A 57,671-nucleotide genomic window follows, 5' to 3' on the forward strand; every position below is an offset into this window, starting at 1 on the left:
CCACACGCTGATGTCGCGCTGTTGCGAGCCGACGTGGAACGAGATGCCGTAAGGCACCAGGCCCAGGTCGCGGGCGAGGATCAGCAGGTCCATGGCCATGTCGGTCTGGCAGCCGAATTTACGCGACAACGGCCAGTCAGCAGTGGTCGAGCCTTCGGTGAGGATACGCACATACACTTTCGAACCCGGCGCGGCCTTGGCGATGTTGCGAAGGTCGGCTTCGGAGTCGGTGGAGAACAGACGCACGCCCTTCTCATAGAAGTAGCGGATGTCCTTGGATTTCTTGATGGTGTTGCCGTAGCTGATACGGTCGGCGCTGACGCCGCGGTCCATGACCTTGTCCAGCTCATAGATCGAGGCGATGTCGAAGCTCGAACCCTTGTCTTTCAACAGGTCGATGATCTCAACGGCCGGGTTGGCCTTGACGGCGTAATACACCTTGGCGAATTCGAAACCGGCGCGCAGGTCGTCGTAGGCCTGGCTGATCATCGCGGTGTCGATCACCACGAACGGGGTTTCTTGCTTGTCGGCGAACGCCTTCATTTTGTCAAAAGTGGCGCGCGCGAAATAATCTTCGACGTTGATCGACATGCTGGGAACTCCTAAGGGCAAACTAATTTGATCAATGGGTGCAAATGAACGTCCTCCGTATCCCCACTTTGGTTCGCCTACTTCCCAAGGCATGTCGCCGAAAGCAAAAAGGCCATGGGGTAAGCTGCCCTTGGCCTTGCTGTCTCGTCGTCAGTACTTGAGCCGGATGGATCGTTTCCAGCATGGACGTTCGGCGCGAACTTTAGGGCTTGGCGGGCGTGGGATCAACTAAAAATGTCGCGTTTTTGCACGCGTTCGTCGCGCGGCCGCGTGCAGCTACTTATGTAACCGACCGGTGTGACGGATTGATGTTCCCCGGATGGGGCCAATCAGATGGATTTGCGGTGTATTCATCGCAGGCAAGCCAGCTCCCACATTTGAACTGCATTCTTATGCTGGAATGCATTCCCCTGTGGGAGCTGGCTTGCCTGCGATAGCGATCTATCAAGCCAAAGCAGTTTCGGCAGGCGAGACAATGCTGGTCTTGCCGCCACGGGATTTACCGGAACTCAGGTACTCGGCAATCGACTCCTGGGTCACCTCACCCAGGAACACGCGCTCGGCATCCATCACCGGCAACCACGAGCGGTTGAACTCGTACATGCGCGACAGCAGGATGCGCAAATGCTCGTCGTACGCCGCCGTGGCATTGAACTCGCGCAGGTACTGGCCGCAGGTGCCGGCCTGGCGGTGCAGGTCGCGGCGGCGTACGTAGCCCAGCGCCTTGTTCTCCGAACAGGTGACCACCACATAGCGGCGGTCGTGCTCGTCCATCAATTCCAGCGCATCGGCCACCGGTGTTTCCGGGCTTACCGACGGCGCGTTGTCCGCCGCGTCTTCGGCTTTTACCAGCAGCAGGCGCTTGAGGGTGCTGTCCTGGCCCACGAAATTGCTGACAAACTCGTCGGCCGGGTGCGCCAGCAGCGTGTCCGGGTGGTCGATCTGCAGCAGTTTGCCGGCGCGGAAGATGGCGATCTTGTCACCCAGCTTGATGGCTTCGTCGATGTCGTGGCTGACCATGATCACGGTTTTGTTCAGCGCGCGCTGCATCTCGAAGAACTCGTTCTGGATCATCTCGCGGTTGATCGGGTCGACCGCGCCGAACGGCTCGTCCATCAGTAGCAGCGGCGCATCCGCCGCCAGGGCGCGGATCACTCCGATGCGCTGTTGCTGCCCACCCGACAATTCACGCGGGTAGCGATGCAGGTACTGCTTGGGCTCCAGCTTGATCATGCTCATCAATTCGCGGGCGCGGTCGTGGCATTTTTGCTTGTCCCAGCCGAGCAGCTTGGGCACCACCACGATGTTCTCTTCGATGGTCATGTTGGGGAACAGGCCGATCTGCTGGATCACGTAGCCGATGTTACGGCGCAGGGTTACTTCATCGAGGTCGGTGGTGTCTTCGCCGTTGATCAGGATCTTGCCCGAGGAGGGCTTGATCAGGCGGTTGATCATCTTCAGCGTGGTGCTCTTGCCGCAGCCCGAGGGCCCCAGGAATACGCAAATTTCGCCTTCGTTGACGGTCAGGCTTACATCGTTGACGGCGGTGACGGTCTTGCCGTTGCTTTGAAAAGTCTTGGACAGGTTTTGAAGTTCGATCATTTGAGCAATCCTTTTGGAGTCAGCGAGCGTTGCAGCCATTGCAGAAGCAGGTCGGCGAAGATGGCCAGGAGACTGACCAGCACGGCGCCGACGATCAGCATCGACATATCGCTGCGGCTGATGGAAGCCAGAATAAGTACACCCAGGCCACCGGCACCGATGGTGGCGGCGATGGTCATCACACCGATATTCATCACCACGGCGGTACGCACGCCAGCGAGAATCACTGGCACCGCAATCGGCAGTTCGACCATGCGCAGGCGCTGGCCGAAGGTCATGCCAATGCCGCGTGCGGCTTCGCGAATGCCTGGCTCTACGCCGGTGAGGGCCAGGTAGGTGTTACGCATGATCGGCAGCAGGGAGTACAGGAACACGGCGGTGATCGCCGGCATTGGCCCCAGGCCCTGGCCGAACTTGGAGTAGAACGGCAGCAGCAGGCCGAACAGCGCGATGGATGGCACGGTCAGCAACACTGTGGCGCTGGCTTGCAACGGGCCGGCCAGGGTCGGGAAGCGCGTCATCAGAATGCCCAGGGGCACGCCGATGAAGATCGCGAGGATCACTGCGATGCCGACCAGGGTGATGTGCTGCCAGGTCAGGTGCAGGACCTGGGCCCAATCAAGATGGGAAAAGGCGTTCAAAAATTCCATGTCTTCTCCTTTTTAGTTGATTGGATGTTGGCGCAGGAAATCGGCGGCAACGGCGGACGGGCTTTCATGGTCGACGTCGACCCGTGCATTGAGCTGGCGCATGGTTTCGTCGTCGAACAGGTGGGCCAAAGGCTTGAGTTCGGCGGCCAGTTGCGGGTGTTTGTCGAGGTATTCCTGGCGGATCACCGGGGCTGCGGTGTAATCCGGGAAGTAGTGCTTGTCGTCTTCGAGCAGCTTCAACTTAAAGGCGTTGAGGCGCCCGTCGGTGGTGTAGACCAGTCCGGCAAACACCTGGCCATTACGCAGGGCGGTGTAGACCAGGCCCGCGTCCATCTGCCGGGTGTTTTTGCGCGTCAGGTTCATGTCGTACAGCTTGACCATGCCCGCCAGGCCGTCGGAGCGGTTGGCGAACTCGGTGTCCAGGGCGACCAGACGGTGCTCTTTGGTGTTCTCGGCCATGGCGTTGGTGAGGTCGCTGATGCTGTTGATCTCGGGATGTTCCTGGGCGACCTTCTCCGGCAGCGCCAGCGCATAGGTGTTGCTAAAGCGCGACGGCGATAGCCAGACCAGGCCTTTTTTCCCATCGAGTTCTTTGACCCGAGCGTAGGACTGTTCGCTGTCGAGTTTCTCGTCGATATGGTTGTAGGCCACCAGCGACACGCCGGTGTATTCCCATATCAGGTCCAGTTGCCCGCTTTCCTGGGCACTGCGCGCCAGGTTGCTGCCCAGGCCGCCGGTCACGCGGGCGTCGTAGCCCTTGGTGCGCAGGTATTGGGAAGTGATTTCGGCGAGCAGGGTCTGCTCGGTGAACACCCGGGCGCCGATGCGGATCACGGGTTTTTCGGCGGCTTGCGCAATACCTGCAAGCAGCAGGACGCAGCCTAATATCAAGCTCAGTTTTTTCATGTGAATTCCTTTACCGGGCTTAAGACGGGCGTAACCCGCGTTCCAGCCAGAGGCGGCTAGCCATGGTCGCCAGGCCATCAAGCAGCAATGCCAGCAGCGCGGTACACGCGGCGCCGAGCAACAGTTGCGGCTGATTGTTCAGGGCGATGCCGGGGAAGATCAGGCTGCCCAGGCTGTTGGCGCCAATCAGGAACGCCAGCGGTGCGGTACCGACGTTGATCGCCAGGGCCACGCGCACACCGCCGATGATGATCGGCACGGCGTTGGGCAGCTCCACGCGAAACAGCACCTGGCGCGGCGTCATGCCGATGCCGGTGGCGGCTTCCTTGAGGGAGCTCTGAACGTTTTTCAGGCCTTCGTAGGTGTTACGCACGATGGGCAGGAGCGAGGCGAGGAACAGCGCGAAGATGGCCGGGCCGCTGCCGATGCCGAGGACGCCGAGGGCGATGGCCAGTACGGCCAGGGGAGGGACGGTGTTGCCGATGTTGAAGATCTGCATGAAACGTTCTGCGCGTCCGACCATGTTGGGTCGGCTGAGCAGGATACCGGCGGGGATGCCCACAATCAGGGCTGCCAGCATGGAGACTAGGACGAGAATCAGGTGAGCTTGCAGGTAAAACAACAAATCGTCGCGGTACAGTTCGATCGTGTTGATGCCGATCCAGTGGACCAGCAGGGCCAGGAGCGCGACGACAACCGCGCCTCCTATCAGCCCTTTGCCATAGCGAATAGCCACAGGCGGACTCCTTTTTTTCTTTTGTCGGCGAACACATTTTCCGGCGGCACTGCCATTCCTGGCTGCCTCTGAATGAGTTCGCGAAAAGCAACTCGCCGATACTGGCAATGCAGTATGCGATCGAGCCATGAGCGCAGCCTCGTCAGGCTAACTTGCTGATATTTCAGCCCCTGTTCCGAGTGCGATAGCAGGGGAGTGGACGTCTCGACCTTTTAAAAGGTTCCACACTTGGGCGCATTTAGCCACCCCCAATGGGCTCAACGGTGGTCCGTACCCTCGCGTTTGCGCTATACTCGCCGCCCTTTTTTGACTCACCTGCCAGGCGATTTCCCATGACCCACCAGGCCGCCGAAGTCGCGAAACGCCGCACTTTCGCCATTATTTCCCACCCCGATGCCGGTAAGACCACCATCACCGAAAAGCTGTTGCTGATGGGCAAGGCGATCGCGGTGGCCGGCACGGTGAAATCGCGCAAATCCGACCGCCATGCCACCTCCGACTGGATGGAAATGGAAAAACAACGGGGTATTTCCATTACCACGTCGGTCATGCAGTTCCCGTATCGCGAGCACATGATCAACCTGCTCGACACCCCGGGGCACGAAGACTTCTCCGAAGATACCTACCGCACCCTCACCGCGGTGGACTCGGCGCTGATGGTCCTCGACGGCGGTAAAGGCGTCGAGCCACGTACCATCGCGCTGATGGACGTGTGCCGTCTGCGTGATACGCCGATTGTCAGTTTCATCAACAAACTCGACCGCGATATCCGCGACCCCATCGAGCTGCTGGATGAAATCGAAGCCGTCCTGAAGATCAAGGCCGCGCCCATCACCTGGCCGATTGGTTGCTACCGCGACTTCAAGGGCGTGTACCACCTGGCCGACGACTACATCATTGTCTACACCGCCGGCCACGGCCATGAACGCACCGAAACCAAGATCATCGAGAAGCTCGACTCCGACGAAGCCCGTGCCCACCTGGGCGACGAGTACGATCGTTTCGTCGACCAGCTGGAACTGGTGCAGGGCGCCTGCCATGAGTTCAACCAGCAGGAATTCCTCGACGGCCAACTGACGCCGGTGTTCTTCGGTACCGCGCTGGGCAACTTCGGTGTCGACCACGTGCTCGACGCCGTCGTGGACTGGGCGCCAAAGCCCCTGGCCCGCGTTGCCAACGAGCGCACCGTGGAACCGGTGGAAGAGAAATTCACCGGCTTCGTGTTCAAGATCCAGGCGAACATGGACCCCAAACACCGCGACCGTATCGCCTTTATGCGCATCTGCTCCGGCAAGTACGAAAAAGGCATGAAGATGCGCCACGTGCGCACCGGCAAGGACGTACGCATCGGCGACGCCCTGACGTTCTTCTCCTCCGAGCGTGAACAGCTGGAAGAGGCGTTTGCCGGCGACATCATCGGCCTGCACAACCACGGCACCATCCAGATCGGCGACACCTTTACCGAAGGCGAAGCCCTGGGCTTCACCGGCATTCCGCATTTCGCCCCGGAACTGTTCCGCCGCGTGCGCCTGCGTGACCCGCTCAAGTCCAAGCAACTGCGCCAAGGCTTGCAGCAATTGGCCGAAGAGGGCGCCACCCAGGTGTTCTTCCCCGAGCGCAGCAACGACATCATCCTCGGCGCCGTGGGTGTGCTGCAGTTCGATGTGGTCGCCAGCCGCTTGAAAGAGGAATACAAGGTTGAGTGTTCGTATGAGCCGATCACCGTGTATTCGGCGCGCTGGATTGATTGCAGCGATAAGAAGAAGTTGGAAGAGTTCTCCAACAAGGCCGTGGAAAACCTGGCAATCGACGGCGGTGGTCACCTGACCTACCTGGCGCCGACGCGGGTGAACCTGGCGTTGATGGAAGAGCGCTGGCCGGATGTGAAGTTCCGCGCGACCCGCGAACACCACTAAGGTTTGAGCGGTTCAGAGAATGTGGGAGGGGGCTTGCCCCCGATAGCGGTGTGTCAGCCAGTGTATTGGGCTCTGACACTCCGTAATCGGGGGCAAGCCCCCTCCCACATTTTGACCTCCTAAAGGCTGGGGATTGGCGGTAATCCGGCATCGCGACTAGCGTAAACGCTGGTGGCAGTTAATGACTGCCGTGCGGGGCCCATTTACTGACTGGACGGAATCGATCATGAGTATTTTTCAACGAATAGTGCTGTTGATGAAAGTGCTGGTGCTGTTGTCGTTGGGGATGTCGACGGCCTGGGCGCATAACCCGGTACCGAGCGCAGCGGTGGTGACCAGTGGTCAGGCATCGCACTTGCAGTTGGCCAAGTCCGAAGCCGAACCAGGCGATCAGGGCCAGGGCGGCAGCGAGGGTGATGATGACTCTACTACCGACGAGCCCGACAGCGACGACGCAGACGCAGACGAAGGCGATAGCCAAACGTAGGCTCGCTAGAAAGAAAGCGCCTCCCGCCAGCCTATAGCTGGTGGGAGGCGCTTTTCAGGCCTCAAACAATGCCTTAGAACGATGTAGTCACCGACGCGAAGTAAGCGCGGCCCGGTTCATTGTAGGTCTGGGCACCGGCGTCGTCGGCGTTACCTTTGCGAGACAGGCGCTTGTCCAGGAGGTTGTTGATGCCCACGCGTACGCTCAGGTTTTTGCTGAATTCGTAGCCGCTGCTCAGGCCCATCAACCCGTACGGGTCGACGTCCTGCTGGGCGCTGCGCTCGTAACTGCTGGCGCTGCGTGAGTTGAGCGTCGGTGCTTCTTGTTTGCCGTAATAGGTGCCGCTGACCTGGAATGACAGCTTGTCAGTGGCTTGCCAATCCAGCGTGGTGTTGACGGTGTACTTGGGGATGATGCTCAAGGGCTCGCCGGTGTCCTTGTCCTTGGAGTCGATCATGTAGGTCAGGTTGGTGTTCAAGTCCAGATCATCGCGCAGGCTGATGAACAGGTTGCCTTCAACGCCCTGCACCAAGGCGGGCCCGCTGTTTTCCCACTCCAGCACGCGGCGACCGTTGCCCAGGCGGAAGGTCGCCTCGTTACTGGCGTTGATCTTGTTCTTGTAGTCATTGCGAAAGTACGTCGCGCTGGTACGCCAGGTGCCCTTGTCGAAGGCCAGGCCGATTTCCTTGTTGACGCTGATTTCCGGCTTCAGGTCGCGGTTGCCCACCAGGTAGCAGCCGCCCATGTTGGCTTCGCTGGCGTTGCAGCCATTGCCCCGGCTATACAGCAAGTAGTTCGGGTTGGACTGGTACAGGTTGGGGGTCTTGTAGGCGCGGGCAATGCCGCCCTTGATGCTCAGTTCGTCGGTCAACTGGTGCGAGGCGTTGAAGCTGGGGCTCCAGTTGCCGCCGTATTCCTCATGATCGTCGAAGCGCAAGCCAGGGGTGATGACGGTTTTGCTGCCCAACTCAATGTTGTCCTCGGCAAACAAGGCGTAGCTCGAGGCGGTGGTTTTGGTGCTGTTGCGGCTTACGCCCGGGATGGCGGGGACGCCGCCGGTGCCCGGGTCATAGCTTTGCGGGCGCAACGAGCCTGGGTCGTTCATCGACTCGTAGAGGTACTCGCTGCCCAGGGTCAGCACCTGTTCGGCACCGACGCTCAGGGGCAGGTTGACCTCGGCGGTGGCCCGAGTGTTGCGCAAGCGCGACTCGAAACGGCCTGCGCTGGCAGACGGCGCACCCTCGCCAGAACCGGCCAGGCCTTCATTGAGGCGTTCGTTGCGGGTCAGGTCGTGGGTTAGCGAAGCCAGGGTCGAGCCCCAGTCGAACTCGCCGCGGTGCGTGGCCGAGAAGCTGCTGCGTTGAATCACACTGGTTTCCTTGCCCACCAGGCTTTCCACGAATGCGCCACCGCCGTTGAGCATGGTATCACCGGCGAAAATATTGCCCTGGCGGCTGTAGCTGGCTTCCAGGTCGAGGGTTTGCTCGGGGGTGAACTGCCAGCTCAGCAAGCCGTTCACGTCTTTATTGCGCACGCCTTCGCGGCCGGCCACCAGCGAGTCTGGGGTCGCCTGTGCTGCGCGGTTGATGTCGGCGTCATCGGCGTCGGTCTTGTTCAGGCCGCCATAGACGCGGAACGCCAGTGTGTCGGTCAACGGGCCGCTGAGGTTGAAGTTGGTGCGTTTGCTCGCGCCTTCGGCATCGTTTTCGGGGAAGGCGGTGTAGGCGGTCAGCGAGCCGTGCAGTTGGTCGGTGGGGCGTTTGGTGATGATGTTGATGACACCGCCCATGGCACCGGAGCCATAACGGGCGGCGGCCGGGCCGCGCAGGATTTCAATGCGTTCGACTTCTTCGGCCGGCACCCAATTGGTTTCGCCACGGGTATCGCGGTCGCCGCTCCAGCCATAACGCACGGCGTTGCGGGAGGTGGACGGCTTGCCATCGATCAGGATCAGGGTGTTTTCCGGGCCCATGCCGCGCAGGTCGATTTGGCGGTTGTTGCCACGGCTGCCGCTGGAACTGTTGCCGGTCAGGTTCACGCCCGGCTCGCGGCGGATGATCTCCGACAGGTCGTTGGTGGGCGGGCGTTTCTTGATGTCTTCGGCGGTGATGATCGACACACCGGGCGCCTGCTTGAGTTCTTCGGCAGCGGTGCCCAATACACGCGTTTCGCCCAGCACCAGGGCTTGGGGCGTGCCATCCACCGGCAGGTCTGTCGCTTGGATCGGCACTTTATCGCGCTCTTTTTCCACACTCTGCGCCAGCAGCGCGGGTGACGAAAGGGTAGCGATAAACGCCAGCGAGAGATGGCTGAGCCTGAATTGAGACGACATGTCCACAAAGTCCTTTAGGAGGGGCGATTGAACGAGAGGCGTCTGAATTTTTGTCGTGCATCCAGCGCTCTCCGTGCGTCGTAATGGTATTGATTCTCAAACAGAAGTAAATTGCATTTACAATCTATACACTTTTCGAAACGCTCTGGCTCAATGTTTTCAGGGCTTTTGGCATGGGTTCAAACGGTATGTTTTTTGTTACAACCGCGCAAAAAAAAGCCCCTCCAGCCAGACTGATGCGCAATCTGGCGGGAAGGGCGATGGAACTCGATATTACGCATTACCCCTGTGGGGCGGGCTTGCTCGCGAAGACGGTGTGTCAGCAACCCATCTGTAGCTGAACCCACGCATTCGCGAGCAAGCCCGCTCCCACAGAGGGAAACAATGTTGCTTCAGGCCACGAATTGCTCCGCGTAGTGACAAGCCACCTGCCGGTTATCCAACGGCCGCAACAGCGGCTCCTCACTGCTGCAGCGCTCGGTCGCATACGGGCAGCGCTTGTGGAACGCGCAACCCGGCGGCGGGTTCAGTGGGTTGGGCAGTTCGCCGACGATCTTGATCTTTGGCTTGCTCGGGTCCGGGTGAATGGTCGGCGTGGCCGACAGCAGCGCCTGGGTGTAAGGGTGCAGCGGGCGTGCGTAGATGTCTTCCTTGGGGCCCACCTCAACCGGGCGGCCGAGGTACATCACCATCACATCGTCAGCTACGTGCTGTACCACCGCCAGGTTGTGGGAAATGAACACGTAGGCGGTGTTGAATTCCTGCTGCAAATCCATGAACAGGTTAAGCACCTGTGCCTGGATCGACACGTCCAGCGCCGAGGTCGGTTCGTCCGCCACCAGCACCTTGGGTTGCAGCATCATTGCCCGAGCCAGGGCGATACGCTGGCGCTGACCACCGGAGAACATGTGCGGGTAGCGCTGATAATGCTCAGGGCGCAGGCCCACTTGCTTCATCATCGCCTGCACTTTTTCGCGGCGCTCGGCAGCGGACAGGTGGGTGTTGATCAGCAGCGGTTCGGCCAGTTGATCACCGACTTTCTGGCGTGGGTTCAACGAGGCATAGGGGCTCTGGAACACCATCTGCACGTCTTTGCGCAATTGCTTGCGCTGAGCCTTGTTGGCGCCGGCCACTTCTTGCCCGGCGATTTTCAACGAGCCCGACGAGGGCTCTTCAATCAGCGTCAGGGCGCGGGCCAGGGTGGATTTGCCACAGCCCGACTCGCCTACCACGGCGAGGGTCTTGCCGGCTTCCAGCTCAAAAGACACACCATTAAGAGCACGCACGATGGCATGGCCCTTGAACAGGCCACGGGACACTTCGTAGTGGCGGGTGAGGTCGCGGGCGGTAAGTACGACGGCCATTACGCCACCTCCTGGTTCAACGGGTAGAAGCAGCGGGCAAGGCTGTTGCTTTTCGGATCGAGGCCCGGCCGCTGGGCGCGGCAGGAGTCCTGCACATACGGGCAGCGCGGCGACAGCAGGCAACCCTGCGGACGGTCATAGCGGCCCGGCACGATGCCCGGCAGCGTGGCCAGGCGCGTGGCACCCAGGCTGTGCTCGGGAATCGCCTTGAGCAACGCTTCGCTGTACGGGTGTGCCGGAATGTCGAACAGCTGCGGCACCTGGCCGACTTCCACTGCCTGACCTGCGTACATTACGCAAACGCGCTGGGCGGTTTCAGCCACTACCGCGAGGTCGTGAGTGATCAGCACCAGGCCCATGTTCTGCTCTTTTTGCAGGGCCAACAGCAGCTCCATGATCTGCGCCTGGATGGTCACGTCCAACGCAGTGGTCGGTTCATCGGCGATCAGCAGTTTCGGTTCGCCGGCAATCGCCATGGCGATTGCCACGCGTTGGCTCATACCACCGGACAATTGGTGCGGGTAGGCATCCATACGGCTGGCAGCGCCTGGGATCTCGACCTTTTCCAGCAGCTCGATGGCGCGTTTGCGTGCTTGTTTGCCGGACATTTTCAAATGCAGGCGCAGCACTTCTTCGATCTGGAAACCCACGGTGTAGCTGGGGTTCAGCGCGGTCATCGGATCCTGGAACACCATCGCCAGGTCTTTGCCGACGATCTGGCGGCGCTGGCGGTTGCTCAACTTGAGCATGTCCTTGCCGTCGAAGTTCAGCGCATCGGCGGTGACGATGCCGGGGTGCTCGATCAGGCCCATCAGCGCCATCATGGTCACGGATTTACCCGAGCCCGACTCGCCAACGATTGCCAGGACTTCGCCCTTGTCGACGGAAATGTCGAGGCCATCGACCACCGGCACGGCGGTCTTGTCGCCGAAGCGCACGTTGAGATTCTTGATTTCTAACAGTGACATGGGAATCTCCTCAGGCGGCGTTCTTGAGTTTCGGGTCCAGCGCATCGCGCAGGCCGTCACCCATCAAGTTGATTGCCAGCACGCTGAGCAAAATGGTCAAGCCAGGCAGGCTCACCACCCACCAGGCGCGTTCGATGTAGTCGCGGGCCGAAGCCAGCATGGTGCCCCACTCAGGGGTTGGCGGTTGTACGCCAAGGCCGAGGAAGCCCAGGGCCGCGGCATCGAGAATCGCCGAGGAAAAGCTCAAGGTCGCTTGTACGATCAGCGGCGCCATGCAGTTAGGCAGCACGGTGATGAACATCAGGCGTGGCAGGCCGGCGCCGGCGAGGCGGGCGGCAGTCACGTAGTCGCGGTTCAGTTCGCCCATCACGGCGGCGCGGGTCAGGCGCACATAGGATGGCAACGACACGATGGCGATGGCGATCACGGTGTTGATCAGGCCAGGGCCGAGGATGGCCACAATCGCCACGGCCAGCAGCAGCGATGGCAGGGCCAGCATGATGTCCATCAAGCGCATGATGGTCGGGCCGAGCAAGCGCGGGAAGAACCCAGCGAACAGGCCTAGCAGGATGCCCGGGATCAGCGACATCACCACCGACGATAAACCGATCAGCAACGACAGGCGCGAGCCCTGGATCAGGCGCGAGAGCAAGTCACGGCCCAGTTCGTCGGTGCCCAGCAGGAACTGCATCTGCCCGCCTTCCAGCCAGGCCGGTGGCGTGAGCAGGAAGTCTCGGTATTGCTCGCTGGGGTTATGCGGCGCAACCCACGGGGCGAAGATCGCGCAGAACACGATCAGCAACATGAACAGCAGGCCGGCAACCGCGCCTTTGTTCTTGGAGAAGGCTTGCCAGAATTCTTTGTACGGGGACGGGTACAGCAGGCTCTGATCGACTGCTGACACTTGAGTAGGTGTGGTCATGGTCATGATCTCAGCGCTGGTGACGGATGCGTGGGTTGGCGAAGCCGTAGAGGATATCCACCACGAAGTTCACCAGGATCACCAGGCAGGCGATCAGCAGAATGCCGTTTTGCACCACCGGGTAGTCCCGCGCGCCAATGGCTTCGATCAGCCATTTGCCGATGCCGGGCCACGAGAAGATGGTTTCGGTCAGTACCGCACCGGCCAGCAGCGTGCCGACTTGCAGGCCGACCACAGTGAGCACCGGGATCAGCGCGTTACGCAGGCCGTGCACGAACACCACGCGCGCCGGCGATAGGCCCTTGGCCTTGGCGGTACGGATGTAGTCCTCACGCAGCACTTCGAGCATCGACGAACGGGTCATGCGCGCGATCACCGCCAGCGGGATGGTGCCGAGCACGATGGCTGGCAGGATCAGGTGGTGCAACGCATCCCAGAACGCGTCCGGCTCGTCGGCCAGCAGGGTGTCGATCAGCATGAAGCCGGTGCGTGGCTCGATGTCGTAGAGCAGGTCGATACGCCCGGACACCGGGGTCCAGCCCAGGCTCACCGAGAAGAACATGATCAGGATCAGGCCCCACCAGAAGATCGGCATCGAATATCCCGCCAGGGAGATGCCCATCACCCCGTGGTCGAACAGGGATCCTCGTTTGAGTGCCGCGATCACCCCGGCCAACAGACCCAGAATACCGGCGAACAACAGCGCGGCCATGGACAGTTCCAGGGTCGCGGGGAAGAGGGCGGTGAACTCGGTCCACACGCTGGTGCGAGTGCGCAACGATTCGCCAAGGTCGCCCTGGGCGAGCTTGCCGACGTAATCCAGGTATTGCGCATACAGCGGCTTGTTAAGGCCAAGGCGCTCCATTGCCTGGGCGTGCATTTCGGGGTCAACCCGTCGCTCGCCCATCATGACTTCTACGGGGTCGCCTGGAATCATGCGAATCAACGCAAAGGTCAGCAACGTGATGCCGAAGAACGTGGGGATCAATAACCCCAGTCGGCGGGCAATAAAACTAAACATCTTGGTGTGTACCTCAATCAGCCGGTTAGGCAGGTCCGGCACCGTCAGTGTCGACGGTGCCGAGCGTTTTTCTTATTTACTTCACCTGGGTGGTGGCGAAGTTATTGGTAGTCAGAGGGCTTTGGGTATAACCCTCGACGTTCTTGCGCATGGCGGTAAACATTTTCGGGTAGGCCATGGGGATCCACGGTTGGTCCTTCTCGAAAACGGCCAAAGCTTGTTCATAGAGTGCGGCGCGTTCGGCGGGTTCAGCGTCGGCGCGGGCCTTGTCGATCAAGTCTTGAAACTCTTTGTTACACCAGCGGGCGTAGTTTTCGCCGTTTTTCGCTGCGTCGCAACTCAGGTTAGGGGTGAGGAAGTTATCCGGGTCGCCGTTATCCCCGGCCCAGCCTGCAGAAACCATGTCGTGTTCGCCGGCTTTAGCGCGCTTGAGCATTTCGCCCCACTCCATGACCTTGATATTGACCTTCAGGCCAATCTGGGCCAGATCCGCCTGCATGCGCTGGGCGCCGAGCATCGGGTTGGGGTTGGTCGGGCCGCCGCCGTTACGGGTAAACAGGGTGAACTCGGTGCCTTCCGGTACGCCGGCTTCCTTGAGCAGGGCGCGCGCCTTGTCCAAGTCGCGAACTGGGTTTTTCAGCTTGTCACTGAAGCCCAGCAGGGTCGGCGGGTACGGCCCGGTGGCATCGACGGCGTTGCCTTTGCCGTACAGCGATTCGTTGTAGCCCTTTTTATCGAAGGCAATATTGATCGCGTGACGTACCCGCGCATCGCTCATGTACTTGTGGGTGGTATTCATGGCGGTGTAGCTGGTGGTCATCGCCGCTAGTTCCGCCACTTTCAGGTTGGGATCAGCCTTGGCGCTGGGTACATCATCGGGCTTGGGATACAGCGCGATCTGGCATTCGTTGGCCTTGAGCTTTTGCAGGCGCACATTGCTATCGGTGGTGATTGCCAGAATAAGCGGGTCGGCCGGCGGCTTGCCACGGAAGTACTCCGGGTTGGCCTTGAAACGCACCTGGGCATCTTTTGCGTAGCGGTTGAAGATGAACGGCCCGGTGCCGATGGGCTTGGCGTTCAGGTCATCGGTCTTGCCGGACTTGAGCAACTGGTCGGCATATTCGGCGGAGTGAATCGAGGAAAACGCCATGGCCAGGTCGGCCAGGAACGGGGCTTCAGGACGGGTCAGGGTAAAGACGACGGTGTGATCGTCGGTTTTCTCTACGCTCTTGAGCAGTTCTTTAAAGCCCATGCTTTCGAAGTACGGATAGCCCACGTTGGACTTTTTATGCCAAGGGTGATTCGGGTCCAGCTGGCGCTGGAAGCTCCAAAGCACATCATCGGCATTCAGGTTGCGCGTGGGTTTGAAATAGTCGGTGGTGTGGAACTTGATGTCGTCACGCAGGTGGAAGGTGTAGGTCAGGCCATCGGCGCTGATTTCCGGCAGGTCTTTGGCCAGGGCAGGCACCACTTCTGTGGTGCCGGGCTTGAAGTCCACCAGGCGGTTGAACATGGTTTCAGCGGCGGCGTCAGCGGTCACGGCAGTGGTGTACAGGACCGGGTCGAAACCTTCCGGGCTGGCTTCGGTGCAGACCACCAGCGGTTTGGCCGAAACGCCGATCGCCACGCTCAACAGCGCAGCGGCCATGGCGGCTTGTAGTGGGAGCATTTTCATTCAGAGCCCTCTGCAATCGATGGAACCAGAAAAGCGTAGGCGGCAAGCTCGTCCTGAGCTCGCCGCCTGCCTGGCATTAATTAAAGGATGTTGAACGGGATGGTGGTAACCAGACGGAACTCTTTGATGCTGCCGTCGGACTGGAACTCGCTGCCACGGTGCTCAACATAGGTTGCGCGCACGGTGGTGGCTTTGAGCGGGCCGCTCTGCAGCGCGTAAGAGGCGCCTACACCGTATTCCTGGTGCTTCTCGCCGTCCTGGGACTGGATGCCGTCATAGGCAAACTTGGCCCGGCCATTGTTGCCGGTGTAGTGGGTACCATCGATGCCCCAGCCGCGTGCCGAGTAGGCGTTGAACTTAAGGCCAGGTACGCCGTATTCAGCCATGTTGATGGCATAGGCGATCTGGAAGGATTTCTCGTTCGGGCCGTTGAAGTCAGACGTCAGGGAGTTGGCCAGGTAGATACCGTTGGTTTCGTGCAGGTAGTCGAAGTACTCGTTACCGTTCACTTGCTGGTAGCCAAAGGTCAGGCTGTGTGCCTGGTGAGTCAGGCCCAGGGAGAGGGAGAAGGTATCGTTGTCGATTTCCCCCATCTCTTTTTTGCCTTCATCGACAGTCTTGTAGTAGTTGAAGCCGGTGGTCAGGCCCAACTGCTGCGCGTCGCCCAGCTCGTGGGTGGCGCCGAAGTAGTACTGGTTCCAGAAGTCCTTCACGTTAGCGGCGAAGAAGCTGGTCTTCAGGCTTTTCAGCGGCTGGTAGTTCACACCCAGGGTCGACACTTTGTCGGTTTCTGCGCCATTGCCGTATTCGGTACGGAATTTCGACAGGCTCTGCTCGCTACGTGGGGAAACGCGGTCGAACACGCCGCCCTGGAACGACAGGTTGCTGAACTCTTCGCTGTTGAAGCTCACGCCCTGGAAGCTCGAAGGCAGAGCACGGTTGCCGATGGTGTCGACGATGCCGCTGCTGAAGTTCTGGCGACCGGCGGTCAGTGTGGTGTTGGACACACGGAATTGCACGTTGGCCAGGCCCAGTTTGCTCCACTGGTCTACGGCATCACCGTTGGAGTCGGCCAGGGTACGGTTGGAGCCGCCTTTGATATCACGCTTGCTGCGGTCCAGTACCAGGGCGTTGTACACCGCCACTTCAGTCTTGACCCCAACGGTGCCCTGGGTGAAACCCGAGCTGGCGTTGAGGATGGTGCCTTGGACCCAGTTGGTACGGTTGCGATCGGTCAGGGTCTGGCCGTGTTTCTGGTACGAGAAGGTGCCCCCGCGGTATTTGCTTTCATGGGAGTACCAGTTACGCGTGGTGCCGCCCAGGCTGAAATCTTCGATAAAGCCTTTGGCCTCGCTTTGGGCGCTGGTGCCGGCCAGGGTGGTAGGAACGAAGTCCTGGCTTTGCGTTTCAGCGTAGGCGGTGGCCGTGATGCTGCTGATGGCCAAGGCCAGAAGCGCTTTGCTGCTCAGTTTCATGGGTGAAGCTCCTTTGGTTCTCTTTTTTAATGCCGGTCTTTTTGGGTGATCCGGCTATTGGGTGTGGAACTTGTTCAAGCTATTGCAAACGTTTGGCGTAGGAAAATTCCCAACAAAAGCCTGCACGTTTGCCGGGGAGCTGATTTCGCTCCCCGCCATCCGGTTATTTTCTTATGGGTTGATGCTGACGCCCGAGAACACGTTGCGGCCGAAGGGGCTTACCTTGAAGCCTTCGACTTTGGCGCTTAACGGCTGGTTGACCGTCGAGTGGGCGATGGGCGTGATCGGCACCTGCTGCTTGAGCAGTTGCTGCGCCTGTTTGTACAGAACAGTCCTTTGTTCACGGTCGGTCACGACCTTGGCTTGCTTGATCAGCTTGTCGTACGCCGGGTCGCACCACATGGAGTAGTTGTTCCCGCCGATGGCGTCGCAGCTGTAGAGGGTGCCGAGCCAGTTGTCCGGGTCACCGTTGTCGCCGGTCCAGCCGATCAGGCTGACATCGTGCTCACCGTTCTTGGTGCGTTTGATGTACTCGCCCCATTCATAGCTGACGATCTTGACCTTGAGACCGATCTTGGCCCAGTCGTTCTGCAGCATTTCCGCCATCAGCTTGGCGTTGGGGTTGTACGGGCGTTGCACCGGCATGGCCCACAGGGTGATCTCGGTGCCTTCCTTGACGCCAGCGGCCTTGAGCAACTGCTTGGCTTTTTCCGGGTCGTAGGCGGCGTCCTTGATGCTGTCGTCGTAGGACCACTGCGTGGGTGGCATGGCGTTGACCGCCAGTTGCCCTGCGCCCTGGTACACAGCATTGAGGATGCTCTGCTTGTTCACCGCCATGTCCAGCGCCTGGCGTACTTCCAACTGATCGAACGGCTTGTGGCGTACGTTGTAGGAGATATAGCCCAGGTTGAAGCCCGGTTTGGTCAGCAGTTGCAGGTTCGGGTCGGTCTTGAGGGCTTCGACGTCGGCGGGGCGTGGATGCAGGGTCACCTGGCATTCGCCGGCCTTGAGCTTCTGCACGCGCACCGAGGCGTCGGTGTTGATGGCGAAGATCAGTTGGTCCAGCTTGACGCGGCTCGGGTCCCAGTACTGTTTGTTGCCCACGTAGCGGATCTGCGAGTCTTTCTGGTAACGCTGGAACACGAAGGGGCCAGTGCCGATCGGCTTCTGGTTGATGTCGCTGGGCCGGCCTTGCGTGAGCAACTGCTCGGCGTATTCCGCCGAAAGGATCGCGGCAAAGCTCATGGCGATGTTCTGCACGAACGCGGCGTCGACCGTGTTCAGGGTCATCACCACGGTGTACGGGTCGGTTTTCTCGACCTTGGCGATGTTCTTGTTCAGGCTCATCCCGTTGAAGTACGGAAACTCGGTGGGGTAGGCCTTACGGAACGGGTGTTCGGGGTCAAGCATGCGGTTGAAGGTGAACAGCACGTCGTCGGCGTTGAAGTCTCGCGTCGGCTTGAATTCCTTGTTGCTGTGGAACTTCACCCCTTCACGCAGGTGGAAGGTGTAGGTCAGGCCATCAGGGGAAATATCCCACTTGGTTGCCAGCCCAGGGACGACGTCGGTCGCGCCTTTTTCGAACTCCACCAAACGGTTATACAAAGGCTCCGCCGCATCGTTGTCGGTAGCGGTGGTGTATTGCGCAGTGTCAAACCCTGCCGGGCTGCCTTCGGAGCAGAACACCAGGCTCTTTTTCTCGGCGGCTTGGCCCATGGTGGCCATGGCCAGCAGGCTGGTAGCAAACAGAGCGGATACAACGGTGGTATGGCGCATGACGATCCCGGTCCTTGTTTGTAGTTATCAACAGCGAGCCTACCTGCTGGCGTGCAGCCAGGCAGACCTCACTGATCCCACACACAGCAAGTGCCCTTCCCAGAGTGATGCCTCTGCTGTCCTACGACCTTATGGGGCGTTGACCTTGCAGTAAATGCGTCAATTCTGACTGACCTTGTAGGCAACGGAGGCACGGGTCGCAGTTCATTGCTGTAAGACGGCAACGCTTGCAAACGTAGTCTGTTTCCTAAGGTCCAGGCGGATGGAATAACGGCGACGTTATGAAACGTCGCCGTTATTGGTCCTTACTTGCCGCTGACGCTAACGCCGTAGAAGGAATTCAAGCCAAACGGGCTGATCTTGAAGTCCTGCACGGTATTACGCATGGGTTGATACACCGTCGAGTGCGCGATAGGTGTGTAAGGCAATTCGCGTTTAAGCAGCTGTTGCGCCTGTTTGTACAGTTCGGTGCGCTTGGCGACATCCGTGGTCGATTTGGCCTGGCTGATCAGGTCGTCATACTGTTTATTAACGAACTTGGAGAAGTTGTTACCGTTCAACGCCGGGGACGAAAACAGGGTGCCCAGCCAGTTGTCAGGGTCACCATTGTCACCGCTCCAGCCGATGATCATCGCCTGGTTCTCGCCACCTTTGGAACGCTTGATGTACTCGCCCCACTCGTAGCTGACGATGTTGACCTTCAGGCCGATCTGTTTCCAGTCGCTCTGCAGCATCTCGGCCATCAGCTTGGCGTTCGGGTTGTACGGACGCTGAACCGGCATGGCCCAAAGAGTGATCTCGGTGCCTTCCTTTATGCCAGCCTCCTTGAGCAGTTCCTTGGCTTTGGCAGGGTCGTACTTGGCGTCCTTGATCGTAGTGTCGTACGACCATTGGGTGGGTGGCATGGCATTGACGGCCAATTGCCCAGCGCCCTGGTACACGGAGTCGATGATCTGCTGCTTGTTCACCGACATGTCCAAAGCCTGGCGAACCCGCAGGTCAGCCAGCGGGTTTGGCGTCGTCTGGCCCTTGAGCACAGGCATCACGTTGTAGGCGATGTAGCCCAGGTTGAAGCCGGCCTGGTGCGGCATCTTCATGTCCTTGTCCGCTTCCAGCGGCTTGATATCGGCCGGGCGAGGATAGGCTGTGATCTGGCACTCGTTCTTTTTCAGTTTCTGGATGCGTACTGAAGGGTCCGTGGAGATTGCGAAGATCAGGTTATCGATCTTGACGTCTTCAGGCTTCCAGTATTCCTTGTTGCCGGTGAAGCGAATATTGGAGTCTTTCTGGTAGCTCTTGAACACGAACGGGCCAGTGCCGATCGGCTTCTGGTTGATGTCGGCGGCCTTGCCTTCCTTCAACAGTTGGGCGGCATATTCGGCCGACTGGATCGATGCAAAGCTCATCGCGAGGTTCTGGATAAACGCCGCGTCCACGGTGCCAAGGGTGAACTTGACGGTGTGGTCATCGACTTTCTCGATGTTCTTGATGTTCTTGTCCATCTCCATGTCCGAGAAGTACGGGAACTCGGTAGGGTAGGCCTTACGGAACGGATCGTCTTTATTGATCATTCGGTTGAAGGTGAACAGTACGTCGTCAGCCGAAAATTCACGAGTAGGCTTGAAGTACGGGGTGGTATGGAACTTGACGCCTTCGCGAAGGTGGAAGGTGTACGTCAGGCCATCCGGGGAAACGTCCCAGCTGGTGGCCAGGCCAGGAACGACGGCGGTGCCGCCACGTTCGAACTGGCTCAGGCGGTTGAACATGGTTTCGGCCGAGGCATCGAAGTCTGTTCCGGTGGTGTACTGGCCTGGGTCGAAACCGGCCGGGCTCCCTTCGGAGCAGAACACCAGGTTAGTTGCCGCAAGGGCTACGGGGGCTGCGGCCATAAGGCCAGCGCTCACTAATAACGGAAGGACTGCGTGTTTAAGCATGTTGGCCTCATGATTTGTTGTCATTTTTGGTGGTGAGGGCGACCTCGTGAGTCGGCCTGCGGATACTTATGCAGGCGCCATACCCAATGCAAGATGCAGAGCGGTTGCAAAGGGAAAACTGTGGTACGAACGTACAGGAATGTCGCAATTATGAAAGTTTCGACACAAAAGTGCTTATTTGGAGGGTTTTTTCGGTGCAAATGGCGCACCAAAAATGCCCATCCGAGGCGTCTAGCGCACTCGGTTGGGGCATTGATGTTACTTATCTAGACCCACGCCGTAGAAGGGCGTCAGTCCAAACGGACTGATCTTGAAATCCTGCACTTGCTTGCGCATAGGCTGGAAAACCGTCGAGTTTGCAATGGGCGTTATAGGTACTTGTTCCTTAAGGATTTTCTGGGCCTGTTGATACCACTTGATGCGCTGCTCGCGGTCGCTGCTGACCTTGGCTTGTTGCACCAACTTGTCGTAGGCCGGGTTACACCATTTGGCATAGTTGCTGCCCTTGACCGCGGCACAACTGTAGAGCACGCCTAGCCAGTTATCGGGGTCGCCGTTGTCGCCGGTCCAGCCATAAATCATTGCATCGTGCTCGCCGTTTTTGGCGCGCTTGATGTACTCGCCCCACTCATAGCTGACGATGTTGGCCTTGATACCGACCTTGGCCCAATCCTGTTGAATCATCTGCGCGGACATCCGTGCATTAGGATTCGAGGCGCGTTGTACGGTCATCGCCCACAGGTTAATGGTGGTACCTGGTGCAACCCCTGCTTCTTTTAGTAGCAACCGGGCCTTGGTCGGGTCGTAGGGCGCATCGTGTATCGTGGGGTCATAAGACCACTGCGCTGGAGGCAGTGCGTTCTGCGCCAATTGTCCGGCGCCCTGGTAAACGGCCTTGATGATGGCGGGCTTGTCGATGGCCATGTCCAGGGCCTGACGAACCTTGAGTTGATCCAGCGGCGGGTGAGTCACGTTATAGGCCAGGAAGCCCAGGTTGAAGCCTGCTTGTTGCAATACGCGCAGGTTGGGGTCTTGCTTCATCATTTCGATATCGGCAGGGCGCGGGTAACCGCTGACCTGGCATTCGCCTGCCTTGAGTTTCTGCAGGCGCGCGGCGGCGTCCGGGGTGATGGCGAATATCAGGTTGTCGAGCTTCACATCCTCGGGTTTCCAATACTGTTTATTGGCCACATAACGGATCTGCGAGTCCTTCTGATAACGCTTGAACACAAACGGCCCGGTACCGACCGGTTGCTGGTTGATCTGCTCGGCCTTGCCTTGTTTCAACAACTGGGCGGCGTATTCGGCCGATTGAACAGAGGCAAAGCTCATGGCCAGGTTTTGCACGAACGAAGCATCGACAGTGTTCAAGTTGAACCGCACAGTGTGCTCGTCGAGTTTTTCGACGCTTTTGATCGTGGTGTTCAAACCCATGTCGGTGAAGTAGGGCGATTCGGACGGGTAGGCCTTGCGAAACGGGCTGTCGGCATCGAGCAAGCGATTGAAGGTGAACAGCACGTCATCGGCGTTGAAATTGCGGGTCGGGATGAAGTAGTCGGTGGTGTGGAACTTGACCCCGTCACGCAGGTGGAAGGTGTACGTCAGGCCGTCCTTCGATACATCCCAGCTTGTCGCCAGACCAGGTTCTACCTCGGTGCCGCCACGCTTGAACTGGGTCAGGCGGTTGAACACGGTTTCGGCGGAGGCATCAAAATCGGTGCCGCTGGTGTATTGGCTGGGGTCGAAGCCGGCGGGACTGGCTTCGGAGCAATAGACCAGGGTGGTGGCGGCCTGGGCCATGGGCATACAGGCCAGCAGGCTTGCGGCGATCAATAGTGGTTTGAAGGCGATTCTTTCCATGGAGACCCCTGAAATGGCAAGCATATTAGGCTGCCCAAACAAAAACGGCGGTTACCGAGGTTACCGCCGTTCAGGTGTTTCAGGTAAGGGGCCATTAGCCGGTTTATGCATTTACTATGTAGGTGACCTCGACCTTGGTAGGAGCATCTTTATCGATCGCATAGGCACCGTCCAACTCGTTACTCTCCCGTATCGTGAAGGTCCTGTTGATTGTTAACTTTACACCCGGAGCATTTTGGATATTTTTATCGGCGTTAGAGAAGTGTCCTTCAGAAGTCATATGGACCTTGGCCAGGTTGTTCGAGGGATCGTATTCAATCTGAAACTGGGTATTGTCAGCCTTAAAAAAATAGCCCTTCTGCAGAGTCACCTCTTCTTTGTTCAGGTCAAGTTCGTGTAGGTCAACGATAGCGGGCCCGGCAGAGCCTTGATGAGCCACTTCGGAGATGCGAGCCCGCAGATCGGCATTGGGAATTGCCGCTTCGAACTGCGCAATCCTTGCTTGCTTGGCACCCGCCGTCGTGTCTGCTGTTGCGTTCAGCTCAGTAGTCACTGACAAGGCGTTTTCGGTAGTGGTGACAGTGTAAGGATTACGATCGATATCCTTGACGAAGGCGGGCGAATACTCGCTGGCACCGTATTCCGTGGTGTGTGCTATCTCTTCCGGCAACAAGGTAAAATTCGGTTCTTCAAGGGTCCACGAGGTGATGAGCTTTTTTTTAATTATTCCTTCTTCCTCGATGTGACTGAAAGAGAACTCGTAGTTGGTTCCCGCTTTGTTCTTCAAGATTTCATCGAACTGTTCGGCACCGGCTATTTTTTTTCCATCGATATCGACAAATTCATCGGCAAAAGTGGGTGGGGACTTCAGGTCATCACTCGGCGTTGGCGAAACTGGACGACGTAGCCATGCAAACAACCCAGCACCGTCGCCGGGCGCGCGAGCCCATTCGCCATCGCGCCCGGGTGTTATTACCGTCAGCCCTGCGCGAGTATCCGGGTCAATAATTTTGGCAAATGAGTCGCCGGTCCTGTAGCGCCCGGATATTTCAAAGACCTTGCTCGTCCCTGTTTCATCAGTAAGGCGTACGAATTGGCGGAACGCCCCGGTGTCGTCAGTCATTCGATAAACCCCCAGTGCATCTCGGGTGGCATTTTTTATCAATGCCTCACCCTCAGGGACCGCATATTTGGCCAGCGGGATGAGTGACCGGGAGTCAGGCAGGGGCTGTGGAGCAGGTTTGCCAGCGCGCGTACCCCCGGACGGTCCCGGTTGTGGTTCCGCGACTTCATTGGCGGGGGTTGGGGTAATCGGTTCACCCAGTGGTAATTCTTTTTCGGGAGGCAATGCAAAAGGGTCTTCGGGGACTGAGCTGGCTCCGACCGAGAAGAGTGTGTTCAGTAAGCCATCGAACGCCTTGGAGGCACCCTCGTCACGCTCTTGCACTGTGTCGCCAGACGAGGTTTTTTCTGCGCCCAGCGCCAATTCGGTCAATCCTGTCACGACGGCTACCGCGGCCACGGGTGCGGCAATCGGCGCAAGTTTGGCCAATAAGCCAGCCGCCACGGTAATGTCGTTGAGCCAGGTGTCTCGAGTCTCTTCGCTGTTTGACTTGATGACCACGTCAGCATCGCTTTTCATGCGCTCCTGGGTGGTGGTCGCCAGGGTAGTAAATAAGTCGCCGGTAATTTTCGAGTGGCTTGCATCGATTGCCGGTCCCTTCAGTTCGCCGCTGGCCATTTTCTTCAGGTGTGTATCCAAGCCATCTTTCGTTTCGCCTACGTGGGTGAACCACAGGAGGGGCATAAGTACTTTCGCCGCTCTGGCGGCAAAACCGGCGGTTTGGTCCTGGCGATAAATCATCGGGAAGTGACTCGCCAAGGCCTCACTTTTTTTCGGATCTTTTGCCTGATCAATCAGCCATTGTTCCAGCTTTTGCGCAGAGTCGAACCTGAGAAACGCCGGCTCGGCGCCTGGGATGTAAAGCACTTGCCGGCCACCGTCGCCCGCGCTGAATCGCACAATGTCGCTGGAGGTAAAACCGTGGATGCTCAAGGCATTCGCCTGTACAGGGGCTTTTATCGGTGTTTTGGCTTTGAGTTGGTCGACGCTGATCGGTGCATTTTCATCCAGGGGCAGGTCGGGTACTGCTGCCATCACCATCTTGTAGTCGTCACGAGTGAATTGGTGTTCGGGTGCTTGCAGCGCACGTTCAACTGCAGGCCATGCTTGAGCTGTCTTGAATTGTTTGCGGGCCTGGAAGGTGAACTCGCCTTTGATCGCCGTCTGGTAGCTATCGGAATGAGAGTTCCAGAAGTTGTCGATCTTCTGGGTCATTTGGCTCTGGAAGTCAGTCTTCCAGCTTTCATGCATCACTTGCGACGGTTTGAGGTCGATCTGGTTGTGCTTGCCGTAGCCGCCTTTTTCGCTTTGCCCAGCAGGTTGGGTATACAGCCCCGCTTCCAGGTCCAGGTTGCCGGGCACCCAATCGTGCTCGGAGAAGTTTTTCAGCAGGGCGTCGGGCAGGCGCAGCGAAGACCAGGGCTCTTGGAATGTGTGTTCCCAGCCGGTCGCCGTGTCTGCACTTTCGCCACCTTTGAAACGGTTCAGGTACACGGTGTCGGAGTCGATAGGTTTGCCCGTGAGTTTGAGCAGCAGGTCATCCGCCCACTTTTTGGCCTCTGCCCGCGTATTGGGCAGGTTGTTGGCGACGTCAACCGCCAAACGCTTGTAAGCCAACGCCTGTGGTGCGGTGCTGTAGTAATTGGCGGCATTGTGTTTTTGCACTTGCAGCGCTTGTGAAGAGCGGCTGCTGGCAGGGCGCAGGCGGTCATTGGCGGGGATAGGGTCGAAGCTGTCTTTATGTTCCAGATACCTTATTTGTGTTCGAGCCTGGGACAGCGTTTGGGGAAGGGACACGCCTTCAAAGTTGGCCACCACTTTTGCACTGACCTGTATGGAGTCCTTACCCAGCCTCACACGCAAATCACCGTTATTGCCAGGGGCGATAACTTTTGCGGTCTCCAGCAAGGGGCCTGAAATTTGTCCCCAGCCTGATGTATCCGAGAGATGGAAGGTTTTCGTTTTGCCCTCGATCTCGGCGGACAAGGTACCTGTAGACGGGTTGATTGAAAGCAAGGTGTCCGGGGCGAAGTGTTGTTCGCGCAGCCAGCCCTGTACCACGGCGTTTTCCACATGCATGCGATACAGCCCGAGCCATTGGCCCAGAGTGCTTTGGGGCGGCACGGTTATCAGCCCGGCATTGCCGTGCAACACCTTGCGTTGTACGGCCTCGAGGTAGGCCTTGAGCAGTGCTGTTTCATCGGGTTGGACAGCCTTTGGCGTGGGCGGTGACGATGCCGGTGTCGCCTGAGCTTGAGTGTTGGATGTCGCAGTAGCGACGACGGGTGGCAGCGATAACGAGGGGGTTGGATCGAGTGATAGGGACATGAATTCGGCTCTCATTGTATGAATAAATGCCAGCACAGCCCTCCCTGGTAGCTATGGCAGTAATGAGTCGTGAAAACCGGACACTTGATTCCTACGAGATGTGCTGCCGTATATGACGGCGCGCGTGCGCGCAAAAAAAGCGCAATCCCGTGGGGCTGCGCCTTTGTTCTGTCTAAAAAGTTACTGTAAAACTTCGATCACACCATCGGCACTCATGCTGACCTGGCTGGTACCTGCTTCCACTTCCGGCGTCGGTGCTGAATCGGCCATCGCGGCTTTCATCATCATGCCGCCATTGCGGGCGTAGGGCATCGGGTAGCCATTGGTGTTGAAGTTCAGGTTGACGATCTTGTAGCCCTTGCCACCGAGTGCATCGGTCGCCAATTGTGCGCGCGCCTTGAATGCAGCCACGGCGTCTTTGAGCAGCGCATCTTCGCTGGCCTTGCGCGTGGCATCGGCGATGGCGAAGTCCATGCTGTCCATTTTCAACGTGTTCAACAGCTCGCCGGTGAGCTTGGACAGCGCCGGGAAGTCCGCGCTTTCCAGGCGCAGCTCGGCGCGTTCACGCCAGCCGGTGATCTTCTGGTTCTTGCTGTCGTAGATCGGGTAGCTGTTGCGGCTGCCCTGGCGCAAGGTCACGCCTTTGACTTCGCGGGCCTGGCCCAGGGCCTGGTTCAGGGTGGTGGTGATTTCGGCCGCGAGCTTGGCCGGGTCGGCGTTTTGCGATTCGGTGTAAAGGGTGACGATCATCTTGTCGCGGGCCACTTCCTGGCTGGCTTCGGCGCGCAGGGAGATCTGGTTGTAATGCAATGCATCGGCGGCCATGGCCGGCAGGCTGGCCAGGGCGCTGGCGCTGAGGGTAATGATGGCTGCACTGCGAATGAAACGAGACATGGAAGCTCCTTGAGATAGTCGTGCTCGGTATGACTGTAGACGTTGGCACTGGGTTCTTCGGGTTTACACATTACCTACAAGTTATGCCGGCGCCGACGAACGGTCATTTACCCGGCCTGCGTCAAAGAGCCACACACGCCGTGCCAGCAGGTCTGCTTCGTTTATACTCGTGCCGATCCGCCTGCAGCGCTCAACGGGAGAGCTCATGCTCGCCGCCGTAAAACTGACTTCCGCCACTCGCCAGAACCTTTGGCGCCTGACGTTCATTCGCACCCTGGTATTGGCCGCACAGGCTGGTTCCGTCGGGCTTGCCTATTGGTTCGACCTGCTGCCGCTGCCCTGGCTGCAACTGGCCGTGACCCTGGGTTTTTCCACCGTATTGTGTGTGTTCACCGCCATTCGATTGCGTACCACTTGGCCGGTGACCGAGTTGGAATATGCTCTGCAACTGGCCTGTGACCTGTTTATCCACAGCGTGTTGCTGTACTTCTCCGGTGGGTCCACCAACCCCTTCGTCTCCTACTACCTGGTGCCTTTGACCATCGCTGCCGTCACCCTGCCGTGGCGCTATTCGGTGGTGCTGTCGGGGATTGCGCTGACGCTGTACACCCTGCTGTTGGCGCAGTTCTACCCTTTGCAGACGTTCCCCATCGCCCGGGAAAACCTGCAGATCTACGGAATGTGGTTGAGCTTCGCCCTGTCTGCGGCAGTCATCACCTTCTTTGCCGCGCGCATGGCCGAAGAACTGCGCCGCCAGGAAGAACTGCGCGCCATTCGCCGTGAAGAAGGCCTGCGTGACCAGCAGTTGCTGGCTGTCGCCACCCAGGCCGCAGGCGCTGCCCATGAGTTGGGCACGCCGCTGGCGACCATGAGCGTGCTGCTCAAGGAAATGACCCAGGACCATCACGACCCGGCCCTGCAGGACGATTTGAGCGTGCTGCAGGAACAGGTCAAGCAGTGCAAGCTGACGTTGCAGCAACTGGTGCGCGCCGCTGAAGCCAATCGCCGTCTGGCGGTCGAAATGCAGGACGTCACCCAGTGGCTCGATGAGGCGCTCAACCGCTGGCACCTGATGCGTCCCGAAGCCAGTTACCGTTTCAACCTGCTGGGCCAAGGCAGCGTGCCGCGCATGGCGCCACCGCCGGACCTGACCCAGGCGCTGCTCAACTTGCTGAACAATGCAGCCGACGCTTGCCCTGAAGGCCTCGGCGTGCAGTTGGACTGGGACGCGGAAAACGTCACCATCAGCATTCGTGACCACGGCGCGGGCGTGCCGTTGGCCATTGCCGAGCAGATCGGCAAACCCTTCTTTACCACCAAGGGCAAAGGCTTCGGCCTGGGCCTGTTTTTGAGCAAGGCCAGCGTGACCCGCGCGGGCGGCTCAGTGAAGCTCTATAGTCATGAGGAAGGTGGCACGCTCACCGAGCTGCGCCTGCCCCGTGTCGCACGAGGAGATATCGATGAGTGACGAGATCCAAGTCGAAGGCGAAGAACTGCCGCACCTGTTGCTGGTAGATGACGACGCGACCTTTACCCGCGTGATGGCGCGCGCCATGAGCCGGCGCGGTTTTCGCGTCAGCACTGCAGGCTCTGCCGAAGAGGGCCTGACCATCGCCCAGGCCGACCTGCCGGACTACGCCGCCCTCGACCTGAAAATGGACGGCGACTCGGGCCTGGTACTGCTGCCCAAGCTGCTGGAACTCGACCCGGAAATGCGCGTGGTGATCCTCACCGGTTACTCCAGCATTGCCACCGCCGTCGAGGCGATCAAGCGCGGCGCTTGCAATTACCTGTGCAAACCCGCGGATGCCGACGACGTGCTGGCCGCCTTGCTGTCCGAGCATGCCGACCTCGACACCCTGGTGCCGGAAAATCCGATGTCGGTGGACCGCCTGCAGTGGGAACACATCCAGCGCGTGCTGACCGAGCACGAAGGCAATATCTCCGCCACCGCCCGCGCTTTGGGCATGCATCGGCGTACCTTGCAGCGCAAGTTGCAGAAGCGCCCGGTACGACGCTGAACGGCGACTGAACAACTCGCTTCAGGCTGCACGGACGCACGAACCGATCCCCTATGATCGGTTCAAACGCCTGTGACTTTTTCCTACCGAGCCTGAACGATGAATCAGAATGCTGAATATCGCGCGGTCAACGACGCGGTGCGTGGGCAATTCTTCCGCCGAACCTGGGCGATGATCACACCCTATTGGCGCAGTGAAGAGAAGGGCAGGGCCTGGCTGCTGCTGGCCGCAGTGATTGGCCTGTCGCTGTTCAGCGTGGCGATCTCCGTGTGGATCAACCACTGGTACAAAGACTTCTACAACGCCCTGGAGAAGAAGGACACCGCGGCCTTCTGGCAGTTGATCGGCTATTTCGGCGGGATCGCGGCGGTGGCGATACTCGGCGCGGTGTACCGCCTTTACCTGACCCAGATGCTGACTATCCGCTGGCGCGCCTGGCTCACCGAAAAACACTTCAGCCGTTGGCTGGCCCACAAGAATTACTACCAGCTGGAGCAGGGCGGCTACACCGATAACCCGGACCAGCGGATTTCCGAAGACCTCAACAACTTTACGTCCGGCACCTTGAGCCTGGGCCTTGGGTTGCTGCGTAACGTGGTCAGCCTGGTGTCATTCTCGATCATCCTGTGGGGTGTCTCGGGCAGCATCGAAGTGTTCGGCATCACCATTCCCGGCTACATGTTCTGGTGTGCGTTGCTGTACGCCGCCGTGGGCAGTTGGCTGACGCACCTGATCGGCCGGCGCTTGATTGGCCTGAGCAACCAGCAACAACGCTTTGAAGCGGACCTGCGTTTTTCAATGGTGCGGGTGCGTGAGAATGCCGAAAGTATCGCCCTGTACAACGGCGAGCCGAATGAAAGGCAGCGCCTGAGCACCCGCTTCGGCAAAGTCTGGCAGAACTTCTGGGACATCATGAAAGTGTCCAAGCGCCTGACCTTTTTCACCGCCGGCTACAGCCAGATCGCAATCATCTTCCCCTTTATCGTCGCCGCGCCGCGCTATTTCACCGGCAAGATCGAGCTGGGCGAGCTGATGCAAATCAACTCGGCGTTCGGCAACGTGCAAGAGAACTTCAGCTGGTTTATCAACGCCTATTCGGAGCTGGCGACATGGCGCGCCACCAGCGACCGTCTGCTGAGTTTCCAGCAGGCCATGAGCGACAACGAGCAACGCACGCCGGCGATCGACGTGCGCCCTGAAGGCGAGCGCCTGGTGATCAAGGACCTGGGCATGGACCTGGCCGACGGCCGTCACCTGCTCACTGATGCCGACATGACCGTGGAGCCTGGCGAGCGCGTCATGCTCAGCGGGCGTTCCGGCAGCGGCAAGAGCACTTTGCTGCGGGCGATGGGGCATCTGTGGCCCGCCGGTCATGGCAGCATTCGCTTACCGGCGACGCGCTATCTGTTCCTGCCACAGAAGCCTTACTTGCCGATTGGTACGCTCAAGGCCGTGTTGAGTTATCCACAGGACGACAGCGTCTATCCGGCAGAACGTTATGCCCAGGTCCTGGAGACTTGCCGCCTGCCGCACATGGTCAATCGCCTGGATGAAGCCAACCACTGGCAACGCATGCTCTCGCCGGGTGAGCAACAGCGCCTGGCCTTTGCCCGTGCGCTGTTGTTTGCACCGCGATGGCTGTACATGGATGAGGCAACCTCGGCCATGGATGAAGAAGACGAAGCAACCTTGTACCAGGCGTTGATCGATGAGTTGCCGGGGTTGAGCATCGTCAGCGTCGGCCACCGCAGCAGCCTCAAGCGTTTCCATGGGCGGCATGTGCGCATCGACGGTGGGCGGTTGCAGGAACAACAACCGACCTGAACGCGTGCGCGCTCGATGTGGGAGCCGGGCTTGCCCGCGATGGCGGAGTGTCTGAGGCAGGTGTGTCAACGGGCACGCCGCTATCGCAGGCAATCCAGCTCCCACAGGAGGCGGTGTTGTCTGATGATTCAGGCACCTAATAAAAAGCCCGGCTGATCATCGATCAGCCGGGCTTTTTTATTGCCCGAAGATGACTTACTTCTTCAAGCCGTAATGCTCATCCAACATGCCTGGAGCGTTCGGCGTCTTTGGCGCGTAGTCCCGTGGTGGCTCCTGGTTTTCCCGAGGCGGGGTCAGGCGTTCCCGTGGGGTTTGCGGTGCATCGGAATGCAGCGCGGCCAGCAGGCGCTGGCGGGTGATGTCGTCGAGGGCCAGGCGGTTAGCGCCATCGGCGAGGTGATCCTGTACTTCCTGGTAGCTCTGGGTGAGCTTCTTGACCAGGGTCGCGGTGCTGTTGAAGTGGGTAACAACCTCGTTCTGATAACTGTCAAAACGTTCCTGAATGTCATCCAGCTGACGCTGCGTGCGGTTAGGCGCGGCATTCGGCAGCAGGCGGGCAACCAGGAAACCAATGGCGACACCGGCAACCAGGGCAAGAGTCGGCAACAACCAAACTAAGAGCGAGTGTTCCACGAGTCCTTCCTCTATAAACGGCTTTGCTTTACGTTAACGGCTCAAACCTGCGCTGTATACCGCGATTAAGCTCGCAATGATGCCATGCACAGACTTTTAGCTAGACGAGTCGACCCCTTGAGAGGTCACGGAGTTCATCCTTGCTCATGCGTGAAACCCCCGTTTTGATCGATGGCCCGGTGGGCCAATTGGAAGCCCTGTACCTGGATCACCCCGAACCACGTGGCCTGGCGCTGGTTTGCCACCCTAACCCGGTGCAGGGTGGCACCATGCTCAATAAAGTCGTCTCGACCCTGCAACGCACTGCCCGCGATGCGGGTTTGATTACTTTGCGTTTCAATTACCGGGGCGTGGGTGCCAGTGCCGGTACTCACGATATGGCCACCGGTGAGGTCGACGATGCTGAAGCGGCCGCCACCTGGCTGCGTGAAAAGCACCCGGACCTGCCGATCACCTTGCTCGGTTTTTCCTTCGGCGGTTACGTGGCTGCCAGTCTCGGCGGGCGTTTGGAGGCCAAGGGCGAAAAGCTCGCGCACCTGTTCATGGTGGCTGCGGCGGTGATGCGCCTGGGCGAGTCGGACGTGCTGCCCCAAGGCTGCCCATTGACCCTGATCCAGCCGGAAAGCGACGAAGTGGTCGACCCGCAAGTGGTCTACGCCTGGTCCGCCGCCCTGAAACGCCCCCATGAGCTGCTGAAAGTGGCAGAATGCGGACACTTTTTTCATGGCAAGCTGACCGATCTCAAGGATCTGGTGCTGCCACGCCTTTCGAATTGATGACAAGCGATCACCCATGACGACCCGTACCCGTATCCTCACCGGCATCACCACCACCGGCACGCCGCACCTGGGCAACTACGCCGGTGCGATTCGCCCGGCGATCCTCGCCAGCGAAGACGCGAATGCCGATTCCTTCTACTTCCTGGCCGACTACCACGCCCTGATCAAATGCGATGACCCGCAGCGCATCCAGCGCTCGCGTATGGAAATCGCCGCGACCTGGCTGGCCGGTGGCCTGGATGTGAACCGGGTGACCTTCTACCGCCAGTCGGACATCCCGGAAATTCCCGAGCTGACCTGGCTGCTGACCTGCGTTGCCGCCAAGGGCCTGCTCAACCGCGCCCATGCCTACAAGGCCTCGGTGGACAAGAACGTGGAGAACGGCGAAGACCCGGATGCGGGCATCAGCATGGGCCTGTACAGCTACCCGGTGCTGATGGCCGCGGACATCCTGATGTTCAACGCGCACAAGGTGCCGGTGGGCCGCGATCAGATCCAGCACGTGGAAATGGCCCGCGACATCGGCCAGCGTTTCAACCACCTGTTCGGCAACGGTAAAGAATTCTTCACCATGCCCGAGGCGCTGATCGAAGAAAGCGTGGCCACCTTGCCGGGCCTGGATGGCCGCAAGATGTCCAAGAGCTACGACAACACCATCCCGTTGTTCACCAGCGCCAAGGACATGAAGGACGCGATCTCGCGGATCGTCACCGACTCCCGCGCGCCAGGCGAACCCAAGGATCCGGACAATTCGCACCTGTTCACCCTTTACCAGGCGTTCGCGACCAAGGCCCAGGAAGCCGAATTCCGTGGTCAGTTGCTAGAAGGCCTGGGCTGGGGCGAGGCAAAGAACCGTCTGTTCCAACTGCTCGACGGCCAGCTCGGCGAAGCGCGCGAGCGTTACCACCAACTGATGGCGCGCCCATCGGACATGGAAGACCTGCTGCAGGTCGGCGCGAAAAAAGCCCGTGCCGTGGCGGCACCGTTCCTGGCCGAGCTGCGTGAAGCGGTGGGCCTGCGTTCGTTCGTCAACCAGGCGGCGGCGCCGGTCGCCACCAAGAAAAAAGCAGCGAAGGCTGCGCGGTTTGTGAGCTTCCGTGAAACTGACGGCAGCTTCCGCTTCCGCCTGCTGGCCGCTGATGGCGAGCAGCTTCTGCTGTCGCGCAACTTTGCCGATGGCAAAGCAGCCGGCGCGGTGACCAAGCAACTGCAAAGTGGTGATGCGCTGGACGTACGCGCCGAGGCCCTGGGCTTCAGCGTATGGCTGGACGGCGCCGCAGTCGCTGACAGTGCCGAGTATGCCGATCAAGCATCGCGTGACGCGGCCATCGAAGCCTTGCGCGTTGCGTTGACCCCAATCGAGGATTAACCCGACCAAGGGTTGATTGCCATTATCCAGGGCCGTCGTTACAGTGTCGGCCCGTTTTTGTTGCCTTGCTAACGAAATTATGACGCCCCTAGAACGATATCAAGCTGATCTGAAACGCCCCGAGTTCTTCCACGACGCGGCCCAGGAAAATGCCGTGCGTCATTTGCAGCGCCTGTACGAGGACCTCGTGGCCGCGTCGCAAAGCAAGCCAGGGATGTTCAGCAAGCTGTTTGGCAAGAAAGACCACACGCCGGTCAAGGGCCTGTATTTCTGGGGCGGCGTGGGCCGGGGCAAGACTTACCTGGTAGACACCTTCTTTGAAGCACTGCCGTTCAAGGAAAAGGTGCGTACGCACTTCCACCGCTTCATGAAGCGCGTGCACGAAGAGATGAAGACCCTGCCGGGCGAGAAAAACCCGCTGACCATCATCGCCAAGCGTTTCGCCCAAGAGGCCCGGGTGATCTGCTTCGATGAATTCTTCGTCTCCGACATCACCGACGCCATGATCCTTGGCACCCTGATGGAAGAACTGTTCAAGAACGGTGTGACCCTGGTGGCCACGTCGAACATCGTGCCCGATGGCCTGTACAAGGACGGCCTGCAACGTGCACGCTTCCTGCCGGCCATTGCGCTGATCAAGCAGAACACCGATATCGTCAACGTCGACAGCGGCGTCGACTACCGCTTGCGTCATCTGGAGCAAGCCGAGCTGTTCCACTTCCCGCTCAACGAAGCAGCACACGAAAGCCTGAAGAAAAGCTTCCGTGCGTTGACGCCGGAGTGCACCCAGGCGGTGGAAAACGACAAGCTGATGATCGAGAACCGCGAAATCATCGCGTTGCGCACCTGCGATGACGTGGCCTGGTTCGAGTTCCGCCAACTGTGCGACGGGCCACGCAGCCAGAACGATTACATCGAGCTGGGCAAGATCTTTCACGCCGTGATCTTGAGTGGTGTGGAACAGATGGGCGTGACTACCGACGATATCGCCCGACGGTTCATCAACATGGTCGATGAGTTCTACGACCGTAACGTCAAGCTGATCATCTCGGCGGAAGTCGAACTCAAGGACCTCTATACCGGCGGCCGCTTGAACTTCGAATTCCAGCGCACCTTGAGTCGCCTGCTGGAAATGCAGTCCCACGAGTTCCTGTCGCGCGGCCACAAGCCTTAAGCAATCTCCAGCTCAATGGAGAGCTAATGTGGGAGCCGGGCTTGCCCGCGATGGGGGTGTATCAGCCAACTATAGGCTGGCTGATACACCGTCATCGCAGGCAAGCCAGCTCCCACAATGGTTTGTGTTGGTCTGAGCTCAGGCGGCTTGCTGGAATTGCTGCCTGTACTGGTTCGGCGACAACTCCGTGTGCTGCCTGAACAACCGCGCAAAGAAACTCGCATCGTCGTAACCCACCTCGTAGCTGATGGTCTTGATGCTCTTGCGGCTGCCCGAGAGCAAGCCCTTGGCCGTTTCGATGCGTAGGCGCTGCAGGTAGTGCAGCGGCTTGTCACCGGTGGCGGTCTGGAAGCGGCGCATGAAGTTGCGGATGCTCATGCCGTGTTCCCGGGCGACGTCTTCAAAGCGGAATTTGTCGGCAAAGTGCTCTTCAAGCCAATGCTGGATCTGCAGGATGATCACGTCCTGATGCAGCTTCTGCCCGCCAAACCCGATCCGCCCCGGTGAATAGTTGCGCTGCACTTCATAGAGAATGTCGCGGGCCACCGCCTGGGCGATGTTGGCGCCGCAGAAGCGTTCGATCAGGTAGATATAAAGGTCGCAGGCCGACGTGGTGCCGCCGGCGCAGTACAGGTTATCGGCATCCGTGAGGTGCTTGTCCTGGTTGAGTTGCACCTTGGGGAAGCGCTCGCTGAAGGCATTGAAGAAGCGCCAGTAGGTGGTCGCCTCCTTGCCATCGAGCAGCCCGGCTTCGGCCAGCCAGAACACCCCGGTGGCCTCGCCGCAGAGTACGGCGCCGCGGGCGTGCTGTTCGCGCAGCCACGGCAGCACCTGCGGGTAGCGGGAGCACAGGGCATCGAAGTCGTCCCAGAAGGCCGGCAGCACAATGATGTCGGCGTCTTCGAGGCCGCCGTCCACTGGCATGATCACATCGCTGAAGCTGCGCACGGACTGGCCGTCGGGGCTGACCAGGCGCGTTTCGAACCCTGGGGTCAGGCCCAGCCCTTGCTGTTTGCCATGGCGCAGGCTGGCGAGATGGAAGAAATCCTTGGCTTGCATGAGGGTTGAAGCGAATACCCGATCAATGGCCAAAATGCTGACGCGCCGCAACGGCGTGGAGATTTGGTTAGACATAATTTCATTTATTCTTATAGGGGAAAGTGGTCACCAGACGGCTGGATCGTCTTATTTTTTGTCGCATGTGTCCAGTGTCCCGTGACGCCTTCGGGGCATAGGCTCTGTGGGCTCGTCCTTGTCCGACAATCCACGCAGGTGACCCATGATCCCCAGAACCTTGTTCAGCTCGGAGCACGAACTCTTCCGTGAGAGCGTACGCACTTTCCTCGAAAAGCATGCCGTGCCCTTCCATGGGCAATGGGAAAAGCAGGGCTATATCGACCGTAACTTGTGGAACCAGGCGGGGGAGGCGGGCATGTTGTGTTCCCACCTGCCAGAGGAGTATGGCGGGCTGGGCGCGGACTTTCTCTATAGCGCGGTGGTGATCGAAGAAGTCAGCCGCCTGGGTTTGACCGGCATCGGTTTTTCCCTGCATTCGGATATCGTCGCGCCCTACATCCTGCATTACGGCAGTGAAGCGCTGAAGCACAAGTACCTGCCCCAGTTGATCTCCGGAGAGAGGGTCACAGCCATTGCCATGACCGAGCCGGGCGCCGGTTCCGACCTGCAAGGGGTCAAGACCAGCGCAGTGCTGGACGGTGACGAGTATGTGATCAACGGTTCCAAGACCTTTATCACCAACGGTTACCTGGCCGATCTGGTGATTGTCGTCGCCAAGACCGACCCCAAGGCTGGCGCCAAGGGTACCAGTCTGTTCCTGGTGGAAGCCGACACGCCGGGCTTCGACAAAGGTAAGCGCCTGGAGAAAGTTGGCATGAAGGCCCAGGACACCTCGGAGCTGTTCTTCCAGGATGTGCGCGTGCCCAAGGAAAATCTGCTGGGCCAGGCGGGCATGGGCTTTGCCTACCTGATGCAAGAGTTGCCGCAAGAACGCCTGACCGTGGCGATTGGCGCGCTGTCCTCAGCCGAAGCGGCGTTGCAGTGGACCCTGGACTACACCCGTGAGCGCAAGGCGTTCGGCAAGGCGATCGCCGACTTCCAGAACACCCGGTTCAAGCTGGCGGAGATGGCCACCGAGATTCAGATTGGCCGCGTGTTTGTCGATCAGTGCATGGCCTTGCATCTGGAAGGCAAGCTGGACGTGCCCACGGCGGCGATGGCCAAGTACTGGGCCACCGACCTGCAATGCAAGGTGCTCGATGAGTGCGTGCAATTGCATGGCGGCTACGGCTTCATGTGGGAATACCCGATTGCCCGGGCCTGGGCGGATGCGCGGGTGCAGCGCATTTATGCGGGGACCAATGAGATCATGAAAGAGATCATTGCGCGGGCGCTTTGATTGTTAGGTGCTCTTGATTGATCGTTCCCACGCTCCGCGTGGGAACGCCTCATGTGACGCTCCGCGTCACGACTCTGAAAGCGGACGCAGAGCGTCCAAGGCGGCATTCCCACGCAGAGCGTGGGAACGATCAGTGCGGATCAATCAAGGTGCTGGATTCGGATGATCCTTCTGAATCGCCTCAATCCCTTCCAGCACCTCTTTCGACAATTTCAGTTCGGCACTGGCGATGTTGCTGTCCAGTTGTTCCAGCGATGTGGCCCCAATAATATTGCTGGTCACAAACGGTTGCTGCGTCACAAACGCCAGCGCCATCTGCGCCGGGTCCAGGCCATGTTCCCGCGCAAGAGCCACATACCGGCTGCACGCCGCTTCCGATTGCGGGTTGAAGTAGCGGCTGAAGCGGCTGTACTCGGTCAGGCGCGCCTTGGCCGGGCGAGCGCCATTTTCGTACTTGCCACTGAGCATGCCGAACGCCAAAGGCGAATAGGCCAACAAGCCGCACTGTTCACGAATGGCAACCTCCGCCAGGCCCACTTCAAAACTGCGGTTGAGCAGGTTGTAGGGGTTCTGGATCGACACGGCGCGCGGCCAACCGCGGGCTTCGGCCAGGGCGAGGAATTTCATGGCGCCCCACGGCGTTTCGTTGGACAGGCCAATGTGGCGGATCTTGCCGGCCTTTACCTGTTCATCCAGGGCTTCGAGCGTTTCCTCCAGTGGGGTGAGGTCGTCTTCGTCCTTGTGTTTGTAGCTCAACTGGCCGAAGAAGTTGGTGCTGCGCTCCGGCCAATGCAGTTGGTAGAGGTCGATCCACTCGGTCTGCAGGCGCTTGAGGCTGGCGTCCAGGGCTGCGGCGATGTGCTTGCGGTTGTGGCGCAGGTGGCCATCGCGGATATAGTCGATGGTGTTGCCGGGGCCGGCTATCTTGCTGGCGAGAATCCAGTCGGCGCGGTCGCCACGGCTTTTGAAGTAGTTGCCGATGTAGCGCTCGGTGGTGGCGTAGGTGTCGGCCTTGGGCGGCACCGGGTACATTTCTGCGGTGTCGAGGAAGTTGATCCCCGCGGCCTTGGCCCTTTCGATCTGCGCGAAGGCCTCTGCCTCGCTGTTCTGCTCGCCCCAGGTCATGGTGCCCAACGCGATCGCGCTGACATTCAGATCGGTGCGGCCCAGCTGTCGGTAATCCATCGGGTACTCCTTCGGGGTAAAACAATCATAAAAGCAGGTTGAATTTTTTTTCGCAATCTGCATAATTGCCCACCTCTTTCTGCAGTGGAAGTGATGCGCCGCCTGCCGAAGAATCTTGCCGTTGAACGGACGCGCCGACCCGAGCCCCCGATAGCGTCTGTATCCGGCTGCCTTTGACCTTGTCAAAGTACGCACTATTCAGTAAGATCCGCCGTCTAAATTTACAGGCGGCCCCTGAGGCTATTAAAGAATGACAACTTTTACTGCAAAACCGGAAACAGTTCAGCGCGACTGGTTTGTCGTCGACGCCGCTGGTCAGACCCTGGGTCGTCTGGCCACTGAAGTCGCCAGCCGTCTGCGTGGCAAGCACAAGCCTGAATACACCCCGCACGTTGATACCGGCGACTACATCGTCATCATCAACGCTGAGCAGGTTCGTGTAACCGGCAACAAAGCAAGCGACAAAATGTACTACCGTCACTCCGGTTTCCCAGGCGGTATCAAGTCTTCCAACTTCGAAGGCCTGATTGCCAAGAAGCCTGAAGCCCCGATCGAAATCGCGGTCAAAGGCATGCTGCCTAAGGGCCCACTGGGTCGCGATATGTTTCGCAAGCTGAAAGTCTATGCGGGCGCTGTACACCCTCATGCTGCTCAGCAGCCCCAAGAACTGAAGTTTTAACGGAATAGTTCATTATGTCGGCGACTCAAAATTACGGCACTGGCCGTCGCAAAACCGCAACCGCACGCGTTTTCCTGCGTCCGGGCACTGGTAACATCTCGATCAACAACCGCTCCCTGGACAACTTCTTCGGTCGCGAAACTGCCCGCATGGTAGTTCGTCAGCCGCTGGAATTGACCGAGACCGTTGAAAAATTCGACATCTACGTCACCGTTATCGGTGGCGGTGTAAGTGGTCAAGCTGGCGCAATCCGCCACGGTATCACTCGCGCTCTGATGCAGTACGACGAAACCCTGCGTGGCGCTCTGCGCAAAGCTGGCTTCGTGACTCGCGATGCTCGTGAAGTTGAACGTAAGAAAGTCGGTCTGCGTAAAGCGCGTAAGCGTCCGCAGTACTCGAAGCGTTAATTCGCTTTACGTTCCACAAAAACGCCCAGCCTCCTCACGGAGCTGGGCGTTTTTTATTGCCTGCGATTTATGCACATTTTTCGCCGTGACAACTTGCCACATCCGTAGACCCCCTATACTACAAGGCCTGGAGGCGGAGCCCCGGGCAATTCCCTTGTCATACGTGGGGCTTTTCATTACCATCCGTCAAAATTTTTATAAGTAAAGATTCAACACTTAGTAGACGCCTGATTTAACAGGCCAAAAAGCTGATGGGAGAGGACTGAATGAGCAATGACGGCGTGAATGCAGGCCGGCGTCGCTTCTTGGTAGCAGCCACATCCGTGGTGGGTGCTGCAGGAGCGGTGGGGGCTGCGGTCCCGTTCGTGGGGTCATGGTTTCCCAGTGCCAAGGCGAAAGCCGCAGGTGCACCGGTGAAGGTGAATGTCAGCAAGATCGAGCCAGGCCAGCAGATGATTGCTGAGTGGCGCGGCCAGCCGGTTTTCATTGTTCGTCGTACCGAGGAAATCCTGGGGAATCTGAAGAAGATCGAAGGCCAGCTGTCTGACCCGACGTCCGAAAAGTCCGACCAGCCCGCCTACGCCAAGAACGAAGCGCGTTCGATCAAGCCAGAAATTCTGCTGCTGGTTGGTCTGTGTACCCACTTGGGTTGTTCACCTACCTTCCGCCCGGAAGTGGCGCCTGTCGACTTGGGCAAAGACTGGGTCGGCGGTTATTTCTGCCCGTGCCACGGTTCCCACTATGACCTCGCCGGCCGCGTCTACAAATCCCAGCCTGCGCCCCTGAACCTGCCGGTTCCTCCTCACAATTACGAATCTGACGACATCATTGTCATTGGCCTCGACAAGGAGAACGCGTGATGAGCAAGTTCATGGATTGGGTGGATGCGCGCTTCCCCGCCACTAAAATGTGGGAAGACCATCTCAGCAAATATTACGCGCCGAAAAACTTCAACTTCTTCTACTTCTTCGGCTCCCTGGCGCTGTTGGTGCTGGTCAACCAGATCGTCACTGGCGTGTGGTTGACGATGAGCTACACGCCGTCGGCGGAAGAGGCGTTTGCCTCTGTCGAATACATCATGCGTGATGTCGAGTACGGCTCGATCCTGCGCCTGTTGCACTCCACCGGTGCGTCGGCGTTCTTTATCGTCGTCTACCTGCACATGTTCCGCGGCCTGCTCTACGGCTCGTACCAGAAGCCCCGTGAGCTGGTGTGGGTCTTCGGCATGTTGATCTATCTGGCACTGATGGCCGAAGCCTTTATGGGCTACCTGCTACCTTGGGGCCAGATGTCGTACTGGGGCGCCCAGGTGATCATCTCGCTGTTCGGCGCAATCCCGGTGATCGGCAACGACCTGACCCAGTGGATTCGTGGTGACTACCTGATCTCCGGCATCACCTTGAACCGCTTCTTCGCCTTGCACGTGGTGGCCTTGCCGATCGTGATCCTGGGCCTGGTGGTCTTGCATATCCTGGCGCTGCACGAAGTGGGTTCCAACAACCCGGATGGCGTGGACATCAAGAAGCACAAGGACGAGAACGGCATCCCGCTGGATGGCATTCCGTTCCACCCGTACTACACCGTGAAAGACATTGTCGGCGTGGTCGTGTTCCTGTTTGTGTTCTGCTCGATCGTGTTCTTTTTCCCGGAGATGGGCGGTTATTTCCTGGAGAAGCCTAACTTCGAACAGGCCAACGCCTTCAAGACACCTGAGCACATTGCCCCGGTCTGGTACTTCACGCCGTTCTACGCGATCTTGCGCGCGATCCCCGACAAACTCATGGGCGTGATCGCCATGGGCGCGGCCATCGCGGTGCTGTTCGTGCTGCCGTGGCTCGACCGTAGCCCGGTCAAGTCAATGCGCTACAAAGGCTGGCTGAGCAAGATCTGGCTGTGGGTGTTCTGCATTTCGTTCGTGATCCTGGGTGTGTTGGGTGTATTGGCGCCCACCCCTGAGCGGACGTTGCTGTCGCAGGTCTGCACCTTCCTGTACTTCGCCTACTTTATTCTGATGCCGTTCTATACCCGGCTCGAGAAGACCAAACCGGTTCCGGAAAGGGTGACTGGCTGATGAAAAAATTACTCGTTGCATTCGTGCTTGCGGCACTGCCGCTACTGTCCTTCGCTGCCGAACATGGTGCGCAACTGGAAAAAGTCGATATCGATGTGTCTGACAAAGCCGCCATGCAGGATGGGCTGCGTACATTCACCAACTACTGCATGGGGTGCCACAGCGCCAAGTTCCAACGGTACGAGCGCGTTGCCGATGACCTGGGCATTCCCCATGAAGTGATGCTCAGCCACGCGGTGTTCACGGGTGCCAAGATCGGCGACCACATGAACATCGGCATGCAACCGGCCGACGCCAAGACCTGGTTCGGCGCCGCACCGCCCGACCTTACCCTGGTGGCCCGTGTACGCGGTACCGACTGGCTCTACGGTTACCTCAAGTCCTTCTACGAAGACCCTGCACGCCCCTATGGCGTGAACAACAAAGTCTTCCCGAACGTCGGCATGCCGAACGTTCTGGTCGGCCTGCAGGGGCGCCAAGTGGTAGGATGCAAGCAGGTTCAGGTCGTTGAAGACGGCAAGAAGCAATATGATCCGTTGACCGGCACGCCGCTGACCCATGAAGCGTGCGATCAACTGACCATCGTGCCCAAGACCGGTACGCTGAACGAAGAGCAGTTCGACGAGAAGGTCAAGAACCTGGTGACCTTCCTGGCCTACTCGGCCAACCCGGTCAAACTGCAGCATCAGCGCATCGGTACCTACGTCTTGCTGTACCTGGCTTTCTTCTTCGTATTCGCTTATTTGCTCAAGCGTGAATACTGGAAGGATGTGCATTGATCCAACCGTAAGCAATTGCTGTTAATCTTGCGCGCCCAGCGGCATCTCTGAACACGTAGCGCCGGTATGAACCGGTCGTTACAGGGATGCTTTCTGGGCGCGCTCGTTTTTGAGCTTTCGATAATTTCAACAAGCGAGGAGGACCGCCATGGGCGTGACCAACCGGTTGGCCTGTTACTCCGACCCCGCCGACCACTATTCCCACCGAGTACGCATCGTGCTCGCAGAGAAGGGTGTCAGCGCCGAGATCATCAGTGTGGAGGCGGGCCGTCAGCCGCCGAAGCTGATCGAAGTGAACCCTTACGGCAGCTTGCCCACCCTGGTCGATCGTGACCTGGCGTTGTGGGAGTCGACCGTGGTGATGGAATACTTGGATGAGCGTTACCCTCATCCGCCTTTGCTGCCGGTGTACCCGGTGGCGCGTGCCAACAGCCGCCTGCTGATCCATCGGATCCAGCGTGACTGGTGCGGGTTGGTGGATGTGATCCTGGATTCGCGTTCCAAAGAAGCCGCTCGTGTGCAGGCGCGCAAGGAATTGCGCGAGAGCCTCACCGGCGTTTCGCCGTTGTTCGCCGATAAACCTTTTTTCCTCAGTGAGGAACAAAGCTTGGTGGATTGCTGCCTATTACCCATACTCTGGCGCTTGCCGATTCTGGGCATTGAACTGCCACGGCCGGCCAAGCCGTTGCTTGATTACATGGAGCGCCAGTTTGCGCGTGAGGCTTTCCAGGCAAGTCTGTCTGGTGCCGAACGCGATATGCGCTAAGGCTTAAGGAGCCGTTGATGAACTCCAGTCGACCTTACCTGGTCCGCGCGCTCTATGAGTGGATTGTGGACAACGATTGCACCCCGCACATGCTGGTCAATTCCGAATTTCCTGCGGTTCAGGTACCCCAGGGTTTTGCCAGTGACGGGCAAATTGTGCTGAACGTATCGCCCAGTGCCGTGCGCCACCTGCACATGGACAACGAAGCGGTGAGCTTCGAAGGGCGTTTCGGCGGTGTGCCCCATACGCTGTTCGTGCCCATCGGCGCCATCCTCGGGATCTACGCCCGGGAAAATGGCCAGGGCATGGTGTTCGATCTGGAGTCGCCTTTAGAGGATGACGAAACGATCGAAGGCGAAGACGGTGATGATGTACCGCCACCGGATACCGAGCCGCCGCGCCCTAGCGGTCGGCCAAGCTTGAAAGTGGTGAAGTAGGCGGATTTCGCTTACAGACCCATCTGAAAAATGCCCCGACGTCTATCGGGGCATTTTTTTTGCGTGAAGGATATGGATGAAAGTCGCGCCAGAACGGTGATCGTACAACCACCATGGGCTATGATGCGGTCTTTAGTTCGTCGAGAAAGATGGTTCATCATGGAAAACGCCAGCGCCGCCCCACGTCTTCCCCGCAAGCGCCGCAGCCTTGCCCAGGAATTGGTCACGGTGTTGTCCGAGCAGATCCGCGATGGCCAGCTCAAACGCGGCGACAAGTTGCCCACCGAGTCGGCGATCATGGACGCCCATGGCGTCAGCCGGACGGTGGTGCGTGAAGCCATCTCGCGCCTGCAGGCGGCGGGGCAGGTCGAGACTCGCCATGGTATCGGCACCTTCGTGCTGGACACGCCAAGCCCCAGCGGTTTTCGCATAGACCCGGCCACGGTGGTGACCTTGCGTGATGTGCTGGCGATTCTGGAGTTGCGTATCAGCCTGGAAGTGGAGTCTGCGGGCCTCGCGGCGCTGCGTCGCAGCGATGAGCAACTGGCGGCCATGCGTGCGGCCCTCGATGCCTTGAATGAAAGTGCGGCCCACGCCGGCGATGCGGTGGCGTCGGACTTTGCCTTCCACCTGGAAATTGCGCTGTCTACCGGCAACCGCTACTTCACCGACATCATGACCCACCTGGGCACCAGCATCATTCCGCGTACCCGCCTGAATTCGGCGCGCCTGGCCCATGATGACCAACAGCACTACATGAGCCGCTTGAGCCGCGAACACGAAGAAATCTATGAGGCGATTGCCCGCCAGGATTCGGATGCGGCACGGGCGGCGATGCGCTTGCATTTGACCAACAGTCGCGAGCGACTGCGCCATGCCCATGAAGAGGCAGAGGCGCAGCGGGGCTGATCGTTCCCACGCTCTGCGTGGTAACGCCTCTATGGACGCTCCGCGTCCCGATGCGCGTGAATTTCTCAAGCCCTCGCAGGGTGACGCGGAGCGTCATAGGCTGTATTCCCACGCAGAGCGTGGGAACGATCATGCCAGCCGTTAGTTGGCGGGTTGGTTTGGCTTGTAGTCCTTAAGCAACAAGTACGTACTCCATCCCCACCAATCATTGGTCCAGTGCTTGTCGTTCAAATCGTTGACGTCCTTGCGCCGCAGCACCTTGTCCCCCTCTATCTTGAACAGCGGCGAGAAGTTATTCGCCGGGTTCTGCGCGGCGTTCAGGTCGGGCACATACAGCGGTGCCTTGAACTCGGCCGGGGAGGGCGCGATGCCGCTGATGAAGGTTTCGAAGATTTCATCTGCCGAGGCCTGTACCGCCCGTTTGACCTGCACGCGATTGTCGGCGTCAATGCTGTCGAAGTAGCGCTTGTCGCCGTAGGCATGCCACTGAGCGCCCATGGCATTGCGCACCTTGAGCCCGAATTTACTGTCTTCATCGTGCATGAAGCGGCTGATCAGCGAGCCGAGTTCTCCAGGCGTCACCACCGCTGCCAGTTGTTTGCGCGGTACCCGCAGGTGGCCGGCGGAAAACAGATCGGTCAAAAAGTGATCGGCAAAGCTGTTCATGGCGTAAGCCAATTCCAGGGCCTGGTCGGTGCCGGTCTGATGGGCCACCACTGCCTGTTGCAGTGCTGCCGTATGGCCGGCCATGTAGGCCGACAAGGCCCACTCACCGAAGTGGTCGGCGTTGTCGGCTGCCAGTTTCAAGTAGCGGCCCAGTGGCACGAGGGCCGAAACAGCGCTGCCGCCGCCGGTGATGCGGTTCCACTCCTCGGACAACGTATCACCCAGGGCGTCGTAGGCTTCGTGCGGCTGTTTGCCGTCCTTGATCGCCTGGTTGACGGCGTTGATCTCCTTTTGCATCACCGCCAGGATCTTCTGCGCTTCTTGCCGTGAAGCGGGCAACACGGCGAGAGAGTTGAAAGCGGCGGTGAAGCGTTGCACGCGCTCGGACGGGGAGTTGCCATCGCTGATCGGTTGGCCGGGGATGCTATAGAAGTCGCCGCCCAGGGCGATTACTTGACCATAGGTCAGCGCGAGCCCGTTGGGCAGGTGCAGTTCGACTTGGCGCGCAGGGATGGCCGGGGCGTCCTTGCTGAAGCGAAGCAGGGTGTCATCGCCGATGGCGGTGTGTTCACCGCCTTCGAAGCGCAGGGTTGGCGGGTTTTTTTCGGGTGCTGCGAGTTCAAGACCTGACATGTTAGCTCCTTGCTATGTCGTAGGAATCTTCCGTGATAACTGTATACATATACAGTTATATGGATCATAGGTGAGAAATTTCCTACGTCAAGAGCCGCGTCTTAAGCCTTCGCAGGAGTACGCCGGATGAATTGCAGTTGACGAATTTATTTATAGTTGTACGATGACGTACGACATCATCAAAACCAACAACAACCTTTCGTTAGAAAGTCTTCGCCCAGGGTGTTCGAATAATGAATCCACAAGAACTGAAGTCCATCCTCTCCCACGGTCTGCTGTCTTTCCCGGTGACCGATTTCAACGCCCAGGGTGATTTCCACCAGGCGGGTTACATCAAGCGCCTGGAATGGCTGGCCCCTTATGGCGCCAGCGCCTTGTTCGCCGCGGGTGGCACAGGTGAGTTTTTCTCCCTGGCGGCCAGCGAATATTCCCAGGTGGTGAAAACCGCCGTGGATACCTGCGCGTCCAGCGTGCCGATCCTGGCCGGTGTGGGCGGTGCTACCCGCCAAGCCATCGAGTACGCCCAAGAGGCCGAACGCCTCGGCGCCAAAGGGTTGCTGCTGCTGCCGCACTACCTCACCGAAGCCAGCCAGGACGGGGTTGCCGCCCACGTTGAAGCCGTGTGCAAGTCGGTCAAGATCGGCGTGGTGGTGTACAACCGCAATGTCTGCCGCCTGACCGCACCGCTGTTGGAGCGCCTGGCCGAGCGCTGCCCGAACCTGATCGGCTACAAGGATGGCCTGGGCGATATCGAGTTGATGGTGTCGATCCGCCGTCGCCTGGGCGACCGTTTCAGCTACCTCGGTGGTTTGCCGACTGCAGAGGTTTACGCCGCAGCCTACAAGGCCCTGGGCGTGCCGGTGTACTCCTCGGCGGTGTTCAACTTCATCCCCAAGACGGCGATGGATTTCTATCACGCCATTGCCCGCGAAGATCACGCCACCGTCGGCAAGATCATCGACGATTTCTTCCTGCCGTACCTGGATATCCGTAATCGCAAGGCCGGTTACGCGGTGAGCATCGTCAAGGCCGGTGCGAAAATCGTCGGTTATGACGCCGGCCCCGTGCGCACGCCACTGACCGACCTGCTGCCGGAAGAGTACGAAGCCCTCGCCGCGCTGATCGACAAGCAAGGCGCGCAATAAATTATCCACAAGGCCGCTGAGCAATCAGCGGCCTTTTGCGTCAGGAGAAGATTCGTGTCCCAAGCAAAGCGTTTTGAGAACTACATCAATGGCCAATGGGTAACCGGCGCCGACTACTGCACCAACATCAACCCCTCGGATGTGTCCGACGCCATTGGCGAATATGCCAAAGCCGACGTGGCCCAAGTCAACGCGGCCATCGACGCTGCCCGCGCCGCGTTCCCGGCGTGGTCCACCTCCGGTATCCAGGCGCGTCACGATGCGCTGGATAAAGTCGGCAGCGAGATTCTCGCCCGTCGTGAAGAACTCGGCACCCTGCTGGCCCGCGAAGAGGGCAAGACCCTCCCCGAAGCCATTGGTGAAGTGACCCGCGCCGGCAATATTTTCAAATTCTTCGCCGGTGAGTGCCTGCGCCTGTCGGGCGATTACGTGCCTTCGGTGCGCCCGGGCATCAACGTTGAAGTGACCCGCGAAGCCCTCGGTGTGGTGGGCCTGATCACCCCGTGGAACTTCCCGATCGCCATCCCCGCGTGGAAAATCGCTCCGGCGCTGGCCTACGGCAACTGCGTGGTGATCAAGCCTGCCGAACTGGTGCCGGGCTGTGCCTGGGCCTTGGCCGAAATCATCTCCCGCGCCGGCTTCCCTGCCGGTGTGTTCAACCTGGTGATGGGCAGTGGCCGTGTGGTCGGCGACGTGCTGGTCAACAGCCCGAAAGTCGATGGCATCAGTTTCACCGGGTCTGTGGGTGTTGGGCGTCAGATCGCCGTCAGCTGTGTATCGCGCCAGGTCAAGGTGCAGTTGGAAATGGGTGGCAAGAACCCGCAGATCATTCTCGACGATGCCGACCTCAAGCAGGCTGTCGAGCTGTCGGTACAGAGTGCGTTCTACTCCACCGGCCAGCGTTGCACCGCCTCGAGCCGCTTGATTGTCACCGCGGGGATCCACGACCAGTTTGTCGCCGCCATGGCCGAGCGCATGAAGTCGATCAAGGTCGGCCACGCTTTGCATAGTGGTACCGACATTGGCCCGGTGGTGTCCCAGGCCCAGTTGGATCAGGACATGAAATACATCGACATCGGCCAGAGCGAAGGCGCCCGGCTGGTGAGCGGTGGCGGCCTGGTCACCTGCGACACCGAAGGCTATTACCTGGCGCCCACACTGTTTGCCGACAGTGAAGCGGCGATGCGCATCAGCCGTGAAGAGATCTTCGGCCCGGTGGCCAACGTGGTGCGCGTGGCGGACTACGAGGCGGCGCTGGCCATGGCCAATGACACCGAGTTCGGCTTGTCGGCCGGCATCGCCACCACCTCGCTCAAATATGCCAACCACTTCAAGCGCCACTCCCAGGCTGGAATGGTGATGGTCAACCTGCCGACGGCGGGGGTGGACTATCACGTTCCATTTGGTGGCCGTAAGGGCTCATCCTACGGTTCGCGTGAGCAAGGTCGCTATGCGCAAGAGTTCTACACCGTGGTGAAAACCAGCTACATCGGTTCGTAACACGCAGCACCCCGTGGCACCGGCTCCAGGTGGGAGCTGGCTTGCCTGCGATAGCCTCACCTCGGTCTCGCTGACACACCGAGGTGCCTGCATCGCGGGCAAGCCCGGCTCCCTCATAGTGCGGTTTCCACGGCAAAAAAATAATTACCCGCAAAAAAAATAATTAGTGGGAGTACTTCTACATGCAAGCGACCAAGCCGACCCACGTCCGCTATTTGATCCTGCTCATGCTGTTCCTGGTGACCACGATCAACTACGCCGACCGGGCCACCATCGCTATCGCCGGCTCCAGCCTGCAAAAAGACCTCGGTATCGACGCGGTCACCCTCGGTTATATCTTCTCTGCATTCGGTTGGGCCTACGTGGCCGGGCAAATTCCCGGTGGCTGGCTGCTCGACCGTTTCGGCTCGAAAAAAGTCTATGCCCTGAGCATCTTCACCTGGTCGCTGTTCACCGTGCTGCAAGGCTATGTCGGTGAGTTTGGCGTCTCCACTGCGGTGGTCGCGCTGTTCATGCTGCGCTTTATGGTGGGCTTGGCCGAGGCGCCGTCGTTTCCGGGAAATGCCCGTATTGTTGCGGCGTGGTTTCCTACGGCGGAACGCGGCACTGCGTCGGCGATCTTCAACTCGGCCCAGTATTTCGCCACGGTGTTGTTCGCGCCGTTGATGGGCTGGATCGTCTATCGCTTTGGCTGGCAGCACGTGTTTATCGTGATGGGCGTGATCGGCATTGTTTTCTCGCTGATCTGGCTGAAAGTTATCCACAGCCCGCGCCAGCATCCGATGATCAACGAGGCCGAGTTCAATCACATCGCCGCCAATGGCGCGATGGTCGATATGGATCAGGACAAGGGCAAGGGTAAGAAAACCGACGGGCCCAAGTGGGATTACATCCGCCAGCTTCTGACCAACCGCATGATGCTTGGCGTCTACCTGGGCCAGTATTGCATCAACGGTATCACCTACTTCTTCCTGACCTGGTTTCCGGTGTACCTGGTGCAGGAGCGTGGCATGACCATCCTCAAAGCCGGCTTCATTGCCTCGTTACCGGCGATCTGCGGCTTTATCGGCGGGGTGCTCGGCGGGGTGATTTCCGACTACCTGCTGCGCAAAGGCCATTCGCTGACCTTCGCACGCAAGGCGCCGATCATCGGTGGCCTGCTGATTTCCAGCAGCATCGTGGCGTGCAATTACGTGGACATCGAATGGATGGTGGTGGGCTTCATGGCCTTGGCCTTCTTCGGCAAAGGCGTTGGCGCATTGGGTTGGGCAGTGGTGTCCGACACTTCGCCGAAACAAATCGCCGGGCTCAGTGGCGGCTTGTTCAACACCTTCGGTAACCTGGCGTCGATCACCACGCCGATTGTGATTGGCTACATCATCAGCACCACCGGCTCGTTCAAATGGGCGCTGGTGTTCGTCGGCGCCAACGCGCTGGTGGCGGTATTCAGCTACCTGGTGATTGTCGGCCCGATCAAGCGCGTGGTGCTCAAGGAGCCGCCCACCAAAGGCCCGGAGTTGACCAACCTTTCCCAAGCGCATTCCTGAGGTTCGTGTGATGCAGTTGATTGAACATGCTGACTCGCCGCGCTCGATCCGTTTGCACGAGCGCGACAATGTGGTGATCGTGGTGAACGATCAAGGGGTACCCGCCGGTACCGAGTTTCCCGACGGCCTGGTCACCGTGGATTTCATCCCGCAGAGCCACAAGGTGACCCTGGAAGACATCCCCGAGGGCGGCCAGATTATTCGCTACGGCCAGACCATCGGTTATGCCCTGGCGCCGATTCCGCGCGGCAGTTGGGTGCAGGAGGACCAGTTGCGCATGCCCACCGCACCGCCGCTGGACAGCTTGCCGCTGTCCACCGAGGTGCCTGAAACCCAGGCGCCCCTGGAGGGGTTTACCTTCGAGGGCTATCGCAATGCAGACGGCACCGTGGGCACGCGCAATATCCTCGGCATTACCACCACCGTGCAATGCGTGACCGGCGTGCTGGACCATGCGGTCAAGCGCATCAAGGACGAGTTGCTGCCCCAGTACCCGCATGTCGATGATGTGGTGGCGCTGACCCACAGCTACGGCTGCGGCGTGGCGATTACGGCGACGGATGCCTATATCCCCATCCGCACCGTGCGCAACCTGGCGCGCAACCCCAACCTGGGCGGCGAGGCCTTGGTGATCAGCCTGGGCTGCGAAAAGCTTCAGGCAGGGCAGGTGATGCACGATAACGACAGCTCCGTGGACCTGAGCGAGCCATGGCTGTATCGCTTGCAGGATTCCAGCCACGGCTTTACTGAAATGATCGAGCAGATCATGGCCCTGGCCGACGTGCGCTTGAAAAAACTCAACCAGCGTCGCCGCGAAACCGTGCCGGCCTCCGAGTTGATCCTGGGCATGCAGTGCGGCGGCAGCGATGCGTTTTCCGGCATCACCGCCAACCCGGCGCTGGGGTATGCCTCGGATCTGTTACTGCGCGCCGGCGCGACGGTGATGTTTTCCGAAGTGACTGAAGTGCGCGATGCGATTTACCTGCTGACCTCACGCGCGCAGAACCAGGACGTCGCCCGCGAGCTGGTCAGGGAAATGGACTGGTACGACCGTTACCTGGCCAAGGGCGAGGCAGACCGCAGCGCCAATACCACGCCGGGTAACAAGAAGGGCGGGCTGTCGAATATTGTCGAAAAGTCGTTGGGCTCCATCGTCAAATCCGGCAGCAGTGCCATCAACGGCGTGCTTGGCCCTGGTGAGCGCTTCAAGGAAAAGGGCCTGATCTTTTGCGCCACACCGGCCAGTGATTTTGTCTGCGGCACCTTGCAACTGGCGGCGGGGATGAACCTGCACGTGTTCACCACCGGGCGCGGCACGCCATACGGGCTGGCGATGGCGCCGGTGGTGAAGGTCTCCACCCGCACCGAGCTGGCCCAGCGTTGGCCGGACCTGATCGATATCGACGCCGGGCGCATTGCCACGGGGCGGGCGAGTATCGAGGAGTTGGGCTGGGAGCTGTTCCACTTCTATCTGGATGTGGCCAGCGGCAAGAAGCAGACCTGGGCAGAGCGGCACAAGCTGCATAACGACATCACGCTGTTCAACCCGGCGCCGATTACCTGAGACCAGGCGCTAACCTGTGGGAGCTGGCTTGCCTGCGATAGCGGTGCATCAATTATGAGTGCATCGGCTGACATATTGCCATCGCAGGCAAGCCAGCTCCCACATTTGAATGGCGTTGCCCACACGAACCCGCTCGGACTGGCTTATCATTAGCCAACTAACGACGCCCACCAAGGTTCTCCCCGGCATGCTGGCAATCTTCCTCACCACCCTCACCATCACCGCGCCGGTGTTTGCCATGCTGTTCCTGGGCGTGTTTCTAAAGCGCATCAACTGGATCAATGACAACTTTATCCACACCGCATCGTCCCTGGTGTTCAACGTCGCCATGCCGGCGCTGCTGTTCCTTGGCATTCTGCATGCCGACCTGCACTCGGCGCTCAAGCCGGGGTTGCTGATCTACTTTTGCGTCGCCACCTTGGTGAGCTTTGCCATGGCCTGGGGCTGGGCAATCTTTCGTTGCAAGCGCGAAGACCGAGGCATCTACGCCCAAGGCGCGTTTCGTGGCAATAACGGGGTCATCGGCCTGGCGCTGGCGGCCAGTATGTACGGCGACTACGGTATATCGCTGGGCGCGATCCTCGCCGCGCTGGTGATCCTCTTTTACAACACGCTGTCGACCATTGTGCTGGCGGTCTATAGCCCAGTGATCAAGTCCGACCCGTGGAGCATCTTCAAAAGCGTATTGGCCAACCCGCTGATTATCAGCGTGATCGTCGCCACGCCGTTCGCGTACTTCCAGATCGGCGTGCCCGGCTGGCTTGAGAAATCCTTGCAGTACCTGTCCGACACCACGCTGCCGTTGGCGTTGATTTGCATCGGCGGCACCTTGTCCATGGCCGCGCTGCGCAAGAGCGGCAACATGGCGTTGAGCGCGAGCCTGATGAAGATGATCTGGCTACCAGTGATCGCCACGTTGGGCGCTTGGTTGCTGGGGTTCCGAGGGCCGGAGTTGGGGATTCTGTTTCTGTATTTCGGCGCGCCCACGGCCGCCGCGAGCTTTGTGATGGCCAGGGCGGCGGAGGGTAATCATGAGTTGGCGGCCGCGATTATCGTGATCACCACGTTGATGGCGGCGGTGACCACGAATATCGGGATTTTTGTGTTGCAGGCGGGTGGTTGGATCTGAAATAGGCGGGCAGCTTGAGGCCCCATCGCAGCGATGCGGCGACCCGACAAGCCAGCTCCCACATGTGGATGTGTGAATACTCTCAAGTGTGGGAGCTGGCTTGCCTGCGATAACTATCTGGCAGTCACTGCTGATCCGCCTGATACGCCTCAATCACTTCCTGCGCCGCCCGAAACGCATCAATCGCCGCCGGCACCCCGGCATACACCGCGCAATGCAGCAGCGCTTCGCGGATCTCCTCCACCGTACAGCCATTATTCAGTGCACCGCGCACATGGCCCTTGAGTTCCTGCGGGCACTTGAGGGCGGTGAGGGCGGCGAGGGTGATCAGGCTGCGGGTCTTGAGCGGCAAACCCTCGCGGTTCCAGACGCTGCCCCACGCGTGCTCGTTGACGAAGTCCTGCAGCGGCTGGGTGAACGCCGTGGCATTGCCCAGGGCGCGGTCGACGAACGCATCGCCCATGACCTGGCGACGTACTTCAACCCCGGGTTTTTTCTGATCGGTCATTGCGATTCCCTCTTGTGTTGGCGGTGCCAGGCGCGCAGTGAGGTGAACAACAGCAAAACCACTAACGCTGGCAGGACGTAATACAGCATCAATTGTTCAAGCTTGTTGGCCAGCGGCATGCCCGTGGTGAAGGCCATGACATGCAGCCCGTACGCCAGGTACAGCCCCAGCAGCACCAGCCCTTCGATACGTGTTACCCGATAGCCGGTATAGAACACCGGCAGGCACAGGATGATGGCGCCGAGCATCACCGGTAAATCGAAGTCCAGGGCGTTGGGTGATACCGAAAGCGGTGTCGGCGCCACCAGTGCGGTAAAACCCAGCACGCCGAGCAGGTTGAACAGGTTGCTGCCGATCACGTTGCCTACGGCAATCTCCCGTTCGCCACGCAACGCGGCGATCAGCGACGTGGCAAGGCACGGCAGCGAGGTGCCGACGCCGATCAACGTGAGGCCGATGACGCGCTCCGACAATCCGAGATCGCCCGCCACCTCCACCGCTGCGCCGAGCAACAAATGCCCGGCGAGCACCAGCACCAGCAAACCGCCGAGCATCAGCAGCACACTGCTCAGCCATGGCGCCTTCGCCACGGTGTCCAGAGTGCGCGGGCGGCGGGAATGACGTGTCTGGTAGTGCAATACGCCTAGGTAGGCCACCAGCGCCACCAGCAGCACGGCGCCATCGAAGGGCGTCAGTATTTCATTGGCGGCGAGGATAAACACCAGCAGGCCGGCGACGATCATCACCGGGATATCCACGCGCACCAGCTGCCGCGAGACCCGCAGCGGAATGATCAGTGCGGACAAACCCAGGGTCACAAGGATATTGAAGATGCTGCTGCCGATGACGCTGCCTACGGCAATGTCCGTGTTGCCGGCCAGCGTGGCCTGAAGACTGACGGTCATCTGTGGCGCACTGCTGCCGAAGGCGACGATGCTCAAGCCGATGATCAGTGGCCGCACCTTGAGGCTCGCCGCCAGGCGTACCGCGGCGCGTACCAGGATTTCAGCGCCGATGATCAGCAAGATCAGGCCGCCCACCAGTTCGAGCAGGCTCCAGGGTGAGAGGGCGTTCAATCCGAAAATGCTCAAGGCTGCCTCGATCAGTTGTTCAGGGCTTGCACGCGTACCCGTGCGGTACCGCTGCGCAGCATGCGCAACTGCTCGGCAGCCTTGCGTGAAAGGTCGATCAGGCGCCCACGGGTATGCGGGCCGCGATCAGTGATACGCACCACGACAGAACGGTTGTTGTCGAGGTTGGTCACCTTGACCTGGGTGCCGAAGGGCAGGCGCCGATGGGCGGCGGTCAAGGCGTTCTGGTTGAAAGGTTCACCGCTGGCGGTTTTCTTGCCATGGTGCTTGGCGCCGTAATAAGACGCGGTGCCGGTTTCGTCGTAGCCGTTGGGGTCGATGAGGCCGCTGGCGCAACCGGCCAGCAGGGAGGACAGGGCCAGGAGGCCGAGTAGACGCTTCATTGTCAGGAAGTCCCAGATGTAAATGTGGGAGCTGGCTTGCCTGCGATAGCATCGGCTCGGTGTAACTGAAACACCGAGGTGCCTGAATCGCAGGCAAGCCAGCTCCCACAAAAGGTCGGGGTGTAGGTGAAACTCCACTCCGACCATTTCACTGCAATCAGCCTTCGAGCTTGCTTTTGAGCAGTTCGTTCACCTGTTGCGGGTTGGCTTTGCCCTTGGAGGCTTTCATCGCCTGGCCGACAAAGAAGCCGAACATCTTGCCGCGCTTGGCTTCGTCTGCCGCACGGTATTGCTCGACCTGCTCGGCATTGGCCGCGAGCATCTCATCGAGCACGGCCGAGATGGCGCCGCTGTCGGTGACTTGCTTGAGGCCACGCTTCTCGATGATCTCGTCGGCATTGCCTTCACCGGCAGCCATCGCTTCGAACACGGTCTTGGCAATTTTGCCGGAGATGGTGTTGTCCTTGATGCGCAGCAGCATGCCACCCAGTTGTTCGGCGGTGACCGGCGCTTCGTCGATTTCCAGGCCTTGTTTGTTCAACAGGCTGCCCAGCTCGACCATCACCCAGTTGGCCGCCAGCTTGGCGTCGCCGGCAATGCTCACGACTTTTTCGAAGTAGTTGGCTTGTTCACGGCTGGAGGCCAGGACGCTGGCATCGTAGACCGACAGGCCGAACTGCTCCTGGAAGCGCTCGCGTTTTTGCTGCGGCAGTTCCGGCAGGGTGGCGCGGATGTCATTGAGGAAGGAATCCTCCAGCACCACCGGCAACAGGTCCGGGTCGGGGAAGTAACGGTAGTCGTTGGCTTCCTCTTTGCTGCGCATGGCGCGGGTTTCGTCTTTGTTCGGATCGTACAGGCGCGTTTGCTGGATCACCTTGCCGCCGTCTTCGATCAGCTCGATCTGGCGACGTACTTCGCTGTTGATCGCCTTCTCGATGAAGCGGAACGAGTTGACGTTCTTGATCTCGCAGCGGGTGCCGAACTCGACCTGGCCCTTTGGGCGGATCGACACGTTGCAGTCGCAACGCAGCGAGCCTTCGGCCATGTTGCCGTCGCAGATGCCCAGGTAGCGCACCAGCGCGTGGATGGTCTTGACGTAGGCCACGGCTTCCTTGGCGCTGCGCATGTCCGGCTCGGACACGATCTCCAGCAGCGGCGTGCCAGCACGGTTCAGGTCGATACCGGTAGCGCCCGGGAATTCTTCGTGCAGGCTTTTGCCGGCGTCTTCTTCCAGGTGCGCACGGGTGACGCCGACGCGCTTGATGGTGCCGTCTTCCAGGGGAATGTCCAGGTGGCCCTTGCCGACAATCGGCAGTTCCATCTGGCTGATCTGGTAGCCCTTGGGCAGGTCCGGGTAGAAGTAGTTCTTGCGCGCAAACACGTTGTGCTGGCCGATCTCGGCGTCAATCGCCAAGCCGAACATCACGGCCATGCGCACCGCTTCCTGATTCAGCACCGGCAGCACGCCGGGCATGCCCAAGTCGACCAGGCTGGCCTGGGTATTGGGTTCGGAGCCGAACGTGGTGGCGCTACCGGAGAAAATCTTCGATTGGGTGGCGAGCTGGGTATGAATCTCCAGCCCGATCACAACTTCCCATTGCATAGTGTTCTCCTCAGAAGCCGGTAGGGGTGCGGGTGTGCCAGTCGGTATTCAACTGGTACTGGTGCGCCACATTGAGCAGGCGGCCTTCCTGGAAATACGGGGCGAGCAATTGCACGCCCACCGGCAGGCCATCGACGAAACCTGCGGGCATGGACAAGCCCGGCAAGCCCGCGAGGTTGGCGGTGATGGTGTAGAGGTCTTCCAGGTACTCGGCGATCGGGTCGCCGGTCTTGGCGCCGATCTTCCACGCCAGGTTTGGCGCGGTCGGGCCGAGGATCACATCGACTTCTTCAAAGGCGGCCATGAAGTCGTTCTTGATCAGGCGACGGATTTTTTGCGCCTTGAGGTAGTACGCGTCGTAGTAGCCGGCGGACAGGGCATAAGCACCGACCATGATCCGGCGCTGCACTTCACTGCCGAAGCCTTCGCCGCGGGAGCGTTTGTACAGGTCGGTGAGGTCTTTCGGGTTCTCGCAGCGATAGCCGAAGCGCACGCCGTCGAAACGCGACAGGTTGGAAGAGGCCTCTGCTGGCGCGATCACGTAGTAGGCGGGAATCGCGTGCTGGTTGTTCGGCAGGCTGATTTCCTTGATCACGGCGCCAAGCTTTTCGAGCTCTTTGATGCTGTTTTGCACCAGTTCGGCGATACGCGGGTCGAGGCCAGCGCTGAAGTATTCCTTCGGCACGCCGATGCGCAGGCCCTTGATCGAGGTGTTCAGGCTGGCGCTGTAGTCCGGCACTGGCTCGTCGATGCTGGTGGAGTCCTGTTTATCGAAGCCTGCCATGCCTTGTAACAATATTGCGCAGTCTTCAGCCGTGCGTGCCAGAGGGCCGCCCTGATCGAGACTTGAGGCGTAGGCGATCATGCCCCAGCGGGAAACGCGACCGTAGGTCGGCTTCAGGCCGGTTAGGTTGGTGAAGGCGGCTGGCTGGCGGATCGAACCGCCGGTATCGGTGGCGGTAGCGGCCGGCAGGAAGCGCGCGGCCACGGCCGCCGCCGAACCACCGGACGAACCACCCGGGACGTGTTCCAGGTTCCACGGGTTTTTCACCGCGCCGTAGTAGCTGGACTCGTTGGCCGAACCCATGGCGAATTCGTCCATGTTGGTCTTGCCAAGGGTCACGGCGCCGGCGGCGGCCAGCTTGGCGACCACAGTGGCGTCGTAGGGCGCCTTGAAGTTGTCGAGCATCTTCGAGCCGCAGCTGGTGCGAATGCCCTGGGTGCAGAACAGGTCCTTGTGGGCGATCGGTGCGCCGAGCAGCGCACCATTCTCACCGTTGGCGCGACGGGCGTCGGCGGCCTTGGCCTGGCTCAGGGCCAGCTCCTCGGTGAGGCTGATGAAGCTGTTGACCTTCGGATCGAGCGCGGCGATACGCGCCAGCAAGGTCTGGGTCAGCTCTTCGGAAGAAAACGATTTGTCGGCGAGACCGCGGGCGATCTCGGCCAGAGTCATGTGATGCATGAAAGGCTCTTTCCCTTTAGTCGATGACTTTCGGAACCAGGTACAGGCCGTTTTCGACCGCTGGCGCGATGGACTGGTAGGCCTCGCGATTATTGCGTTCGGTCACGACGTCTGCGCGCAGGCGCTGGCTGGCTTCCAGTGGGTGAGCCAGGGGCTCGATGCCGTCGGTATTCACGGCCTGCATTTGGTCGACCAGCCCGAGAATGCTGTTCAGGGCTGCGGTGGTCTGTGGAAGATCGGCATCATTAAGGCCAAGCGAGGCCAAATGTGCGATTTTTTCCACGTCGGAGCGTTCAAGCGCCATGGGATTCTCCAGTGGAAAACAGAACGGAGGGCGTCCGTGTGTTAGATTGTCGGAACACTACCGCATTTCTACGGTCATAAGGCCGCGATTGTGGGGGTTGGTGCACAGAAAGTCGGCCAATTTAGCA

The 57,671-nt window shown here is 59.5% G+C and carries 49 protein-coding genes (1 of these 49 only partly in view); 22 read left to right on the top strand and 27 right to left on the bottom strand.

The genetic code is table 11. The features are described from left to right. From AB4P90_RS05005 to AB4P90_RS05025, 5 genes are all read right to left on the bottom strand, one after another. Positions 1-591, bottom strand: partial view of a type III PLP-dependent enzyme gene (locus AB4P90_RS05005; protein ID WP_014716890.1) — the 5' portion only. Its footprint begins 573 nt before the window's first position; 591 of the gene's 1,164 nt are visible here — the first part of the coding sequence; it begins with the start codon at positions 589-591; the stop codon falls past the left edge of the window. Positions 592-1,035: 444 nt separating this feature from the next. Further along, positions 1,036-2,193, bottom strand: a complete 1,158-nt coding sequence (locus tag AB4P90_RS05010; protein ID WP_014716891.1) for a betaine/proline/choline family ABC transporter ATP-binding protein — start codon at positions 2,191-2,193, stop codon at positions 1,036-1,038. Continuing rightward, a complete protein-coding gene (locus tag AB4P90_RS05015) occupies positions 2,190-2,843 on the bottom strand; it encodes an ABC transporter permease (RefSeq protein ID WP_003188473.1) in 654 nt (217 codons plus the stop codon). Before AB4P90_RS05015 ends, AB4P90_RS05010 begins: the two co-directional genes overlap by 4 nt. A gap of 12 nt (positions 2,844-2,855) precedes the next feature. Further along, on the bottom strand, positions 2,856-3,749 hold the full coding sequence (locus AB4P90_RS05020; RefSeq protein ID WP_014716892.1) for a glycine betaine ABC transporter substrate-binding protein: 894 nt from the start codon (positions 3,747-3,749) through the stop codon (positions 2,856-2,858). A gap of 19 nt (positions 3,750-3,768) precedes the next feature. Then, on the bottom strand, positions 3,769-4,485 hold the full coding sequence (locus AB4P90_RS05025; RefSeq protein WP_395605710.1) for an ABC transporter permease: 717 nt from the start codon (positions 4,483-4,485) through the stop codon (positions 3,769-3,771). Between the two features lie 332 nt (positions 4,486-4,817). On the opposite strand from AB4P90_RS05025, the gene AB4P90_RS05030 reads away from it, so the two are divergent. Together AB4P90_RS05030 and AB4P90_RS05035 are read left to right on the top strand one after the other, a co-directional pair. Further along, on the top strand, positions 4,818-6,401 hold the full coding sequence (locus AB4P90_RS05030; protein WP_003188476.1) for a peptide chain release factor 3: 1,584 nt from the start codon (positions 4,818-4,820) through the stop codon (positions 6,399-6,401). 226 nt (positions 6,402-6,627) lie between these two features. Next, positions 6,628-6,888 carry a hypothetical protein gene (locus tag AB4P90_RS05035; protein WP_032904007.1) on the top strand — a complete coding sequence of 87 codons (261 nt, stop codon included), beginning with the start codon at positions 6,628-6,630 and terminating at the stop codon, positions 6,886-6,888. 73 nt (positions 6,889-6,961) lie between these two features. On the opposite strand, the gene AB4P90_RS05040 is transcribed toward AB4P90_RS05035, so the two are convergent. The 12 genes from AB4P90_RS05040 to AB4P90_RS05095 form a co-directional block, all read right to left on the bottom strand. Further along, positions 6,962-9,220, bottom strand: coding sequence for a TonB-dependent siderophore receptor (locus tag AB4P90_RS05040; protein WP_395605711.1), 2,259 nt, complete (start codon positions 9,218-9,220; stop codon positions 6,962-6,964). A gap of 392 nt (positions 9,221-9,612) precedes the next feature. Next, a complete protein-coding gene (locus AB4P90_RS05045) occupies positions 9,613-10,584 on the bottom strand; it encodes a peptide ABC transporter ATP-binding protein (protein ID WP_395605712.1) in 972 nt (323 codons plus the stop codon). Then, a complete protein-coding gene (locus tag AB4P90_RS05050; protein ID WP_014716896.1) occupies positions 10,584-11,552 on the bottom strand; it encodes an ABC transporter ATP-binding protein in 969 nt (322 codons plus the stop codon). Before AB4P90_RS05050 ends, AB4P90_RS05045 begins: the two co-directional genes overlap by 1 nt. 10 nt (positions 11,553-11,562) lie before the next feature. Further along, on the bottom strand, positions 11,563-12,474 hold the full coding sequence (locus tag AB4P90_RS05055) for an ABC transporter permease subunit (protein ID WP_003188486.1): 912 nt from the start codon (positions 12,472-12,474) through the stop codon (positions 11,563-11,565). A 10-nt stretch (positions 12,475-12,484) separates the two neighbouring features. After that, positions 12,485-13,495: an ABC transporter permease subunit gene (locus AB4P90_RS05060; protein WP_003171721.1), complete on the bottom strand. Its 1,011-nt coding sequence runs from the start codon at positions 13,493-13,495 to the stop codon at positions 12,485-12,487. Between the two features lie 76 nt (positions 13,496-13,571). After that, positions 13,572-15,170, bottom strand: a complete 1,599-nt coding sequence (locus AB4P90_RS05065) for an ABC transporter substrate-binding protein (protein ID WP_014716897.1) — start codon at positions 15,168-15,170, stop codon at positions 13,572-13,574. An 80-nt stretch (positions 15,171-15,250) separates the two neighbouring features. After that, positions 15,251-16,645 (bottom strand): OprD family outer membrane porin, encoded by a 1,395-nt coding sequence (locus AB4P90_RS05070; protein WP_014716898.1) that lies wholly within the window; start codon positions 16,643-16,645, stop codon positions 15,251-15,253. 171 nt (positions 16,646-16,816) lie between these two features. Beyond that, the gene (locus tag AB4P90_RS05075; RefSeq protein WP_371917284.1) at positions 16,817-18,370 is read right to left on the bottom strand and encodes an ABC transporter substrate-binding protein; all 1,554 of its coding nucleotides are present in this window, start codon (positions 18,368-18,370) and stop codon (positions 16,817-16,819) included. A gap of 356 nt (positions 18,371-18,726) precedes the next feature. Continuing rightward, positions 18,727-20,355, bottom strand: coding sequence for an ABC transporter substrate-binding protein (locus tag AB4P90_RS05080; protein ID WP_014716900.1), 1,629 nt, complete (start codon positions 20,353-20,355; stop codon positions 18,727-18,729). A gap of 258 nt (positions 20,356-20,613) precedes the next feature. Further along, on the bottom strand, positions 20,614-22,215 hold the full coding sequence (locus tag AB4P90_RS05085; RefSeq protein WP_014716901.1) for an ABC transporter substrate-binding protein: 1,602 nt from the start codon (positions 22,213-22,215) through the stop codon (positions 20,614-20,616). Between the two features lie 103 nt (positions 22,216-22,318). Further along, positions 22,319-25,666 (bottom strand): dermonecrotic toxin domain-containing protein, encoded by a 3,348-nt coding sequence (locus tag AB4P90_RS05090; protein ID WP_032904634.1) that lies wholly within the window; start codon positions 25,664-25,666, stop codon positions 22,319-22,321. A 180-nt stretch (positions 25,667-25,846) separates the two neighbouring features. Continuing rightward, positions 25,847-26,560 (bottom strand): SIMPL domain-containing protein, encoded by a 714-nt coding sequence (locus tag AB4P90_RS05095; RefSeq protein WP_014716903.1) that lies wholly within the window; start codon positions 26,558-26,560, stop codon positions 25,847-25,849. A gap of 205 nt (positions 26,561-26,765) precedes the next feature. Here AB4P90_RS05095 and AB4P90_RS05100 point away from each other — a divergent pair, with 205 nt between their 5' ends. From AB4P90_RS05100 to AB4P90_RS05110, 3 genes are all read left to right on the top strand, one after another. Next, positions 26,766-28,028, top strand: coding sequence for an ATP-binding protein (locus tag AB4P90_RS05100; RefSeq protein ID WP_003188495.1), 1,263 nt, complete (start codon positions 26,766-26,768; stop codon positions 28,026-28,028). After that, positions 28,021-28,581 (top strand): response regulator transcription factor, encoded by a 561-nt coding sequence (locus tag AB4P90_RS05105; protein ID WP_003171731.1) that lies wholly within the window; start codon positions 28,021-28,023, stop codon positions 28,579-28,581. Before AB4P90_RS05100 ends, AB4P90_RS05105 begins: the two co-directional genes overlap by 8 nt. Before the next feature lie 99 nt (positions 28,582-28,680). Next, complete coding sequence (locus AB4P90_RS05110) at positions 28,681-30,405, top strand: ABC transporter ATP-binding protein/permease (RefSeq protein WP_395605713.1); 1,725 nt, start codon at positions 28,681-28,683, stop codon at positions 30,403-30,405. Positions 30,406-30,600: 195 nt separating this feature from the next. Here the strand turns inward: AB4P90_RS05110 and AB4P90_RS05115 are convergent, their stop codons facing one another. Continuing rightward, entirely contained in the window at positions 30,601-31,038 is a 438-nt protein-coding gene (locus tag AB4P90_RS05115; protein WP_003171734.1) for a YhcB family protein, read from the bottom strand. Between the two features lie 146 nt (positions 31,039-31,184). Here AB4P90_RS05115 and AB4P90_RS05120 point away from each other — a divergent pair, with 146 nt between their 5' ends. The 3 genes from AB4P90_RS05120 (at position 31,185) to zapE (ending at position 34,360) form a co-directional block, all read left to right on the top strand. Further along, positions 31,185-31,814: an alpha/beta hydrolase gene (locus tag AB4P90_RS05120; protein ID WP_014716905.1), complete on the top strand. Its 630-nt coding sequence runs from the start codon at positions 31,185-31,187 to the stop codon at positions 31,812-31,814. Positions 31,815-31,830: 16 nt separating this feature from the next. Beyond that, positions 31,831-33,186 (top strand): tryptophan--tRNA ligase, encoded by a 1,356-nt coding sequence (locus AB4P90_RS05125; RefSeq protein ID WP_395605714.1) that lies wholly within the window; start codon positions 31,831-31,833, stop codon positions 33,184-33,186. Positions 33,187-33,265: 79 nt separating this feature from the next. Further along, on the top strand, positions 33,266-34,360 hold the full coding sequence (zapE, locus tag AB4P90_RS05130) for a cell division protein ZapE (RefSeq protein ID WP_014716907.1): 1,095 nt from the start codon (positions 33,266-33,268) through the stop codon (positions 34,358-34,360). A gap of 138 nt (positions 34,361-34,498) precedes the next feature. On the opposite strand, the gene AB4P90_RS05135 is transcribed toward zapE, so the two are convergent. Beyond that, positions 34,499-35,419, bottom strand: a complete 921-nt coding sequence (locus AB4P90_RS05135) for a GlxA family transcriptional regulator (protein ID WP_169918830.1) — start codon at positions 35,417-35,419, stop codon at positions 34,499-34,501. Positions 35,420-35,639: 220 nt separating this feature from the next. Between AB4P90_RS05135 and AB4P90_RS05140 the strand changes: the two genes are divergently transcribed. Then, a complete protein-coding gene (locus AB4P90_RS05140; protein WP_019816964.1) occupies positions 35,640-36,776 on the top strand; it encodes an acyl-CoA dehydrogenase family protein in 1,137 nt (378 codons plus the stop codon). A gap of 144 nt (positions 36,777-36,920) precedes the next feature. Here the strand turns inward: AB4P90_RS05140 and AB4P90_RS05145 are convergent, their stop codons facing one another. Continuing rightward, entirely contained in the window at positions 36,921-37,961 is a 1,041-nt protein-coding gene (locus tag AB4P90_RS05145; RefSeq protein ID WP_054919333.1) for an NADP(H)-dependent aldo-keto reductase, read from the bottom strand. Between the two features lie 250 nt (positions 37,962-38,211). Between AB4P90_RS05145 and rplM the strand changes: the two genes are divergently transcribed. From rplM to AB4P90_RS05185, 8 genes are all read left to right on the top strand, one after another. Beyond that, positions 38,212-38,640: a 50S ribosomal protein L13 gene (gene rplM / locus AB4P90_RS05150; protein WP_003188508.1), complete on the top strand. Its 429-nt coding sequence runs from the start codon at positions 38,212-38,214 to the stop codon at positions 38,638-38,640. 14 nt (positions 38,641-38,654) lie between these two features. Continuing rightward, the gene (rpsI, locus tag AB4P90_RS05155; protein ID WP_002555064.1) at positions 38,655-39,047 is read left to right on the top strand and encodes a 30S ribosomal protein S9; all 393 of its coding nucleotides are present in this window, start codon (positions 38,655-38,657) and stop codon (positions 39,045-39,047) included. A gap of 266 nt (positions 39,048-39,313) precedes the next feature. Next, a complete protein-coding gene (gene petA / locus AB4P90_RS05160; protein WP_003188524.1) occupies positions 39,314-39,907 on the top strand; it encodes a ubiquinol-cytochrome c reductase iron-sulfur subunit in 594 nt (197 codons plus the stop codon). Next, positions 39,907-41,118 carry a cytochrome bc complex cytochrome b subunit gene (locus AB4P90_RS05165; protein ID WP_003188526.1) on the top strand — a complete coding sequence of 404 codons (1,212 nt, stop codon included), beginning with the start codon at positions 39,907-39,909 and terminating at the stop codon, positions 41,116-41,118. Before petA ends, AB4P90_RS05165 begins: the two co-directional genes overlap by 1 nt. Beyond that, positions 41,118-41,897, top strand: a complete 780-nt coding sequence (locus AB4P90_RS05170) for a cytochrome c1 (RefSeq protein WP_014716911.1) — start codon at positions 41,118-41,120, stop codon at positions 41,895-41,897. The genes AB4P90_RS05165 and AB4P90_RS05170 overlap by 1 nt, the downstream gene beginning before the upstream one ends. A 148-nt stretch (positions 41,898-42,045) precedes the next feature. Continuing rightward, on the top strand, positions 42,046-42,663 hold the full coding sequence (locus tag AB4P90_RS05175) for a glutathione S-transferase N-terminal domain-containing protein (RefSeq protein WP_003188529.1): 618 nt from the start codon (positions 42,046-42,048) through the stop codon (positions 42,661-42,663). A 17-nt stretch (positions 42,664-42,680) separates the two neighbouring features. Beyond that, the gene (locus tag AB4P90_RS05180; RefSeq protein ID WP_014716912.1) at positions 42,681-43,100 is read left to right on the top strand and encodes a ClpXP protease specificity-enhancing factor; all 420 of its coding nucleotides are present in this window, start codon (positions 42,681-42,683) and stop codon (positions 43,098-43,100) included. Positions 43,101-43,259: 159 nt separating this feature from the next. Further along, positions 43,260-44,009 carry a FadR/GntR family transcriptional regulator gene (locus AB4P90_RS05185; RefSeq protein WP_003188534.1) on the top strand — a complete coding sequence of 250 codons (750 nt, stop codon included), beginning with the start codon at positions 43,260-43,262 and terminating at the stop codon, positions 44,007-44,009. A gap of 141 nt (positions 44,010-44,150) precedes the next feature. Here AB4P90_RS05185 and AB4P90_RS05190 read toward each other — a convergent pair whose 3' ends face one another. Then, on the bottom strand, positions 44,151-45,308 hold the full coding sequence (locus tag AB4P90_RS05190) for a phospholipase (protein WP_395605715.1): 1,158 nt from the start codon (positions 45,306-45,308) through the stop codon (positions 44,151-44,153). 233 nt (positions 45,309-45,541) lie between these two features. Here AB4P90_RS05190 and kdgD point away from each other — a divergent pair, with 233 nt between their 5' ends. The 5 genes from kdgD to AB4P90_RS05215 all read left to right on the top strand — a co-directional run bounded on the left by kdgD (position 45,542) and on the right by AB4P90_RS05215 (position 52,193). After that, positions 45,542-46,453, top strand: coding sequence for a 5-dehydro-4-deoxyglucarate dehydratase (gene kdgD, locus AB4P90_RS05195; RefSeq protein WP_003188537.1), 912 nt, complete (start codon positions 45,542-45,544; stop codon positions 46,451-46,453). A 54-nt stretch (positions 46,454-46,507) separates the two neighbouring features. Beyond that, positions 46,508-47,953: an aldehyde dehydrogenase family protein gene (locus AB4P90_RS05200; RefSeq protein ID WP_395605716.1), complete on the top strand. Its 1,446-nt coding sequence runs from the start codon at positions 46,508-46,510 to the stop codon at positions 47,951-47,953. Between the two features lie 182 nt (positions 47,954-48,135). Then, entirely contained in the window at positions 48,136-49,500 is a 1,365-nt protein-coding gene (locus tag AB4P90_RS05205) for an MFS transporter (protein WP_014716915.1), read from the top strand. 10 nt (positions 49,501-49,510) lie between these two features. Then, complete coding sequence (gene garD / locus AB4P90_RS05210; RefSeq protein WP_019816962.1) at positions 49,511-51,064, top strand: galactarate dehydratase; 1,554 nt, start codon at positions 49,511-49,513, stop codon at positions 51,062-51,064. Between the two features lie 187 nt (positions 51,065-51,251). Further along, positions 51,252-52,193, top strand: coding sequence for an AEC family transporter (locus tag AB4P90_RS05215; RefSeq protein WP_003188544.1), 942 nt, complete (start codon positions 51,252-51,254; stop codon positions 52,191-52,193). A 124-nt stretch (positions 52,194-52,317) separates the two neighbouring features. Here AB4P90_RS05215 and AB4P90_RS05220 read toward each other — a convergent pair whose 3' ends face one another. From AB4P90_RS05220 to gatC, 6 genes are all read right to left on the bottom strand, one after another. Next, entirely contained in the window at positions 52,318-52,701 is a 384-nt protein-coding gene (locus tag AB4P90_RS05220; protein WP_014716917.1) for a carboxymuconolactone decarboxylase family protein, read from the bottom strand. Beyond that, a complete protein-coding gene (locus tag AB4P90_RS05225) occupies positions 52,698-53,777 on the bottom strand; it encodes a calcium/sodium antiporter (RefSeq protein WP_395606084.1) in 1,080 nt (359 codons plus the stop codon). Before AB4P90_RS05225 ends, AB4P90_RS05220 begins: the two co-directional genes overlap by 4 nt. Positions 53,778-53,803: 26 nt before the next feature. Beyond that, a complete protein-coding gene (locus AB4P90_RS05230) occupies positions 53,804-54,175 on the bottom strand; it encodes a septal ring lytic transglycosylase RlpA family protein (RefSeq protein WP_014716919.1) in 372 nt (123 codons plus the stop codon). 157 nt (positions 54,176-54,332) lie between these two features. Next, positions 54,333-55,778 carry an Asp-tRNA(Asn)/Glu-tRNA(Gln) amidotransferase subunit GatB gene (gatB, locus tag AB4P90_RS05235; protein WP_005784800.1) on the bottom strand — a complete coding sequence of 482 codons (1,446 nt, stop codon included), beginning with the start codon at positions 55,776-55,778 and terminating at the stop codon, positions 54,333-54,335. A gap of 10 nt (positions 55,779-55,788) precedes the next feature. Next, positions 55,789-57,240: an Asp-tRNA(Asn)/Glu-tRNA(Gln) amidotransferase subunit GatA gene (gene gatA, locus AB4P90_RS05240; RefSeq protein ID WP_014716920.1), complete on the bottom strand. Its 1,452-nt coding sequence runs from the start codon at positions 57,238-57,240 to the stop codon at positions 55,789-55,791. Between the two features lie 16 nt (positions 57,241-57,256). Continuing rightward, complete coding sequence (gene gatC / locus AB4P90_RS05245) at positions 57,257-57,544, bottom strand: Asp-tRNA(Asn)/Glu-tRNA(Gln) amidotransferase subunit GatC (RefSeq protein WP_003188556.1); 288 nt, start codon at positions 57,542-57,544, stop codon at positions 57,257-57,259. Positions 57,545-57,671: the final 127 nt, after the last annotated feature.

The sequence above is a fragment of the Pseudomonas sp. B16120 genome, assembly GCF_044218845.1.
Lineage (GTDB): Bacteria > Pseudomonadota > Gammaproteobacteria > Pseudomonadales > Pseudomonadaceae > Aquipseudomonas > Aquipseudomonas paracarnis.

Excerpts from the sequence above, each read along its gene's own strand:
- petA (WP_003188524.1), top strand. The coding sequence starts at position 39,314 with ATGAGCAATGACGGCGTGAATGCAGGCCGGCGTCGCTTCTTGGTAGCA.
- rplM (WP_003188508.1), top strand. The coding sequence starts at position 38,212 with ATGACAACTTTTACTGCAAAACCGGAAACAGTTCAGCGCGACTGGTTT.
- AB4P90_RS05120 (WP_014716905.1), top strand. The coding sequence starts at position 31,185 with ATGCGTGAAACCCCCGTTTTGATCGATGGCCCGGTGGGCCAATTGGAA.
- AB4P90_RS05060 (WP_003171721.1), bottom strand. The coding sequence starts at position 13,495 with ATGTTTAGTTTTATTGCCCGCCGACTGGGGTTATTGATCCCCACGTTC.
- gatA (WP_014716920.1), bottom strand. The coding sequence starts at position 57,240 with ATGCATCACATGACTCTGGCCGAGATCGCCCGCGGTCTCGCCGACAAA.
- AB4P90_RS05015 (WP_003188473.1), bottom strand. The coding sequence starts at position 2,843 with ATGGAATTTTTGAACGCCTTTTCCCATCTTGATTGGGCCCAGGTCCTG.
- AB4P90_RS05075 (WP_371917284.1), bottom strand. The coding sequence starts at position 18,370 with ATGGCCACCATGGGCCAAGCCGCCGAGAAAAAGAGCCTGGTGTTCTGC.
- gatB (WP_005784800.1), bottom strand. The coding sequence starts at position 55,778 with ATGCAATGGGAAGTTGTGATCGGGCTGGAGATTCATACCCAGCTCGCC.
- AB4P90_RS05030 (WP_003188476.1), top strand. The coding sequence starts at position 4,818 with ATGACCCACCAGGCCGCCGAAGTCGCGAAACGCCGCACTTTCGCCATT.
- AB4P90_RS05135 (WP_169918830.1), bottom strand. The coding sequence starts at position 35,419 with ATGCAAGCCAAGGATTTCTTCCATCTCGCCAGCCTGCGCCATGGCAAA.
- AB4P90_RS05050 (WP_014716896.1), bottom strand. The coding sequence starts at position 11,552 with ATGTCACTGTTAGAAATCAAGAATCTCAACGTGCGCTTCGGCGACAAG.
- AB4P90_RS05165 (WP_003188526.1), top strand. The coding sequence starts at position 39,907 with ATGAGCAAGTTCATGGATTGGGTGGATGCGCGCTTCCCCGCCACTAAA.
- zapE (WP_014716907.1), top strand. The coding sequence starts at position 33,266 with ATGACGCCCCTAGAACGATATCAAGCTGATCTGAAACGCCCCGAGTTC.
- AB4P90_RS05140 (WP_019816964.1), top strand. The coding sequence starts at position 35,640 with ATGATCCCCAGAACCTTGTTCAGCTCGGAGCACGAACTCTTCCGTGAG.
- AB4P90_RS05215 (WP_003188544.1), top strand. The coding sequence starts at position 51,252 with ATGCTGGCAATCTTCCTCACCACCCTCACCATCACCGCGCCGGTGTTT.
- kdgD (WP_003188537.1), top strand. The coding sequence starts at position 45,542 with ATGAATCCACAAGAACTGAAGTCCATCCTCTCCCACGGTCTGCTGTCT.
- AB4P90_RS05145 (WP_054919333.1), bottom strand. The coding sequence starts at position 37,961 with ATGGATTACCGACAGCTGGGCCGCACCGATCTGAATGTCAGCGCGATC.
- AB4P90_RS05080 (WP_014716900.1), bottom strand. The coding sequence starts at position 20,355 with ATGCTTAAACACGCAGTCCTTCCGTTATTAGTGAGCGCTGGCCTTATG.
- AB4P90_RS05035 (WP_032904007.1), top strand. The coding sequence starts at position 6,628 with ATGAGTATTTTTCAACGAATAGTGCTGTTGATGAAAGTGCTGGTGCTG.
- AB4P90_RS05125 (WP_395605714.1), top strand. The coding sequence starts at position 31,831 with ATGACGACCCGTACCCGTATCCTCACCGGCATCACCACCACCGGCACG.
- AB4P90_RS05085 (WP_014716901.1), bottom strand. The coding sequence starts at position 22,215 with ATGGAAAGAATCGCCTTCAAACCACTATTGATCGCCGCAAGCCTGCTG.
- AB4P90_RS05105 (WP_003171731.1), top strand. The coding sequence starts at position 28,021 with ATGAGTGACGAGATCCAAGTCGAAGGCGAAGAACTGCCGCACCTGTTG.
- AB4P90_RS05070 (WP_014716898.1), bottom strand. The coding sequence starts at position 16,645 with ATGAAACTGAGCAGCAAAGCGCTTCTGGCCTTGGCCATCAGCAGCATC.
- AB4P90_RS05045 (WP_395605712.1), bottom strand. The coding sequence starts at position 10,584 with ATGGCCGTCGTACTTACCGCCCGCGACCTCACCCGCCACTACGAAGTG.
- AB4P90_RS05095 (WP_014716903.1), bottom strand. The coding sequence starts at position 26,560 with ATGTCTCGTTTCATTCGCAGTGCAGCCATCATTACCCTCAGCGCCAGC.
- AB4P90_RS05055 (WP_003188486.1), bottom strand. The coding sequence starts at position 12,474 with ATGACCACACCTACTCAAGTGTCAGCAGTCGATCAGAGCCTGCTGTAC.
- AB4P90_RS05100 (WP_003188495.1), top strand. The coding sequence starts at position 26,766 with ATGCTCGCCGCCGTAAAACTGACTTCCGCCACTCGCCAGAACCTTTGG.
- rpsI (WP_002555064.1), top strand. The coding sequence starts at position 38,655 with ATGTCGGCGACTCAAAATTACGGCACTGGCCGTCGCAAAACCGCAACC.
- AB4P90_RS05185 (WP_003188534.1), top strand. The coding sequence starts at position 43,260 with ATGGAAAACGCCAGCGCCGCCCCACGTCTTCCCCGCAAGCGCCGCAGC.
- AB4P90_RS05040 (WP_395605711.1), bottom strand. The coding sequence starts at position 9,220 with ATGTCGTCTCAATTCAGGCTCAGCCATCTCTCGCTGGCGTTTATCGCT.
- AB4P90_RS05180 (WP_014716912.1), top strand. The coding sequence starts at position 42,681 with ATGAACTCCAGTCGACCTTACCTGGTCCGCGCGCTCTATGAGTGGATT.
- AB4P90_RS05230 (WP_014716919.1), bottom strand. The coding sequence starts at position 54,175 with ATGAAGCGTCTACTCGGCCTCCTGGCCCTGTCCTCCCTGCTGGCCGGT.
- AB4P90_RS05090 (WP_032904634.1), bottom strand. The coding sequence starts at position 25,666 with ATGTCCCTATCACTCGATCCAACCCCCTCGTTATCGCTGCCACCCGTC.
- AB4P90_RS05020 (WP_014716892.1), bottom strand. The coding sequence starts at position 3,749 with ATGAAAAAACTGAGCTTGATATTAGGCTGCGTCCTGCTGCTTGCAGGT.
- AB4P90_RS05205 (WP_014716915.1), top strand. The coding sequence starts at position 48,136 with ATGCAAGCGACCAAGCCGACCCACGTCCGCTATTTGATCCTGCTCATG.
- garD (WP_019816962.1), top strand. The coding sequence starts at position 49,511 with ATGCAGTTGATTGAACATGCTGACTCGCCGCGCTCGATCCGTTTGCAC.
- gatC (WP_003188556.1), bottom strand. The coding sequence starts at position 57,544 with ATGGCGCTTGAACGCTCCGACGTGGAAAAAATCGCACATTTGGCCTCG.
- AB4P90_RS05220 (WP_014716917.1), bottom strand. The coding sequence starts at position 52,701 with ATGACCGATCAGAAAAAACCCGGGGTTGAAGTACGTCGCCAGGTCATG.
- AB4P90_RS05110 (WP_395605713.1), top strand. The coding sequence starts at position 28,681 with ATGAATCAGAATGCTGAATATCGCGCGGTCAACGACGCGGTGCGTGGG.
- AB4P90_RS05190 (WP_395605715.1), bottom strand. The coding sequence starts at position 45,308 with ATGTCAGGTCTTGAACTCGCAGCACCCGAAAAAAACCCGCCAACCCTG.
- AB4P90_RS05010 (WP_014716891.1), bottom strand. The coding sequence starts at position 2,193 with ATGATCGAACTTCAAAACCTGTCCAAGACTTTTCAAAGCAACGGCAAG.
- AB4P90_RS05065 (WP_014716897.1), bottom strand. The coding sequence starts at position 15,170 with ATGAAAATGCTCCCACTACAAGCCGCCATGGCCGCTGCGCTGTTGAGC.
- AB4P90_RS05170 (WP_014716911.1), top strand. The coding sequence starts at position 41,118 with ATGAAAAAATTACTCGTTGCATTCGTGCTTGCGGCACTGCCGCTACTG.
- AB4P90_RS05175 (WP_003188529.1), top strand. The coding sequence starts at position 42,046 with ATGGGCGTGACCAACCGGTTGGCCTGTTACTCCGACCCCGCCGACCAC.